The 57113-nt window shown below is 62.6% G+C and carries 53 protein-coding genes and 1 tRNA gene (2 of these 54 running past the window's edge); 33 read left to right on the forward strand and 21 right to left on the reverse strand.

Annotation, left to right across the window (positions count from 1 at the left end):
• From AC0L26_RS10935 to AC0L26_RS10955, 5 genes are all read left to right on the forward strand, one after another.
• Nucleotides 1-160, forward strand: the 3' portion of a protein-coding gene (locus tag AC0L26_RS10935) for a YggS family pyridoxal phosphate-dependent enzyme (RefSeq protein ID WP_473632512.1). Its footprint begins 503 nt before the window's first position; only the last 160 of its 663 coding nucleotides appear in the window; the start codon falls outside the window, past its left edge; its stop codon occupies nt 158-160.
• A 66-nt stretch (nt 161-226) separates the two neighbouring features.
• Nucleotides 227-481, forward strand: coding sequence for a type II toxin-antitoxin system Phd/YefM family antitoxin (locus AC0L26_RS10940; RefSeq protein ID WP_473632513.1), 255 nt, complete (start codon nt 227-229; stop codon nt 479-481).
• Nucleotides 481-882 (forward strand): PIN domain-containing protein, encoded by a 402-nt coding sequence (locus tag AC0L26_RS10945; RefSeq protein WP_473632514.1) that lies wholly within the window; start codon nt 481-483, stop codon nt 880-882. The genes AC0L26_RS10940 and AC0L26_RS10945 overlap by 1 nt, the downstream gene beginning before the upstream one ends.
• 164 nt (nt 883-1046) lie before the next feature.
• Nucleotides 1047-1439, forward strand: a complete 393-nt coding sequence (locus tag AC0L26_RS10950) for a hypothetical protein (RefSeq protein ID WP_473632515.1) — start codon at nt 1047-1049, stop codon at nt 1437-1439.
• Nucleotides 1440-1564: 125 nt separating this feature from the next.
• Nucleotides 1565-2614, forward strand: a complete 1050-nt coding sequence (locus AC0L26_RS10955; protein ID WP_473632516.1) for an aldo/keto reductase — start codon at nt 1565-1567, stop codon at nt 2612-2614.
• A 60-nt stretch (nt 2615-2674) separates the two neighbouring features.
• Here AC0L26_RS10955 and AC0L26_RS10960 read toward each other — a convergent pair whose 3' ends face one another.
• Nucleotides 2675-3583 carry a LysR family transcriptional regulator gene (locus AC0L26_RS10960; RefSeq protein WP_473632517.1) on the reverse strand — a complete coding sequence of 303 codons (909 nt, stop codon included), beginning with the start codon at nt 3581-3583 and terminating at the stop codon, nt 2675-2677.
• Between the two features lie 132 nt (nt 3584-3715).
• On the opposite strand from AC0L26_RS10960, the gene AC0L26_RS10965 reads away from it, so the two are divergent.
• From AC0L26_RS10965 to AC0L26_RS10975, 3 genes are all read left to right on the forward strand, one after another.
• Entirely contained in the window at nt 3716-4909 is a 1194-nt protein-coding gene (locus AC0L26_RS10965; protein WP_473632518.1) for an MFS transporter, read from the forward strand.
• Between the two features lie 340 nt (nt 4910-5249).
• The gene (locus AC0L26_RS10970) at nt 5250-6269 is read left to right on the forward strand and encodes an SGNH/GDSL hydrolase family protein (RefSeq protein WP_473632519.1); all 1020 of its coding nucleotides are present in this window, start codon (nt 5250-5252) and stop codon (nt 6267-6269) included.
• Nucleotides 6270-6313: 44 nt separating this feature from the next.
• Complete coding sequence (locus tag AC0L26_RS10975; RefSeq protein ID WP_473632520.1) at nt 6314-7348, forward strand: aldo/keto reductase; 1035 nt, start codon at nt 6314-6316, stop codon at nt 7346-7348.
• Nucleotides 7349-7643: 295 nt separating this feature from the next.
• On the opposite strand, the gene AC0L26_RS10980 is transcribed toward AC0L26_RS10975, so the two are convergent.
• Entirely contained in the window at nt 7644-7916 is a 273-nt protein-coding gene (locus tag AC0L26_RS10980) for an usg protein (protein WP_473632521.1), read from the reverse strand.
• Nucleotides 7917-8224: 308 nt separating this feature from the next.
• Between AC0L26_RS10980 and acs the strand changes: the two genes are divergently transcribed.
• A complete protein-coding gene (gene acs, locus AC0L26_RS10985) occupies nt 8225-10180 on the forward strand; it encodes an acetate--CoA ligase (protein ID WP_473632522.1) in 1956 nt (651 codons plus the stop codon).
• Nucleotides 10180-10926 (forward strand): MOSC domain-containing protein, encoded by a 747-nt coding sequence (locus AC0L26_RS10990; protein WP_473632523.1) that lies wholly within the window; start codon nt 10180-10182, stop codon nt 10924-10926. Before acs ends, AC0L26_RS10990 begins: the two co-directional genes overlap by 1 nt.
• Here AC0L26_RS10990 and AC0L26_RS10995 read toward each other — a convergent pair.
• From AC0L26_RS10995 to AC0L26_RS11010, 4 genes are all read right to left on the reverse strand, one after another.
• Nucleotides 10923-11345 carry a hypothetical protein gene (locus AC0L26_RS10995; RefSeq protein WP_473632524.1) on the reverse strand — a complete coding sequence of 141 codons (423 nt, stop codon included), beginning with the start codon at nt 11343-11345 and terminating at the stop codon, nt 10923-10925. The two genes, AC0L26_RS10990 and AC0L26_RS10995, sit on opposite strands and share 4 nt — an antisense overlap.
• Before the next feature lie 19 nt (nt 11346-11364).
• On the reverse strand, nt 11365-12633 hold the full coding sequence (locus AC0L26_RS11000) for a cyclopropane-fatty-acyl-phospholipid synthase family protein (protein ID WP_354492606.1): 1269 nt from the start codon (nt 12631-12633) through the stop codon (nt 11365-11367).
• A 395-nt stretch (nt 12634-13028) separates the two neighbouring features.
• Nucleotides 13029-14447 carry a TadE/TadG family type IV pilus assembly protein gene (locus AC0L26_RS11005; protein ID WP_473632525.1) on the reverse strand — a complete coding sequence of 473 codons (1419 nt, stop codon included), beginning with the start codon at nt 14445-14447 and terminating at the stop codon, nt 13029-13031.
• A gap of 316 nt (nt 14448-14763) precedes the next feature.
• A complete protein-coding gene (locus AC0L26_RS11010) occupies nt 14764-15633 on the reverse strand; it encodes a transglutaminase-like domain-containing protein (protein ID WP_473632526.1) in 870 nt (289 codons plus the stop codon).
• 167 nt (nt 15634-15800) lie between these two features.
• On the opposite strand from AC0L26_RS11010, the gene AC0L26_RS11015 reads away from it, so the two are divergent.
• A complete protein-coding gene (locus AC0L26_RS11015) occupies nt 15801-16475 on the forward strand; it encodes an HAD-IA family hydrolase (RefSeq protein ID WP_473632527.1) in 675 nt (224 codons plus the stop codon).
• Nucleotides 16476-16659: 184 nt separating this feature from the next.
• Here the strand turns inward: AC0L26_RS11015 and AC0L26_RS11020 are convergent, their stop codons facing one another.
• A complete protein-coding gene (locus AC0L26_RS11020; protein WP_473632528.1) occupies nt 16660-16899 on the reverse strand; it encodes a DUF1674 domain-containing protein in 240 nt (79 codons plus the stop codon).
• A 121-nt stretch (nt 16900-17020) separates the two neighbouring features.
• Here AC0L26_RS11020 and htpX point away from each other — a divergent pair, with 121 nt between their 5' ends.
• The 4 genes from htpX (at nt 17021) to purH (ending at nt 23036) form a co-directional block, all read left to right on the forward strand.
• Nucleotides 17021-18052 carry a zinc metalloprotease HtpX gene (gene htpX, locus AC0L26_RS11025; RefSeq protein ID WP_473632529.1) on the forward strand — a complete coding sequence of 344 codons (1032 nt, stop codon included), beginning with the start codon at nt 17021-17023 and terminating at the stop codon, nt 18050-18052.
• Nucleotides 18043-19437 carry an RsmB/NOP family class I SAM-dependent RNA methyltransferase gene (locus tag AC0L26_RS11030; protein WP_473632530.1) on the forward strand — a complete coding sequence of 465 codons (1395 nt, stop codon included), beginning with the start codon at nt 18043-18045 and terminating at the stop codon, nt 19435-19437. Before htpX ends, AC0L26_RS11030 begins: the two co-directional genes overlap by 10 nt.
• Before the next feature lie 137 nt (nt 19438-19574).
• The gene (locus AC0L26_RS11035) at nt 19575-21299 is read left to right on the forward strand and encodes a heparinase II/III family protein (RefSeq protein ID WP_473632531.1); all 1725 of its coding nucleotides are present in this window, start codon (nt 19575-19577) and stop codon (nt 21297-21299) included.
• Nucleotides 21300-21419: 120 nt separating this feature from the next.
• Nucleotides 21420-23036, forward strand: coding sequence for a bifunctional phosphoribosylaminoimidazolecarboxamide formyltransferase/IMP cyclohydrolase (gene purH, locus AC0L26_RS11040; RefSeq protein WP_473632532.1), 1617 nt, complete (start codon nt 21420-21422; stop codon nt 23034-23036).
• Between the two features lie 42 nt (nt 23037-23078).
• On the opposite strand, the gene AC0L26_RS11045 is transcribed toward purH, so the two are convergent.
• On the reverse strand, nt 23079-24455 hold the full coding sequence (locus AC0L26_RS11045; protein ID WP_473632533.1) for an MFS transporter: 1377 nt from the start codon (nt 24453-24455) through the stop codon (nt 23079-23081).
• A 92-nt stretch (nt 24456-24547) separates the two neighbouring features.
• Entirely contained in the window at nt 24548-29356 is a 4809-nt protein-coding gene (locus AC0L26_RS11050; protein WP_473632534.1) for an NAD-glutamate dehydrogenase, read from the reverse strand.
• A gap of 138 nt (nt 29357-29494) precedes the next feature.
• Between AC0L26_RS11050 and AC0L26_RS11055 the strand changes: the two genes are divergently transcribed.
• The 3 genes from AC0L26_RS11055 to AC0L26_RS11065 all read left to right on the forward strand — a co-directional run bounded on the left by AC0L26_RS11055 (nt 29495) and on the right by AC0L26_RS11065 (nt 32590).
• Nucleotides 29495-30058, forward strand: a complete 564-nt coding sequence (locus AC0L26_RS11055) for a peroxidase-related enzyme (protein ID WP_473632535.1) — start codon at nt 29495-29497, stop codon at nt 30056-30058.
• Between the two features lie 138 nt (nt 30059-30196).
• Nucleotides 30197-32023 carry an aromatic amino acid ammonia-lyase gene (locus AC0L26_RS11060; protein WP_473632536.1) on the forward strand — a complete coding sequence of 609 codons (1827 nt, stop codon included), beginning with the start codon at nt 30197-30199 and terminating at the stop codon, nt 32021-32023.
• A 243-nt stretch (nt 32024-32266) separates the two neighbouring features.
• The gene (locus tag AC0L26_RS11065) at nt 32267-32590 is read left to right on the forward strand and encodes a YciI family protein (RefSeq protein WP_473632537.1); all 324 of its coding nucleotides are present in this window, start codon (nt 32267-32269) and stop codon (nt 32588-32590) included.
• Nucleotides 32591-32671: 81 nt separating this feature from the next.
• Here the strand turns inward: AC0L26_RS11065 and AC0L26_RS11070 are convergent, their stop codons facing one another.
• Entirely contained in the window at nt 32672-33286 is a 615-nt protein-coding gene (locus AC0L26_RS11070) for a LysE family translocator (protein ID WP_473632538.1), read from the reverse strand.
• A gap of 383 nt (nt 33287-33669) precedes the next feature.
• On the opposite strand from AC0L26_RS11070, the gene AC0L26_RS11075 reads away from it, so the two are divergent.
• Nucleotides 33670-34296, forward strand: a complete 627-nt coding sequence (locus AC0L26_RS11075) for a DUF1062 domain-containing protein (RefSeq protein WP_473632539.1) — start codon at nt 33670-33672, stop codon at nt 34294-34296.
• A gap of 60 nt (nt 34297-34356) precedes the next feature.
• Here the strand turns inward: AC0L26_RS11075 and typA are convergent, their stop codons facing one another.
• Entirely contained in the window at nt 34357-36186 is a 1830-nt protein-coding gene (gene typA, locus AC0L26_RS11080; protein ID WP_354492588.1) for a translational GTPase TypA, read from the reverse strand.
• A 200-nt stretch (nt 36187-36386) separates the two neighbouring features.
• On the opposite strand from typA, the gene AC0L26_RS11085 reads away from it, so the two are divergent.
• A complete protein-coding gene (locus AC0L26_RS11085; protein WP_473632540.1) occupies nt 36387-36665 on the forward strand; it encodes a hypothetical protein in 279 nt (92 codons plus the stop codon).
• Between the two features lie 116 nt (nt 36666-36781).
• On the opposite strand, the gene AC0L26_RS11090 is transcribed toward AC0L26_RS11085, so the two are convergent.
• Complete coding sequence (locus AC0L26_RS11090; RefSeq protein WP_473632541.1) at nt 36782-38350, reverse strand: alkaline phosphatase D family protein; 1569 nt, start codon at nt 38348-38350, stop codon at nt 36782-36784.
• A gap of 278 nt (nt 38351-38628) precedes the next feature.
• The gene (locus tag AC0L26_RS11095) at nt 38629-39912 is read right to left on the reverse strand and encodes an MFS transporter (RefSeq protein WP_473632542.1); all 1284 of its coding nucleotides are present in this window, start codon (nt 39910-39912) and stop codon (nt 38629-38631) included.
• A gap of 78 nt (nt 39913-39990) precedes the next feature.
• On the opposite strand from AC0L26_RS11095, the gene AC0L26_RS11100 reads away from it, so the two are divergent.
• Nucleotides 39991-40608, forward strand: a complete 618-nt coding sequence (locus tag AC0L26_RS11100) for a TetR/AcrR family transcriptional regulator (RefSeq protein WP_473632543.1) — start codon at nt 39991-39993, stop codon at nt 40606-40608.
• 145 nt (nt 40609-40753) lie between these two features.
• A complete protein-coding gene (locus AC0L26_RS11105; protein ID WP_473632544.1) occupies nt 40754-41347 on the forward strand; it encodes a hypothetical protein in 594 nt (197 codons plus the stop codon).
• Nucleotides 41348-41592: 245 nt separating this feature from the next.
• On the opposite strand, the gene ppa is transcribed toward AC0L26_RS11105, so the two are convergent.
• The 5 genes from ppa to AC0L26_RS11130 all read right to left on the reverse strand — a co-directional run bounded on the left by ppa (nt 41593) and on the right by AC0L26_RS11130 (nt 45212).
• Nucleotides 41593-42126 (reverse strand): inorganic diphosphatase, encoded by a 534-nt coding sequence (ppa, locus tag AC0L26_RS11110; protein WP_473632545.1) that lies wholly within the window; start codon nt 42124-42126, stop codon nt 41593-41595.
• Nucleotides 42127-42240: 114 nt separating this feature from the next.
• On the reverse strand, nt 42241-42747 hold the full coding sequence (locus tag AC0L26_RS11115) for a GNAT family N-acetyltransferase (RefSeq protein ID WP_473632546.1): 507 nt from the start codon (nt 42745-42747) through the stop codon (nt 42241-42243).
• A gap of 157 nt (nt 42748-42904) precedes the next feature.
• Nucleotides 42905-43543, reverse strand: a complete 639-nt coding sequence (locus tag AC0L26_RS11120) for a TPM domain-containing protein (RefSeq protein WP_473632547.1) — start codon at nt 43541-43543, stop codon at nt 42905-42907.
• 8 nt (nt 43544-43551) lie between these two features.
• Nucleotides 43552-44406: a TPM domain-containing protein gene (locus tag AC0L26_RS11125; RefSeq protein ID WP_473632548.1), complete on the reverse strand. Its 855-nt coding sequence runs from the start codon at nt 44404-44406 to the stop codon at nt 43552-43554.
• Nucleotides 44407-44573: 167 nt separating this feature from the next.
• The gene (locus AC0L26_RS11130) at nt 44574-45212 is read right to left on the reverse strand and encodes a LemA family protein (protein WP_473632549.1); all 639 of its coding nucleotides are present in this window, start codon (nt 45210-45212) and stop codon (nt 44574-44576) included.
• Nucleotides 45213-45376: 164 nt separating this feature from the next.
• Here AC0L26_RS11130 and AC0L26_RS11135 point away from each other — a divergent pair, with 164 nt between their 5' ends.
• The 6 genes from AC0L26_RS11135 to AC0L26_RS11160 all read left to right on the forward strand — a co-directional run bounded on the left by AC0L26_RS11135 (nt 45377) and on the right by AC0L26_RS11160 (nt 50776).
• Nucleotides 45377-45625: a hypothetical protein gene (locus AC0L26_RS11135; RefSeq protein ID WP_473632550.1), complete on the forward strand. Its 249-nt coding sequence runs from the start codon at nt 45377-45379 to the stop codon at nt 45623-45625.
• Nucleotides 45626-45632: 7 nt separating this feature from the next.
• Nucleotides 45633-46517, forward strand: a complete 885-nt coding sequence (gene pdxY, locus AC0L26_RS11140; protein ID WP_473632551.1) for a pyridoxal kinase PdxY — start codon at nt 45633-45635, stop codon at nt 46515-46517.
• Nucleotides 46514-47392, forward strand: coding sequence for a DUF429 domain-containing protein (locus AC0L26_RS11145; protein WP_473632552.1), 879 nt, complete (start codon nt 46514-46516; stop codon nt 47390-47392). Before pdxY ends, AC0L26_RS11145 begins: the two co-directional genes overlap by 4 nt.
• Nucleotides 47393-47554: 162 nt before the next feature.
• Nucleotides 47555-48199, forward strand: a complete 645-nt coding sequence (locus AC0L26_RS11150) for a carbonic anhydrase (RefSeq protein WP_473632553.1) — start codon at nt 47555-47557, stop codon at nt 48197-48199.
• Between the two features lie 8 nt (nt 48200-48207).
• Nucleotides 48208-48618, forward strand: coding sequence for a nuclear transport factor 2 family protein (locus AC0L26_RS11155; protein WP_473632554.1), 411 nt, complete (start codon nt 48208-48210; stop codon nt 48616-48618).
• A 103-nt stretch (nt 48619-48721) separates the two neighbouring features.
• Complete coding sequence (locus AC0L26_RS11160; RefSeq protein WP_473632555.1) at nt 48722-50776, forward strand: M3 family metallopeptidase; 2055 nt, start codon at nt 48722-48724, stop codon at nt 50774-50776.
• A gap of 82 nt (nt 50777-50858) precedes the next feature.
• Here AC0L26_RS11160 and AC0L26_RS11165 read toward each other — a convergent pair whose 3' ends face one another.
• The gene (locus AC0L26_RS11165) at nt 50859-51173 is read right to left on the reverse strand and encodes a DUF167 family protein (protein WP_473632556.1); all 315 of its coding nucleotides are present in this window, start codon (nt 51171-51173) and stop codon (nt 50859-50861) included.
• An 11-nt stretch (nt 51174-51184) separates the two neighbouring features.
• Nucleotides 51185-51475, reverse strand: coding sequence for a YggT family protein (locus AC0L26_RS11170; protein WP_473632557.1), 291 nt, complete (start codon nt 51473-51475; stop codon nt 51185-51187).
• 162 nt (nt 51476-51637) lie between these two features.
• On the opposite strand from AC0L26_RS11170, the gene AC0L26_RS11175 reads away from it, so the two are divergent.
• The 5 genes from AC0L26_RS11175 to AC0L26_RS11195 all read left to right on the forward strand — a co-directional run bounded on the left by AC0L26_RS11175 (nt 51638) and on the right by AC0L26_RS11195 (nt 56764).
• Nucleotides 51638-51713: transfer RNA gene (locus tag AC0L26_RS11175), tRNA-Ala, on the forward strand.
• A 141-nt stretch (nt 51714-51854) separates the two neighbouring features.
• Nucleotides 51855-52817, forward strand: coding sequence for a hypothetical protein (locus tag AC0L26_RS11180; protein ID WP_473632558.1), 963 nt, complete (start codon nt 51855-51857; stop codon nt 52815-52817).
• 375 nt (nt 52818-53192) lie between these two features.
• A complete protein-coding gene (locus AC0L26_RS11185) occupies nt 53193-53741 on the forward strand; it encodes a DUF4365 domain-containing protein (protein ID WP_473632559.1) in 549 nt (182 codons plus the stop codon).
• A complete protein-coding gene (locus tag AC0L26_RS11190) occupies nt 53738-54871 on the forward strand; it encodes a hypothetical protein (protein ID WP_473632560.1) in 1134 nt (377 codons plus the stop codon). Before AC0L26_RS11185 ends, AC0L26_RS11190 begins: the two co-directional genes overlap by 4 nt.
• Nucleotides 54872-55318: 447 nt before the next feature.
• A complete protein-coding gene (locus tag AC0L26_RS11195; protein WP_473632561.1) occupies nt 55319-56764 on the forward strand; it encodes a carotenoid oxygenase family protein in 1446 nt (481 codons plus the stop codon).
• 51 nt (nt 56765-56815) lie between these two features.
• Here the strand turns inward: AC0L26_RS11195 and AC0L26_RS11200 are convergent, their stop codons facing one another.
• Nucleotides 56816-57113 carry the 3' portion of a Gfo/Idh/MocA family protein gene (locus AC0L26_RS11200; RefSeq protein WP_473632562.1) on the reverse strand. Its footprint extends 887 nt past the window's final position, so the window shows 298 of its 1185 coding nt (coding positions 888-1185); its start codon lies off the right edge, out of view — the gene reads right to left on this strand; the stop codon is at nt 56816-56818.

Below are 57113 nucleotides of genomic sequence, written 5' to 3' on the forward strand. Positions count from 1 at the left end.
CGACGAGAATCCCGGCCCGCATTTCGCGCTGCTGGAGAAACTTGCGCTTGAGGCCGGCGTCGAAAAGCTCTCCATGGGCATGTCCGGCGATTACGAGACGGCGATCGCCTTCGGCGCAACCAGCGTCAGGGTCGGCTCCGCGATCTTCGGAGCCAGGTAGCGGATACCTTGATGTTCAGGCTTGCCCAGTATATATATCTAGCCAAGCTAGCTAGGATCATTCGTCATGAACTGGCATCTTCAGGACGCAAAGAATAATTTCTCCAAAGTGGTTCAACGCGCACGCAGCGAAGGACCGCAGACGGTAACCTTGCGTGGCGAGCGCGCAGCCGTGGTGCTTTCTGTCGAAGATTACGACCGTCTGGCGGGAAAAAAGAAGTCACTGGCAGAGTACCTTTTGACCGGGCCTGTCTGGGACGACGATTTCGCCGAGGAGGTCAACCGTCGCTCGGATACGATGATCCGCGACATCGACCTCTGATGTACCTGCTTGATACAAACATCGTTTCGGATGTGGAACGACGCTTACCCAAGCCAACCGCGTGGCTGGCTTCCATAGATCCGGATTCGATAAGTCTCAGCGTTATCACCATCGGCGAGATCGAGCGCGGGATCATCAAGCTGCGTAAAGTCGATCCTCAACGAGCCACCCGTCTTGATCTCTGGTTGCGAGAGCTTCGCCGAGACAATGCCGATCGCATCCTTGCGGTTACCGAAGAGGTCGCCTTGGCGTGGGGCCGCATTTCAGCCGGCCGAACGCGAGGCAGCGCCGATACACTCATTGCCGCCACCGCTTTTGTCCACGACCTCATCCTGGTTACACGCAACGTCGCCGACTTCGGCGATACTGGCGTGACAGTCCTCGACCCTTGGGAAGTCTGACTCATTTTTCGTCAGCCTCACAGCGCTGACGCGGTCGCAATGCTGGGACGATCGTAGCGACCGCGTCATAGCACCGCAATGCGAGGCCCTGGTTGCGCGCTAGCTCCGAGGAGAATCCGAGCGACCAAGCATGGCCGTTCCTTTGCACGCCGAAGGAGGGCATCATGAGCACTGAACGCATTCCCCATAATCGATATGTCTCCCATGGGCTGCATCCGCACGTCTATCTGGCGATGGTCGGGCTTGCTGCGTGGTACGCGCTATCGGCCTGGATAGGCTTCGGTGACGGCGGCTATACCGATTATCTTCTCGTCGTCATGACCGGATTCATCATCATCTCGGTGGCGCTGCCGGCCATTGCCGGGCGTGTCTGGCTTCGGCACCATCACCGTGGCGGCACAGCCGCCCACAGCTTCGAGGACTGGGTCGCCGGCGAATTCGATACCTGGCAAGGTCGCGTGAGCGCCAAGACTGCGCTGGTCGAGCTCCTCCTGCCGCTCGCCGCAGTCGCCTTCGGCATGACGGCCTTTGCGATCGTGGCGCGCCTGGCTGGTTGAGGCGGCGCCTTGCTGTTCGTAACGGCACCTTTCTGCCGGGTCGAATTCGTTCCGCTAGCAGACTTGAAACGAAACGTTCCGTTCCTATTTGCCAGACGTCACCACCAAACTTCTGGAGCCGCACCATGCGCTACAATCAACTTGGAAACACGGGGATGTTCGTCTCCGAACTTTGCCTCGGCACCATGACCTTTGGCGCCGCTGGCGAAAACGCCCAATGGGGCCTGATCGCCAGCCTCGACCAGGACGGCGTCGACAGGATCGTCGAGCGCTCGCTCGCGGCCGGCGTCAATTTCTTCGACACGGCGGACGTCTATTCCTTCGGCGCATCGGAACGGCTTCTCGGCCAGTCGCTGAGGAACCTCGGCATCAAGCGCCAGGATGTGATCATCGCAACCAAGGTCCATGGCGCCATGGACGACGGCCCCAACCAGCGCGGTTCCTCACGCGGCCACATCATGGATTCGGTCGATGCCAGCCTCGAGCGGCTGCAGCTCGACCATATCGATCTCTACCAGCTTCACGGCACCGACACGGTGACGCCGATCGACGAGACGCTGCGGGCGCTCGACGATCTGGTTGCCAGCGGCAAGGTCCGTTATGTCGGCGTCTCGAACTGGGCAGCCTGGCGCATCGCCAAGGCGCTCGGCATTGCCGAGCGCAAAGGCTTTGCCCGTTTCGAGACCGTCCAGTCCTATTACTCGATTGCCGGCCGCGATCTCGAGCGTGAGATCGTTCCGCTGTTAAACGAGGAAAAGCTTGGGCTGATGGTCTGGTCGCCGATGGCAGGCGGTCTGCTCTCCGGCAAATACGGACCGGGTGCTCCCGGCAATGGCGAGGGCCGCCGCGCCAGCTTCAATTTCCCGCCGGTCAACGAAGATCGCGCCTGGGCGGCGGTTGCCGTCATGCGCGAGATCGCCGGCAAGCACGGCGTCAGCGTCGCCACGGTCGCGCTGGGCTATGTGCTGGCAAAACCGTTCGTGATGAGCGTGATCATCGGCGCCAGCCGTTTGGAGCAGCTCGAACAAAACCTTGCCGCCACCGAATTGAAGCTCGATGCCGATGATCTTGCTCGCCTCGACGAGGTCAGCGCTCTGCCGGCCGAATATCCGGGCTGGATGCTCGAGCGTCAGGCGGCGGGCAGGCGGCCGGCGCCCTTTGCGCCGAAAAAGTAACTCAATCTCACTTTTCGATTGATATTTCGGGAGCCTGCGGGCTCTCGACCCTTTTTTGGCTCACGTCAGCCGGACCGTCTCGACCAGAAAGTCGAGAAAGGCCCGCACCCGCGCCGGCAAATGCTTGCCCTGCCCGACATAGACGGCGTGGGTAAGCTCCTCGTCGCCGGGGTTGAAGTCCTCCAGAAGCGGTACCAGCCGCCCGGCTGCGATGTCGGGTTCCACATGCCAGCGCGCCAGCCGGGCGATGCCCGCTCCGGAGAGCGCCATTAGCCGCATCGCCTCGCCATCGCTGACCAGTGCATTTCCGGTGATCGGCACGACAACAGCCTTGCCGGTCGCGTCGACGAAAGGCCAGCCGTCGACATGGCGCACGAAACAGAAACCCATCCGATTGTGACGATCGAGATCGGCCGGCGTTCGCGGCGTGCCATGCCTCCCGAGGTAGGATGGCGCGGCGACGACGACCACCGGACTTTGCCGGAGCTTGCGCGCCACCAACCGTGATTCGCCGAGCGGCCCGGCGCGGATGGCGATATCGGCGCGCTCCTCCATCAGGTCGATGACACTGTCGGTCAAAACTAGATCGATTACGATTTCCGGATAGCGCTCTAGAAAGCGCGGCAAAAGCGGGATCAGCCGGTGCTGCCCGAACGGCACGTAACTGTTGACACGCAACCGCCCACGCGGCGCGGCGCCCGCCGCCGCCTCGCGCTCGGCTGCCGCCATGTCGGCCAGGATGCGTACGCCGCTGTCGAAGAAGGCCACTCCCTCCGGCGTCAGTTGCAGCTTGCGTGTCGAACGGCTGACCAGCCGAGCGCCAAGACGCGCCTCCAGCCGCGCAATCAGCTTGCTGACCGCCGATGGCGTCATGCGCAGCGCACGTGCGGCGGCCGAAAAGCTGCCGGCCTCAACGACACGGACGAACACTTCGATCTCGCCGGAGCGGTTGATGTCGGGTCTCGCCATTCGTGAATCTATTTCACAGACAATGTGCCCAACGCAAGGCTGGTTCATAGCACATGGCGACACGATCTTCCGGGACGGGGCGTGGGAGGACGCGGCGTCCCTTTGTCAAACGGGCCGAATCGGAAGATCACTATGCCTCTTGCTCTTTATGCTCTCGCCGCCGGTGCCTTCGGCATCGGTGTCACCGAATTCGTCATCATGGGCCTGCTGCTCGACGTCAGCACCGATCTCGGCGTCTCGATCTCGGCCGCCGGCCAGCTGATTTCCGGCTACGCGCTCGGCGTCGTCATCGGCGCACCGCTGCTGACCATCGCCACCGGCCGCTGGCCGCGCAAGACCGTGCTTCTGGCACTGATGGCGATCTTTACGCTGGGCAATCTCGCCTGCGCGCTCGCCCCAGCCTATTGGACACTGATGGGTGCCCGCGTGCTCACCGCCTTTGCCCACGGCACCTTCTTCGGCGTTGGTTCGGTCGTTGCGACCGGCCTGGTGGCGCCCAACAAAAAGGCCTCGGCGATCGCGCTGATGTTTACCGGCCTGACCATCGCCAACATCCTCGGCGTGCCCTTCGGCACCTGGCTCGGCCAGGCCTTCGGCTGGCGGGCGACCTTCTGGGCGGTAACCCTGGTCGGCATCGTCGCCTTCGCCATCATTCTGCTGCTGGTGCCGCGCAGCCAGGCGGCGCCGGAGAAGAGCGACCTGCGCGGCGATCTCGCCGTGCTCGGCCGCGTGCCGGTCCTGCTTGGCTTCGCCACCACCGTGCTTGGCTATGCCGGCGTCTTCGCCGTCTTCACCTATATCGCCCCCTTGCTGACCGAGATCACCGGTTTTGGGGAAGCCGCCGTGTCACCGATCCTGCTTGTCTTCGGCGGCGGCCTCATCGCCGGCAATCTGCTTGGCGGCAAGTTCGCCGACCGCTGGCTGGTGCCTTCCGTTCTCGGCAGTCTCGTCGTGCTGGCGCTGGTGCTCGGCACGATGACCTTTGCTCTGCACAGCCAGGCGATGGCCGTCATCTATGTCGGCCTGCTCGGCGCCGCCGCCTTCGCCACCGTGGCGCCGCTGCAGATGTGGGTGCTGGAAAAGGCGCAAGGGGCCGGCCAGAGCCTCGCCTCGTCCTTCAACATCGCCGCCTTCAATCTCGGCAATGCCGCCGGCGCCTGGCTCGGCGGCGTGGTCATCGCCCATGGCCCCGGCCTCGGCGCCGTCACCTGGGTCGCCGCCCTGCTGCCGGTCGCGGCGCTCGGCGTCGCCACACTGGCGCTGCGTCTCGAAAGAAGCGAAGAGCGATTCGCACCGGTCGCTGTCTGCCCCGGCACCACGGAGTAACTGCTGCCCGAATGATCCGAATGCCCGATCCCGACAGAAACCACGACTCGACCCAAGAGGAGAGACCGTTGTGACCAGCATGAGATACCCGGTTCGCCGCGCCATCACTGCCGTGACAACCAAGCACTTGAAGCTAGCTCTGCTCGCATTGGTAGCTTCCTTCATATTCGATCCGGCCATCGCCGGCGAAAGGCAGGCTTGGGTGGGCACTTGGCTGGCCAGTCCTCAATCGACATGGGAAGCCGATTTTGCCCTCCCGGTTAAGATACCGCCGAAGCTTGAGAACCAGACCATCCGCCAGACAGCCAGGATCAGCCTTGGCGGCCAGAGGTTCCGCGTCGTGTTGTCGAACGAGTATGCAAGCACGCCGGTGCAGATCGGCGAAGCTCATGTGGCGGTCTCCGGCGATGGCTCAAAAATCGTGTCCGGCACCGATCGCGTAATGACTTTCGGCGGGCGGGAGAAGGCAATAATTCCGTCAGGCGCATCCCTGACCAGCGACCCAGTGGACTTGCCCGTCGACGCTCTGAGCCACCTTTCCGTGTCGGTCTATCTGCCGCCGGAAACGCCGCTCTCCACCTTCCATTGGGATGGCAAGCAGACTGCTTACATCGGCGCCGGCAACCAGACGGCTTCGGAAGCATTCGCGACCACCCAAACCACCGACGCACGTATCCTGCTTACCGAAATCCTGGTCGATGCGCCCGCAAATGACGGTGCCATCGTCGCCATCGGCGATTCGATCACCGACGGGAACGGGGCTTCGCTGGACACAGACAACCGTTGGCCCGACTTCCTCGCCGAGCGCCTCGTCCCGAAACAGATGGCGGTGGTCAACGCGGGCATATCCGGGGCCAGGCTGCTGGACGATGCAATGGGGGTGAAAGCATCCGCCCGCTTCAGCCGCGATGTCCTTGCTCAGCCCGGTGTCAAGGCCGTGATCCTGCTCATCGGCATCAACGACATCAGTTGGCCCGGAACGCCATTCGCGCCGGAAAAATCCCTCCCTTCGTTCGAATCCTTGATTAGCGGATACCTGCAACTCGCTGCCCAGGCTCACGCTCACAATCTCAGTATTGTCGGCGGCACGTTGACCCCGTTCGAGGGTGCGTTGAGGGGCACGCCTCTCGATGCTTATTACACGCCTGAAAAGGAGGCATTGCGCCAGAAGGTCAACAGCTGGATCAGAACCAGCGGCGCCTTCGATGCCGTAGTCGACTTCGACCTCTTGCTCCGAGACCCATCGCATCCGACGCGTCTGCTGCCCGAGTTCGATTCCGGCGACCATCTTCATCCGGGCGACAACGGAAACCGGGCCATGGCCGACGCCATCGACCTCAATATGCTAGTCAAAAACTGAGCGGAACATCGGCTGCCTAGCTTGCAACTCAAAAGGATAAGATCATGGACTATCGACGTCTTGGCGTATCGGGCCTGAAGGTTCCGGCGCTCTCGTTCGGCGCGGGAACTTTCGGCGGTTCGGGGCCGCTGTTCGGCGCCTGGGGCAACAGCGATGCGACGGAAGCGCGGCGGCTGGTCGACATCTGCCTTGAGGCCGGCGTCAACCTGTTCGATACCGCCGACGTCTATTCGAACGGCGCCTCCGAAGAGGTGCTCGGCGCGGCCATCAAGGGCCGCCGCGACGCCGTGCTGATCTCGACCAAGACATCGCTGCCGATGGGCGACGGACCCAACGATGCCGGCTCCTCCCGTTCGCGTCTCATCAAGGCCGTCGAGGACGCGCTCAGGCGTCTCGGCACCGATTACATCGACCTGCTGCAACTGCACGCTTTCGACGCCGCAACGCCGATCGAGGAGGTGCTGTCGACACTGGACAGTCTCGTGCGCGCCGGCAAGCTGCGCTATGTCGGCGTCTCCAACTTTTCCGGCTGGCAAGTGATGAAATCGCTCGGCCTGGCGGATAAGCACGGCTACCCGCGCTACGTCGCCCATCAGGTTTATTACTCGCTGGTCGGGCGCGACTATGAATGGGAGCTGATGCCGCTCGGCCTCGACCAGGGTGTCGGTGCGCTGGTATGGAGCCCGCTTGGCTGGGGCCGGCTGACGGGCAAGATCCGCCGCGGCGAGAAACTGCCGGAGAAAAGCCGGCTACACGACACCGCAAGCTTCGGGCCACCAGTCGAGGACGAGCAGCTTTACCGGGTGGTCGATGCGCTCGACGCGATAGCCGAAGAAACCGGCAAGACCGTGCCGCAGATCGCCATTAACTGGTTGCTGCAGCGCCCCACCGTCGCCTCCGTCATCATCGGCGCGCGCAACGAGGAGCAGCTTCGCCAAAACCTCGGCGCCGTCGGGTGGTCATTGACATCAGACCAGATGAAGAAGCTCGACGCGGCAATCGCGGTCACTGCGCCCTACCCGTATTTTCCGTATCGCCGGCAGGAAGGCTTCGCCAGGCTCAACCCGCCCGCGGTTTGACCGGCGCGATCATTCGTTTCGGGTGACCCCAACTTCGTCATCCCAGGGCGCAGCAGGAGCGAAGCTCCGTCGCGGAGACCCTGGGATCCATGCCGTTACCTTGTCGAAGTATGCAGCGAAGCAGAATTCTGCACCGCAGCAGCGCTTGGAAGTCGCGGCATGGATCCTCGGGTCTGCGCCGCGTCGCTACGCTCCTTGCTCCGCCCGTGGATGACGACGCGATGGACGTTTCCGCAAATCGCCAAGGCATGCGATCCGCCACGCAAAGCAGCCGTTAGAACTTCTGGGCCGTTGCCTAATGCAGCACGAACTCGCCATCGACCTTGTGCCATTCGTTGGGCGCGATCAGCTTCTGGTGCGTATAGCTCACCGAATGCAGCGGGCCATCGAGCTTGGTCTGCCAGAACTCGATGAACCGGATCAGTACCGGAAATTTCGGAGCGATATCGTAGTCCTGCCAGATGAAGCTCTGCAGCAGATGCGGGTGATCGGGAAAATGATAAAGAATCTTGGCCGTGGTCAAGCCATATCCCCTAAGCATCAGGTCGATTTCGGATTGGTCGCGCATTTCGATCCTCTGGGTTGATTCTCCTTTCCTCCCAATGCGAAATTGTGCGCGCTATTTGCTTAATCGTCTATTGATATTTCGTAGTCAGAGACCAGATTTACGACGCAAAAACATGCGGTTAGCAGCGATCGTAGTCGAGTGCTGATAGCGGCGAAAACGACGTCTGCGGCATCCCGCCGCGCGAATCCAACGTCTAATGTTGCCGTCACCGCGGAACTGTTAATAATGCGCGCGAATTCGCGGCCGCTTCGCCGCGATGCCGCCGGCGGTCAAGCCGGGCGGCCTGGTTTCGGGAGGAAAGTGAAAATATGTCCGAGGTTCATGTCCATCGCGTCCAGCCGGCGTGGAAGAAGAATGCGCTGATCGACAATGACACCTATTTGAAATGGTACGCCGACAGCGTGAAGAACCCGGACAAGTTCTGGGGCAAGCACGGCAAGCGCATCGACTGGTTCAAGCCTTACAGCAAGGTCAAGAACACCTCGTTCGACGGCAAGGTCTCGATCAAATGGTTCGAAGACGGCGAGACCAATGTCTCGTGGAATTGCATCGACCGGCATCTGAAGAAGCGCGGCGACCAGACCGCCATCATCTGGGAAGGCGACAACCCCTACGACGACAGGAAGATCACCTACAACGAGCTCTACGCGCATGTCTGCCGGCTCGCCAATGTGATGAAGAAGCACGGCGTCAAGAAGGGCGACCGCGTCACCATCTACATGCCGATGATCCCGGAAGCCGCCTATGCGATGCTCGCCTGCACGCGCATCGGTGCGATCCATTCTGTGGTCTTCGGCGGCTTCTCGCCGGACGCGCTGGCCGGCCGCATCGACGACTGCAAATCGACCTTCGTCATCACCGCCGACGAGGGCGTGCGCGGCGGCAAGCCGATCCCCTTGAAGGAGAACACCGACAAGGCGATCGAGATCGCGGCCAAGGCCGGAACGAAAGTCGAGAAGGTCGTGGTCGTGCGCCGCACCGGCGGCAAGACCGGCTGGGTGGCCGGACGCGACGTCTGGTATCACGACGAGGTCGCCACGGTTAAGGCGGAATGCAAGCCCGAGAAGATGAAGGCAGAGGACCCGCTGTTCATCCTCTACACGTCGGGCTCGACCGGCAAGCCGAAGGGTGTGCTGCACACCACGGCCGGCTATCTCGTCTATGTCTCGATGACCCACCAACATGTCTTCGACTACCATGACGGTGATATCTACTGGTGCACCGCCGATGTCGGTTGGGTTACCGGCCACAGCTACATCGTCTACGGGCCGCTCGCCAACGGCGCCACCACGCTGATGTTCGAAGGCGTGCCGAACTATCCGTCGCAGTCCCGTTTCTGGGACGTTATCGACAAGCACAAGGTCAACATCTTCTACACCGCGCCGACGGCGTTGCGCGCGCTGATGGGTGCCGGCGACGCCCACGTCGCCGGGACGTCGCGAAAGTCGCTGCGCGTGCTCGGCACGGTCGGCGAGCCGATCAATCCGGAGGCCTGGGAGTGGTATTTCAACGTCGTCGGCAACGGCAAGGTGCCGATCGTCGACACATGGTGGCAGACCGAGACCGGCGGCATCCTGATCACGCCGCTGCCCGGCGCCACCCACCTCAAGGCAGGTTCCGCGACGCGGCCGTTCTTCGGCGTCAAGCCGCAACTGGTCGACGGCGACGGAAAGGTGCTGGAAGGTGTCGCCAGCGGCAACCTCTGCATCGCCGATTCATGGCCAGGCCAGATGCGTACCGTCTATGGCGATCACGAGCGTTTCGTGCAGACCTATTTTTCGACCTATAAGGGCAAATATTTTACCGGCGACGGCTGCCGCCGCGACGCCGACGGCTACTACTGGATCACCGGCCGCGTCGACGATGTCATCAATGTTTCCGGCCACCGTATGGGCACGGCCGAGGTCGAATCCGCACTCGTCAGCCACGACAAGGTCTCGGAAGCCGCCGTCGTCGGCTATCCGCACGACATCAAGGGCCAGGGCATCTACTGTTATGTCACGCTGATGGCAGGCGAGAAGCCGAGCGAGGAGCTGCGCAAGGAACTTGTTGCCCATGTCCGCAAGGATATCGGCGCCATCGCCACGCCCGATAAGATCCAGTTCGCTCCCGGCCTGCCGAAAACCCGTTCGGGCAAGATCATGCGGCGTATCCTGCGCAAGATCGCCGAGGACGATTTTTCAGCACTTGGCGATACCTCGACGCTGGCTGACCCGGCGGTCGTCGACGACCTCGTCGCCAACCGGCAGAACAAGAGGGCCTGATGCCCGCCTCGACGGAGATCGGCACTGTCAGCGAGCTCTGGCGCTATCCGGCGAGCTCGCTCGCCGGCGAACGCCAGGATGTGATCTCCGTCGCACTCGATACCATCGACGGCGACCGCCTGTTCGGCCTCGTCGATGCTTCTGACGGTGAGATCGCGCGGCCTGACCGCGAGGGGAAATGGCACAAGGTGCCGCTCATCCGGACCCGGCTGAGTGGTGACCGCGCGCTTGAGATTGCCGTGCCCGGTGGCAAGTGGCTGACGGCGCCGAGCATCGAGAGCGACTATGCCGTTTCCGCCTATCTCGGCTTCGCGGCATCGATCCGGCCGTTTCGCCAGAAAGACGCGCCTGACTACGCCGGCCTTCTGACCGTCGAGCGTTACCGCAAGGCGCCCATCCACCTCCTGACCACCGCTTCGCTGGCGCGCCTGAAGGCGCTGCACCCGGAAGGCGCCGTCGACCCGCGCCGTTTCCGCCCCAACATCGTCATCGACATGACAGCGATCGAGGGGTCGTTCCCGGAAACGGAATGGATCGGACGCAAGCTGGCGATCGGCGATCTGCTGCTGACCATCTCCGAACCATGCCGCCGCTGTGGCTTCACCATCATCGCCCAGGACGGCTTCGACCACGACCCGGCAATCCTGCGCAATCTGGTTCGCCACAACGCGCACAATCTTGGCGTCTATTGCACGGTGGACAGGCCGGCGCGGGTAGAACTCGGCGCAACGATGCGCTTGGTTTAGGGCAGTGCCATCGCTCGGACTCTCCGGGCCTGCTCCCTTAGGCCTGACATGCCAACATTATCCGCGCGAAGATTGATCGTTCCAGAGCCGCCCTTGGCCAACGCCTGGTCCAACATGTCTGCAAGCGTCTTGCCTTCCCTGGCAACATCAACAGCCTTGCTTTTATCCTCTTTTGCCTTGGCCTCACCGTCCTTGGCCTTGTCTGTCTCGACGGATTGCACTTTGACGCCCCATAGCGCCCCGGCAGCGGCAAACGCCAGCGACTGAAGCGCCGTCATGATGGACATCATGCGGCCCCATGTGGTCTCATCCACGTTAAGCCGGTTCCACATCAGCGCAATAGTAACAAACCACATCACCAGGGTTGCTATGGCCAGTAGCCACGGCACACCGATTCTTAGGATCTTCGGCTCAGCCATTTATGCGCCCCCTCTCGCGCTACCGATACAAATCCGCCCGCGTTGGCGGCAGACCGCTTGGTCCCCGCGCCCGCTTGGTTACGACGGTCTGGAATATCTGCGCCGAAGCGCGTTCGAAGGTGATCGAGCAGCCGGTGAGATAAAGCAGCCAGAGGCGCGCCTTGGCTTCGCCGACCTCGGCGATCGCTTCGTCGAAACGAGCGTGGAGGCGCTCAGCCCACAGGCGGCAGGTGCGGGCGTAATGCTCGCGCAGATTCTCGACATCGTAGACGAGAAAGCCGTGCGCTTCGAGATTGCCGAGCGTCATGCCGATCGTGTCTAGCTCGCCGCCGGGAAAGATGTATTTGATCAGCGCCTTGAATTCCGGACCCTTGCGCAGGGTCTTCTTGATGTTGCCCTTGTCGCGCCGGGTGATGGCGTGGTGCAGATAGATGCCACCCGGTTTGAGCAGGCGATGGATGGTCGAGAAATAGGTGGCGTGGTTGGCAAGCCCCAGATGCTCGAACATGCCGATCGACGATATCTTGTCGAAGGAGCCGGACAGCTCGGCGTAGGATTTTATCTCGATGGTGATGCGATCCTCCAGCCCCTCGGCGCGGATGCGCTCGCGGGCGAGCTGGGTCTGGGCTTCCGACAGAGAAACGCCATGGCCGACGACGCCGTAATTTTTCGCGGCATGGATGAGCATGGCTCCCCAGCCGCAACCGATGTCGAGCAGCCTTTCGCCCGGCTTCAGCCGGAGCTTGCGGCAGATGTGGTCGAGCTTGTCCTTCTGCGCCTGGTCGATACCGTTGGCGAAATCGGTGAAATAGCCGCAGCTATAGACCATGCGTTCGTCGAGGAAGAGCCGGTAGAAGGCGTTCGAAATGTCGTAGTGGTGCTGGATCGCTTGCCTGTTCGACCCGCTGACGAAAGGATTGCGCCCGGAAAGGTCGGTCCGCGCCGCCATCTGCTTTCTCGAAAACAGCACGGCCGGCAGGTCGCGCAGGACCGCAAGCTTGGGCAGCGACTTTAGCTTTGTCCGGAGCTTGCCTTGGGAAGGCAGCGCGTAAAAATCGAACAGCGATCCGCCTTCCACGTCGATGGTCTTGGAAATCCACATTTCGATCAGCGTCGAGAGGTTGGGCCGGCGCATCACCTGCCAGACGATGTCCTGGTCGTTGATGGTGAGCACGGGGCCGGTGGCGGGCCCGATCCGCTCGCCGGTCCACAGCTTGACCGCGAAACCGGGCTTTAGCGTTTCGATGACGGTTCGAACGATCCGCGCGGCTCTTTCGGCTGCCTCCATCCCTGGTCCTCCCCCTGTTGGCACACTGGCGACCCCTACGCCGACTTTGCCTGTCCGATCGGATCGTCGCAAGCCGCTAGCGACAGCTTGCGCGGCATTTTCACCATGGCGCCTTGCCATTTGCCGACCGACACCCCATCATGAGGGTGTGTTCAACAAATCGAAAGGAGGTGATCCGATGTCGAGTGATTTCGTTTTCCAGAACGTGGCCTCAGCGGATTGCACTTTCGGGAAGCAGTCTTCCCGTTAAGGCGCGAGATGCGCGGCTGGTGACGCAAATCGTCGCCGCCAATGAGCCGCGCCATGGACGGAAACACGGAAGGCCGCCGGCTTCGCAAGAAGCGGCGGCCTTTTCCTTGTTGGAATTCGTGTATCGGGCCCGAACGAGGGGTAGATCAGCGTTTGATGGTAAGCTTCTCGATATTCCCGGTGATCTCGTCGAAGGCGGCGGACAATTCCGTGCCCGTGGCGGCCTCGTAATAGTGCTTCAGCGAGGACGTGTCCGCCGTGGAGCAGTTCTTGAGCACGCTCTTGGCCTGGTCCCTCTCGTTCACCGTCATGGTCGGATCGTTCAGATCGAAGCCGATCGTGAAGATTTCGATCCCATCGCGCTTCATGTTATCGCAGATGGCTTCGGCATTGTTTCTCGAGATCTGGCCTTGATCCTGTGACCTGGGCGTCCCACGCCCCTTGGCAAAGGCAGTATTGAACTGGCCGTCGGTCATCAGGATGGCGACCTTGGCCACTCTTCTGCTGTCGAAATTGGCGGGACCGGCACCCAGACCGGCATCGGCAATCGCCGAGCGCCACGACGGCGAAAGCATATAATAACCCCACTGCGCGGCGATACCACCGGCCGTGACGCCGTCCGCCTGAAAATGGGCGATTGTCGTGAGCAATTTGTCTTCGTCGGCCGTCAGGGGGATGAGCGCGGCAGACGGGCAATTGCCCATATCGTAGTCCCGATTCACTTTGGCCAGATAGGTTTTACCATTATTGTCCTGGCGCCGCGTATAAGGCCCGTCGGAAGAATAGTCGGCGTAGCCATCCTTGTCCTTGCGCTCGGTGGCGCATTTATCACGCCCCAGCGTCAACGATGCCGAAACCGCAGCGTCGATTGGCGGCGGTACCCTTGGCCCATGTTCCGTCTCGACGAACACCGTGCTGGCCAGGCCGCCTGTATTGACGGCTTCGGCGTAAGGAACGACCGCAACGCGTATGCGGGGATTGGCCTTGTCGCGGTTCCATTTAAGCAGATCGGTCACTGCCTTCGAGGCCGCAGTCCGCAAGTCGCCAATTTTGTCGGTCTTCTTATACCAGCTGGCCGCCATCGATCCGGTCACGTCGAGCATCATCGCCACTTCGATCTGCTTGTCCGAATAGAGCGCTGTGGTCGACGCCGCGACACGCCGCGTATCGCCCATGCTGAAAAACGGGAAATAAAGGCCGACGTTGACGTGGACGTCCGCCTGGACGGTCTTGGCGGTCTTGTCGACGGTCAGTTTGTCGAGAACGATCTGGTCAGCCTCCAGGATGCCGGCCGTTCTGTTGGCGTCGAGAAACGTCTGCACCGACTTGTTGGCATCGGCCTCCTTGATGACGCCGGTGGTCAGGTCGCGCGCCGTCGAGGTCACCGCCGCATCGACCACACCTTGTAGGCTCGACTTGGCGTTGTAGAGCTGGGAAACGTTCACGCCAAAGCCGACGCTCAGTGCCAGCACCGACGCGACCATGCCGAACAGAACCGCGAAGTTTCCGCTTCGATCGCTGGCAAAGCCGCCGATCGCGTGAACAAAACCCCCAAAATGCCGCATGCTTTCGCCTCCGTTCGCCACGACCTCAAGGCCGTGCGAGGCGCATTGCAGGATTCCGGCCGAAACGGCGCCGCCAAGCGGCCAACGCCGGCGGCTAGTCGTCAACTCATTGTTTCTGCTTGATTTCGAAATGCGGCAGGGTGAACAGCCGGTAAACGACTAGCCGCTGCAGCAGTTTTGTTTACAAAGCGCTTACCATAATCCTTCCGTGTGCCGTGGAGCATAAGAACTCGGTCCCGATCCGGCACAGGCGGGCTGTGCCGGAGCGGATCAGACGTATCAGAGCCGCAGGACAGCCCCGATCATCGTAATGCCCCTACGCCAGCATCTGCGCGCTGACGGTTCTGTCGACCCCGCGATGGGGCGGGTTGAACAGGTTGCTTTCCTGCTCGTAGGTCCAGACCTTGAACAGCCCGAGCCGGTGCGGCCCGAAACTGTGCAGCAGCGGCACGTCGGTCGCGTCGCGGCCGCGCGCGATGACGACGCGACCGATCCTCGGGATGTTGTGGCGGGGATCGAACGTGTACCATTTGCCCTCGAGGAACACTTCCAGCCACGCCGAAAAATCCATCGGCGCCGGGTCGACCGGCACACCGATGTCGCCGAGATAGCCGTTCACGTAGCGGGCAGGAATGTTCATGCAGCGGCAAAGCGTGATCGCAAGATGAGCGAAGTCGCGGCACACGCCGACGCGCTCTTCATGTGCCTGCGCGGCCGTGCGGGTCGGGCGCGCATAGCCGTAACCGAACGACAGACGATTATGGACATAGTCGACGATCGCCTGGACCCGCGCCCAGCCGCGGGGCAGATGGCCAAAGAGCTGCCAGGCTAGATCGCTGAGATGATCGGTCTCGCAATAGCGGCTGCCGAGCAGATAGCAGAGCACATCGTCGGGCAACTCCGTCACCGGCACCTCCCTGGCCAGTGTGTTGACCTGGTCGGTCTCGCCGCTGTCCTCAACGACGGCATCGTAGAGAATGCGAAAGCCGCCGCCGGGCGCCGTGAAGCGGCGGCAGGTGTTGCCATAAAGATCGTGATAGACCGTGGTTGGGACCGACGGCGAGGTCAGCACGCGCGTCTGCCGCTTGATGTCGGCCTGGCGCTCCTTGTGGATCTCGAGCAGCGAAATCACTGGGGTGGCTTCGGCACAATCGATGGCGATTTCATAGCCGAGCCTAATCAGCATCGCGGTTCCCCCGTTGAGTGTCATGGAAGACAGTCTGGTGAACGCGAGAGGGCTCGTCGTGGTTCCCTGGCATGGTCGAAAACGCGGTCTCGCGCTTCCCATGCAGCCGATGCGACGTTACGGTCGCCCAACAGGCTTTGATCCCTCCAAACAACCGGAAATAGCAGATGTTCGCAGGCAAGAAATTCGCAGCCTTCCTTTTCGACATGGACGGCACGGTGGTCAATTCGATTGCCGCGGCAGAAAGGGTCTGGGCAGATTGGGCACGCCGGCAAGGCCTCGACGTTGCCGCATTCCTGCCGACGATCCACGGCGTGCGGGCGATCGAGACCATCGCGCGGTTGGCGCTGCCAGGCGTCGATCCGATGCGCGAAGCCGATGCGCTTTTGAAGGCCGAGGTGGCCGACGTCGACGGCGTCCTTCCGATCGCCGGTGCCGCGGCGTTTCTGGCGTCGCTGCCGCCCGAGCGCTGGGCCATCGTCACCTCCGCGCCGCGCGAACTGGCGCTCCTGCGCATCGCGGCCGCCGGTATCCCGCTTCCCGCCGTGCTCGTTGCGGCGGAGGATGTTTCCCGTGGCAAGCCGGCGCCCGATTGCTTTCAGCTGGCGGCCGAGCAGCTGGGCGTCGACGCGCGCGACTGCCTCGTTTTCGAAGATGCGCCGGCCGGAATATCGGCGGCCGAGGCCGCAGGGGCTACGGTCATGGTGATCAGCGCCACGCACCAGCACCCGCTGCAAACGCCGCATGCCGCAATCGCCGGCTACGACGCGATCGGCATCAGCGTTGACGACCGCGGCTGGATCGCCCTTGAGCCGCAACAACTGGCGGCCGCAGCCTCCTAAGCCGTCCCAGCTTCGTCCCCAGGGCGGAGCAGGAGCGAAGCGACGTAGCGGAAACCTTGGGATGACGAATGGGAAGGGTGTTCCCGCTAATCTCCGAGATGCGTGATCCGCAACACGAGTACCGGGAGCGCAGGAACCCGCTATTCGCAGGCCGGCCGGCATCCACCTAAATCTCAACGTGCCCTTAGAAATCGCTGGTCAGGCCTTTGACCTCCCAGTCGCCATAGCGGCCGGGTTCCTTGCCGCCACGGCCGCCGATCTCCCGCGGCATCGCGGCTTCCTGCTGGCGATAGCGGTCGCGCCGTGCTTCCGCTTCCGCCAAAGCGCGGCGGGCTGCCGGCGTCAGCGCCTTTCGCGGCGCATCGTAGCCGGGATCGGCATCTGTATTGCTGGTTTGGCCCGTTTTACTGGATTCGTCGATCATGCGATATTCCAACAGAGAAACCGGCGCCAATTGAAACAGGGGCCAGTGCTTCCCATCATATAGCGATCAGTCGACAAGGATCGACCCCCTTTACGCGGCGCAGGCAGAAACGGAGCAGACAATGAACACACTTCGCACCGCCATGCTTTTGGCCGCTATGACTGCGCTGTTCATGGGCGTCGGCTATATGATCGGTGGATCGGGCGGCATGGTGATCGCCCTGTTGATTGCGGCCGGCATGAACCTGTTCAGCTATTGGAACGCCGACAAGATGGTGCTGTCGATGAACCGCGCCGTCGAGGTCGACGAAAGGAACGCGCCGGAATATTACGCCATCGTGCAGAGCCTGGCCAAACAGGCCGGCCTGCCGATGCCGAAAACCTATCTGATCGACAACCCGCAGCCCAACGCCTTCGCCACCGGCCGCAACCCGCAGAATGCCGCGGTCGCCGCCACCACCGGATTGCTGCAGCAGCTGTCGCCTGAAGAGGTCGCCGCGGTGATGGCGCACGAACTCGCCCATGTGCAGCACCGCGACACGCTGACCATGACGATCGTCGCCACGCTTGCCGGCGCGATCTCGATGCTCGGCAATTTCGCCTTCTTTTTCGGCGGCAACCGCGACAACAACAATTCTTTCGGCTTTGTCGGCGTGCTGGTGGCGATGATCGTAGCGCCGTTCGCGGCCATGATCGTGCAGATGGCGGTCAGCCGCACCCGCGAGTATGAGGCCGACCGGCGCGGTGCCGAAATCTGTGGACAGCCACTCTGGCTTGCCTCGGCGCTTGACAAGATCGCCCGCGGCGCCGAACGCATCCGCAACCCGGATGCCGAGCGCAATCCGGCGACCGCCCACCTCTTCATCATCAATCCTCTATCCGGCGAGCGCATGGACAGTCTGTTTTCCACTCACCCGAACACCGACAACCGCATCGCGGCCCTGCAGGCGATGGCGCGGGATATGACGGTTGGTGGCGCATCCACCCCGCCGCGGCCGCAAACTCCGATGCCAAAGCAGGCTGGCGAGCAGCAGCCATCCGGCCCGTGGGGGAAGCCAGCCCAGCAGCCTGAGCAGCCGCCGGCGCAACCGGCCCGGCCGAAATCCAATCCCTGGGGCCGCAATCCGACCGGACCCAAGGGCCCGTGGTCGTGAGCGAAGCGAAACGCCGGCACCGAATTTCAGGCGATCATGAAAACCATGCGGTGAGCCCCGGCGAGCCCGTTGCCGGCCTTGCGGCGCGCAAGGCGGCAGCAAGGCTGCTCGCCGCCGTCATCGACGCCAAGACGCCGCTTGACGGATTGACCGACCATGAGAACGGCCATCCGCAATACAAGGCGCTCGACCTGCGTGACCGGGCGCTGGTGCGCGCCATACTGGTCACTGCGCTGCGCTTCCGCATGACCATATCGGGGTCGCTGGCGCGTCGGCTGGAAAAGCCGCTGCCGCCCAACGCCACCGCGCTTTCGCATATTCTGCATGTGGCGGCGGCGCAGATCCTGTTCCTCGACATTCCCGATAGCGCCGCCGTCGATCTAGCCGTGACCCACGCCAAGTCGGATCCGCGCACGGTGCGCTTTTCCGGTCTTGTCAACGGCGTGCTGCGCACGCTGGCCCGATCCAAGGAAACAGAACTGGCCGCAGCGCTTGCCGCTACCGACGAAGCGCCGCGATGGTTTTCCGATCGCTTGAAAGCTGCCTATGGCGTCGACAAGGCCAGGCAGATTCTCGCCGCACATCGGTACGAGGCACCGGTCGACTTCACCGTCAAGTCCGATCCCGCGCTGTGGGCCGGGCGGCTCGGCGGCATCGTGCTGCCGACCGGCACGGTGCGGGTGGAAAAACTCAGCGCCTCCGTCACCGAGCTGCCCGGTTTCGAAGACGGCGCCTGGTGGGTTCAGGACGCCGCCGCCAGCCTTCCGGCCCGACTCCTTGGCGACATAAGGGGTTTGCGCGTCGCCGACCTCTGTGCCGCCCCTGGCGGCAAGACCGCTCAGCTCATTCTCGGCGGCGCGGAGGTCACCGCGATCGATTCCTCAAAAAACCGGCTGGCGCGGCTCTCGCAGAATCTCGAACGGCTCGGTCTGCCCGCAGAGATCGTCCAGGCCGATTTGCTCAAATACGAGCCGAAGGAACTGTTCGACGCCGTTCTCCTCGACGCACCCTGCTCTTCGACCGGCACGGTGCGGCGGCATCCCGACGTGCCTTGGACGAAGACGGCGGCCGACGTCGAAAAGCTCGCCGATCTGCAGCGAAGGCTGCTCGCCCGCGCCGTCACCCTGGTCAGGCCCGGAGGGCGCATCGTCTTTTCCAACTGTTCGCTCGACCCGCTCGAAGGCGAGGCGCTTCACCGGGCCTTCCTCGCCGGCACGGCCGATATCGCCGATGATCCGCTCCGCCCGGGCGAGATCGCCGGCATCGATCCGTTCCTGACGTCGCAAGGAACGCTGCGCACCACGCCCGCCGATCTCGAACTCGGCACACCGGAACGGTCAGGCCTGGACGGCTTCTTCGCCGCTCGCATGCGCAGGGCCGGCTAACACGGAAAATTCGCCGGCTGTCTTAGGAAGAATCCTGCGGAAAACAGGCTGAACTCCAGGGCTCCCGTTGAATTCGCCTTCGCATAAGTTCTTGAATCATATAAGCTTGTTCTCGGATGAGGACTTGAGGAGGGCTTTTGGCGATCGCTGCCGGCAGCACGACGCGCCTATGGACGCTTGTCGCGAAGGAGTTCTGGCGCAAGGCGCGCCGGCGCCTGCGCGCCGGGCCGATCTATCGCTGGCGCTATTCCGGCCGCACGCCGGAACGCGTTTTGATCGCGCCGCCGGACCTGCGCCTGGCCGACCCGCAGATCGCGCTCGAGATCTATTATGGCCGCTATCCGCTGTCGGGACATCTGGTCGAGACCGGCGGCAAGTCGCCCTTCCAGATCGCCGTGCAAAATCCCGGCTGGCAAAAGACGCTGCACGGCTTTCGCTGGCTGCGCCATATGCGCGCCGCCGGCACCGAGCTCGCCGCCGCCAATGCCCGCGCGCTGGTCTCCGACTGGATCACCATCCATGGCAGCCATATTTCCGGTGTTGCCTGGGAGCCCGGCACGACGGCCAAGCGCGTCATTGCCTGGCTGCAGCATTCCTCGGTGGTGCTGCAGGGCGCTGAATTTCCCTTCTATCGGGCGTTCCTGAAATCGCTGGCCGTGCAGATCCGCTATCTCAGGGCGATGGCACGTGAGATGCCGGACGGCAAGGAACTGCTGCGCGCCCGCATCGCGCTCGCCTTCGCCGCCTTGTCGCTGCCGGCGTCGGCATCGACGCTGCGCGGCGCGACCCGCAATCTCGCCGAGGAGCTCGACCGCCAGATCCTGCCGGATGGCGGCCATATTTCCCGCAATCCGATAGCTGTTCTTGAAATCCTCGCCGACCTTCTGCCGCTGCGCCAGACTTATGCCAATCAAGCCGAAACACCGCCGCCGGCGCTGATGGGCGCCATCGACCGTATGCTGCCGGCGCTGCGCTTCTTTCGCCACCAGGACGGCAGCCTCGCCCGCTTCAACGGCATGGGCGCGACCATCCACGACCGCATCGCCACCATTCTGCGCCACGACGACACCGCCGGCGCGCCGTTGCTGCACGCGCCGCATTCGGGCTACGAGCGCCTTTCCATGGGCGGCGTCACCGTGATCGCCGATACCGGCCCGCCGCCCCCCATCGATGTTTCCAACGCGGCGCACGCCGGATGCCTGGCCTTCGAGCTGTCCTCCGGCCGCCAGCATTATGTCGTTAACGCTGGCGTCGACACCTATGGCGCCGCCGAATTCCGGCCGCTTGCCCGCGCCACCGCCGCCCATTCGACCGCCACCATCAACGATACGTCGTCGGCGCGGTTCAGCCATTCGCTGCGCGTCAACGATTTGCTCGGCACGCCGTTGATCGGCGGCCCGCAGCATGTGCCTTGCAAGCGCACCGACCAGCAGGGCAGCCAAGGGTTTTTGGCCCGCCACGACGGCTATGTCGCGCGCTTCGGCCTGCTGCATGAGCGCGAGCTGAAATTGTCGGCGAACGGCAATGTGCTCGCCGGCAGGGATCGCTTTCTGCGGCCGGGCAATGCTGCGATCCGCAACAACGGCCGCGATTTCGTCACGGTGCGCTTCCACATCCATCCCGACATAAGCCTGCTCCAGGACGAGCACGGCCGCCTGGTACTGGCCGCCGACCAGGCCGACAGCTGGGTGTTTACCTGTACCGAAGTGGCGCCCGAGGTCGATGAATCCATCTATTTCGCCGGCCTTGGCGGCCCGCGCCGTAGCCGGCAGATCGTACTGGCGTTCAAGGCATCGGAGATTTCCGAGGTCCATTGGCAACTGACGCGGACCGGCATCGCCGGCTATCCGGAAAAAAGCTGAAACTGCCCGTGGCGAATGGTCCGAGCCTGGAGCAAGGAGGCTGTAGCGGCTTGATTTCCTGATGTCATGTGCTACGGCGCGCCGACACTTTCCCAACCAGCCGTGAAAGGCCGCCAGCCCATGGCCGTCGCCGCCAAGAACATTCCCGCGCCCGATCTCGTCCCCGTGCGTCGCGCGCTGCTTTCCGTTTTCGACAAGACCGGGCTCATCGACTTCGCCAGGGCGCTGGCCGCGGCCGGTGTCGAGCTGGTTTCAACCGGCGGCACGGCAAAGGCCATCGCTGAGGCAGGCATGACCGTGCGCGACGTCTCCGACCTCACCGGTTTTCCAGAGATCATGGACGGCCGCGTCAAGACGCTGCATCCGTCGGTACATGGAGCGCTGCTTGGCGTGCGCGACGATCCCCAACACGCCGCGGCGATGCGCGATCATGGCATCGAGCCGATCGATCTCGTCGTCTCCAATCTCTATCCATTCGAGGATGTCCGCCGCTCCGGCGCTGCTTATGCCTCGATCGTCGAGAACATCGACATAGGCGGCCCGGCGATGATCCGCGCTTCCGCCAAGAACCACGCTTACGTCGCCATCGTCACCGACCCCGAAGACTATGCCTCGGTGCTCAACGCCCTGGAGATGAATTTCGGCTCGCTCTCGCTGGATTTCCGCAAGAAGCTGGCGGCCAAGGCTTTTGCCCGAACCGCCAGCTATGATGCGGCGATCTCCGGCTGGTTCGCCGAAGCGTTGGAGATCGAGCATCCCACCTGGCGCGCCTTCGGCGGCAGGCTGGACCAGGTGATGCGCTACGGCGAGAACCCACACCAGAGCGCCGGTTTCTACGTCGATGGCGACAAGCGGCCGGGCGTCGCGACGGCGCGCCAGCTTCAGGGCAAGCAGCTTTCCTACAACAACATCAACGACACCGACGCCGCCTTCGAACTGGTCGGCGAGTTCGACCCGGCGCGCTCCGCCGCTGTCGCGATCGTCAAGCACGCCAACCCGTGCGGCGTCGCCGAGGGTACCTCGCTGAAGACGGCCTATGCCAAGGCGCTTGCCTGCGACCCGGTGTCGGCTTTTGGCGGCATTGTCGCGATGAACCGTAGCCTCGATGCCGAAGCCGCCGAGGAGATCGTCAAAACCTTCACCGAGGTCATCATCGCGCCGGGCGCCTCGGAAGACGCAATCCGCATCGTCGCCGCCAAGAAGAATCTGCGCTTGCTTGTCACCGGCGGCCTGCCCGATCCGCGCTCGGCCGGAACCACCGTGAAATCCGTTTCCGGCGGATTGCTCGTCCAGGGCCGCGACAATGCGGTTGTCGATGACCTAGACCTGAAAGTGGTGACCAGGCGCGCGCCGACGCCGGCCGAGATGGCCGATCTCAAATTCGCCTTCCGCATCGCGAAGCACGTCAAGTCGAACGCCATCGTCTACGTCAGAGATGGTGCCACCGTCGGCATCGGCGCCGGCCAGATGAGCCGGGTCGATTCCTCGCGCATCGCGGCGCGCAAGGCGCTCGACGCGGCCGAGGCTGCCGGCCTGGTGGAGCCATTGACCAAAGGTTCTGTTGTCGCGTCAGACGCGTTCTTTCCCTTCGCCGACGGGCTTTTGTCGGCGATCGAAGCCGGCGCCACCGCCGTCATCCAGCCCGGCGGCTCGATGCGCGACGACGATGTCATCGCCGCCGCCGACGAGCACGGCATCGCCATGGTGTTTACCGGTGTGAGACATTTCAGGCATTGAGAACTTTTGCCTTGTCCCACAAGTGGGAAAAGGCAAGAGCAGCTACTCCGCCGGTTGGTCCGCCGGATACGGCGTGCGGACCAGGATTGCCAGGCCGACGCCGAGAAACAGGATAATAGCCGCCATGCCGAGCCGCGCCGAGCCGCTGGCCAGTGTGATCGTCGCCACCATGAACGGCGCGGCAAAACTGGTCGCCCGCCCGGCCAACGCATAGATGCCGAAATAGCGGCCCGACTCTGCCGCCGTGACGCTACGCGCCATGTAGGAGCGCGAAGATGCCTGCACCGGCCCAAAGGCAATACCGATCAGCAGACCAAAGAAGATGTAGGCTTTTTCCGCCGGTGTCCCGAACAACCCGCCGCTATCGGCTCCGGGCATCGTCCAGGCACCGAACAACGTATAGCCCGGGCCGGTGGAAACGATGCCGATCGTGGCGATGCTCAGCAGGACAAGCGAAATCATCACTATGGTCTTGGAGCCAAGCGCCGTGTCGAGGCGTGCGGCAACCAGGCAGCCGACGATGGCGACGACGTTGAGGATGATGCCGAACAGGCCGATCTCGGTGATCGACCAATGGAACATCGCCGCCGCAAAGGCACCGCCCAGCGCAAGCAACGCATTGACGCCATCCTGATAGATCATGCGGGCGACGAGAAAGCGGAAAATGCCGCTGCGCTTGCGTATTTCGCCCAGCGTCGATTTCAGTTCCGATAGTCCCTCGCGCACCGCCGGCCGTAGGGGAATGCCCTTCGCCGCATCCGGCGTGAAGAAGAACATCGGCAGGATGAACAGGAAATACCAGGCCGCCGAGAGGGGTCCGGTCGCCCGCGCGTCTTCGCCGAGTTTCGGGTCGAGCCCGAGGACCGGATCGAGACCGAGAAGCGTCTTGCCGGTTTCCGGGGAACTGGCCATGAAGGCGACGACAAAGATCAGCGCTACCATGCCGCCGAGATAGCCAAGACCCCAGGCCATGTTCGAGATTCGGCCGATATCGCTCTTCGGCACCAGGCGCGGCATCATCGAATCGTTGAAAACGGTCGAGAATTCCGCCGCGACCGAAGCCAGCGAGAAGAACAGCACAACCAGGAAAATGTTCGAACCGGGAGCAGCGAACCACAGCAGGCAGAGGCTGGTGATCTTGATCGCAGCGAAAGAGGCGATCCACGGCTTTCGCGGGCCGGTCTGGTCGGCGATCGAGCCGAGGATCGGCGACAGCACAGCGATGGCCAGACCCGCTGCGGCGATGCCGTAACCCCATGCCGCCTGGCCCGTTTCCGGATCGCTCGCCATGCGCGAGACGAAATAGGGTCCGAAGATGAAGGTGGTGATCACCGTGAAGAACGGCTGCGCCGCCCAGTCGAACAGCATCCATCCCCAGACGCCGCGTCCCGATGCCCGCTGCACTGCTACTTCGGCCATGTGCCCTCCCGCGAACGGCGCCCCGAAGCAGGGAACCGCTTCGCTCTATAGCGCAGTTCCTGTCGGCAATCCCGCGCCATGTCGAAGACTTCTCACATCCCCGTCAGGTCGCTGATCAGCCCCGACGCCACCGATAGCCGCGATACGGTGATGTCGCCGCCCTCGGTCAGCGCCTGTAGCCGCTCGCGGATGCGCGCGACCCGTTCACCGCCGGCCTCCAGCCATGCCGCCACCGGGTCCGTCGCCTCGGCGTGGCCGGTCAGCGCCGCCACCGCGATGCCGCGCCTGGCCGCGCCGATCGTGTCGGTGGCGCGGGAGAGAGCCAATTGATCGTAATAGTCGGACGGCGAGATCGAGCGTGCCGCATCCTCGACCCGCGGAATGCGGAAGGCGTCGCTCACCGCGAAAAACGCCTTCGCGGCGACGACGATGTCGGCATCCGCCGTCCGTGCGGTCAGCGCGATGTCGGGGACGAGGCCAGCCACATCGGTCAGCGCCAGCTGTTCGGCCAAGCTTTCGGGCGCGCCGCCCTTGGCCAGACCATGCCGCCGCTCCTCGATCAGTTCGCGCGAGAAGGCCGGCAGCAGCGAAACGAGCTTCGGCTCCAGTGCTTTGCGCGCGTCCTGCAGTTCGCCGATCCGCTGGCCGAGCGGTGCGGTGCTGGTATCGTTTTTGAGATACCAGCCGCTGGCCACATAAGTAAGCCGGCTAACGGCCTGATAGAGATCGAGCTGCACTTGTCCGTCGATCTGGTTGTCGAGCGCGTCGATCTGGCGGTAGAGTGCCGGCAAGCCGAAGCCGTCGCGCACGACCGCAAAGGTCCGGACCACGTCGGCCGCGCTGCGGCCGGTCGCTTCCTGCAGTCTGTTGACGAAAGATGGGCCGCCTCGATTGACCAGATCGTTGGCGACGACGCGGGCGATGATCTCGCGGCGCAGCCGATGGCCATGGATCTCGGCCGCGTATTTCTTCGCCATCCGGTCCGGAAAATAGCCCATCAGGTCACGGTCGAAATGCGGATCGTCCGGCACGTCGCTGGCGACGATGTCGGAAAACAGCACGATCTTTGCATAGGCCAACAGCACGCCGAGCTCAGCTCTGGTCAACGGCTCGCTGCGCGCCTCGCGCTCGGCAAGGGCTGCCGGCGACGGCAGAGCTTCGACATTGCGGTCGAGCAGGCCGCGCGCCTCGAGCGCGGCCATGAAACGGCTCTGATGGGCGATGTCGGCAAGGCCGCGCTTGCGGGCAAGGGACAGCGCCAGCGTCTGTTCGTAATTGTTGGACAGCACCAGCCCGCTCACCTCGTCGGTCATCTCGGCAAGAAGCTTGTTGCGCACTGGGCGGGTCAGCACTCCCTTGCGCATGGCGGAAGCCAGCGCGATCTTGATATTGACCTCGACGTCGGAGCAGTTGACGCCGCCCGAATTGTCGATCGCGTCCGAATTGCAGCGTCCGCCATTCAGCCCGAATTCGATGCGGGCCCGCTGCGTCACGCCGAGATTGGCGCCTTCGCCGATGACCTTGGCGCGCATCTCGAGCGCGGTCACCCGAATAGCATCGTTGGCGCGATCGCCGACATCCTGGTTGGTTTCCGTCGACGCCCTCAGATACGTGCCGATGCCGCCGAACCATAAAAGGTCAACCGGCGCCTTCAAGATGGCGCTCATGATCTCAACCGGCGTGGCTGTTGTCTTGCCGAGGCCGATCGCCGCGGCCGCGGCCGGCGGCAGCGTGATCGACTTCTGGCTGCGCGAGACGATGACGCCGCCTTCCGACAGCTTCGTCTTGTCATAATCCTGCCAGCTCGAACGCGGCAGCGCGAACATACGCCGGCGCTCGGCCATCGAAGCCGCCATGTCGGGAGCGGGATCGATGAAAATGTCGCGATGATCGAAAGCGGCAATCAGCCGGGTCTGCTCGGACAGGAGCATACCGTTGCCGAACACGTCGCCCGACATGTCGCCGACGCCGACCACGGTGAAGGGTGTGGTCTGGATGTCGCGGTTCATCTCGCGGAAATGCCGCTTGACCGCTTCCCAGGCGCCCTTGGCGGTGATGCCCATCTTCTTGTGGTCGTAGCCGGCCGAGCCGCCACTGGCAAAAGCGTCGTCGAGCCAGAAACCATGCTTCTCGCTGATCGCATTGGCTGTGTCGGAGAAGGTCGCCGTGCCCTTGTCGGCGGCAACGACGAAATAGGGATCGTCCGGGTCGCGCCGCACCACGCCGGCTGGCGGAATGACGCCGTCCAGGCCGATATTGTCGGTGATCGACAACAGGCTCGAGACAAAGTTCTTGTAGGCCGAGGTGCCGGCTTCGAAGATGGCGTCGCGGCCGGCGCTCGCCGGCAGCTTCTTCGGATAGAAGCCACCCTTGGCGCCGACCGGCACGATCACCGCGTTCTTGACCTGTTGCGCCTTGACCAGGCCGAGCACCTCAGTGCGGTAATCCTGGGCGCGGTCCGACCAGCGCAACCCGCCGCGGGCGACCGGGCCGAAGCGCAGATGCACGCCCTCGACCTCGGAACCGTAGACGAAGATCTCCCGCCACGGCCGCGGCGCCGGCAGGCCGTCGACCGCCTGCGAATCGAGCTTGATCGCCAGCGACTGGCCCTTCTCCTTCAAATCGGCAACGAAATGATTAGTGCGTAGCGAGGCTTCGATCAGGTTGAGGTAGCGGCGGATGATTGTGTCGTCATCGATGTTGGGAACCTCCTCCAACGCATCCTTGATCTTGGCCTTGAGGTGCTTGGCCGCGATCAGCCCTTCGGTGTCGGCCGTCGGTCCGAGGCGGGCGACGAACAGCGCATGCAGGCCCCGCGCGATGTCGGGATAGCGGTTGAGCGCGGCGGCAATGAAATCCTGGCTCTGCGGAATGCCGGCCTGTTGCAGATAGCGGCCATAGGCGCGCAGGATGGTGACCTCGCCCGACCACAGCCCCGCCGTCTGGGCAAGGCCGTTATAGCCGTCATTGTCGATGTCGCCGCGCCAGACGGAAAGGAAGGCGTCCTCGAACAGCGCGCCGCCGTCGCTAAGGTCGATCGGTTCGCCGTAGCTGTTTTCGAGCTCCATGTCGTGGATGAAGACCATGCCCGGCTGATCACTATTGATCATGCCTGAGGTCTGGTCGCCGACCTCGAAGGTGCGCTCACTGATGACACGGAAACCGATGTTCTCCAGAACCGGTACCCGCCTGGAAAGCGCCACCGGCTCACCGTGATGGTAGATCTTCAGCGCGGCTTGATGCGGCTTCTGGTCAGCATGGCGGTGATAGTCGATGGCGATCGGATTGTCGGCATTGATCCTCGATATGCGTCCAGCGTCGGCCAATGCTACGGCCGGCGGAAAACTGTCGCGATAGCTTTCCGAGAAACGTGAGGCGATGGTTGTAAGCGCCGCCTCAGCGCCGGTCTCGGCGGCGGCTTCGCGCAGCGTATCGTCCCAGGTCCGCACGATGTCGTGGATCGCGGCCTCGATCGTCGCCTGCTCGATCTTCGGCGTTCTGCCGCCGGAGCGGCCAATGATGAAATGGACGCGCGCCAGTCCGCCTTCCGGAAAGGCGGGGTAGTAGGCCGACAGCCGGCCTTCGAACACCGTCTTCAGATAGGTGCCGATCTTCTCGCGTACGATGCTGTCGTAGCGGTCGCGCGGCACGAAGACGAGGACCGAGACGAAGCGGTCGAACTGGTCGACGCGCACCAGCGCCCTGATCCGTGGCCGCTCGATCAGCCCCAGAAGGGCTTCGGCGTGCTTGCGCAGGACCGGCACCGGAACCTGGAACAGCTCGTCGCGCGGATAGCTCTCCAGCACGTTGATCAGTGCCTTGCCGGAATGATCTTCAGGGTTGAAGCCGGATTTGGCGATGATGGTTCCGGCTTTCGACCTGAGATAAGGGATCTTCATCACCGAGCGCGTGTAGGCGGTCGAGGTGAACAGGCCGACGATGCGCAACTCGCCCGAAAGCACGCCCTTGGCGGTGTAGGTCTTGATGCCGATGTAATCGAGATAGATGCGGCGGTGCACCGACGATTTGGCGTTGGCCTTGGTGACGATCAGCGGTTCCGGTCCGTGCAGGAAGGCGCGGATTTCCGGCGTCGTCGTCACCGCTTCGGTGCCGCGCCGCAGCACCAGCACGTCGGGATCGGAGAGGATGCCGAGCCCGGGCTTTTCGGTGCGCTCCAGCGTGCCGCTCTTCTCGCCGCCGGTGTATTTGAACTCGCGCATGCCAAGGAAGGTGAAATTGTCGTCGCGCAGCCATTCGAGGAAGGCGATTGCTTCGGTGACATGGGCCTTGTCGAGCGGCACCGGAGCGTAGCGGAACTCCGAGATCGCTTGGTCGAGGCGGGCCAGCATCGGCTTCCAGTCGGTGACCGCGGCGCGCACCTGTTCCAATATCTTCTTCAGCCGCCCGGCCAATGCTTCGGCCTGCTCGGCCGAAAGACGGCCGATATGGACGTGGATGACGCTCAGCCGTTCATGACTATGATCGCCCTTGGCAAAGCCGCCATCGCCGAGGATTTCGTCGACGCCGCTCTTGCCGTGCCTGACGACGATCACCGGATGGGTAACCAGCAGCGGTTCGCCGGCGCTCTCGGTGATCTCGCCGAGGATGGAATCGAACAGGAACGGCATGTTGTCATTGACGACGGTGATCACGGTCATCGGCCTGCCCTGGCGGACAACACCGGAATCGACCTCTATGGCGACGACGCAATCACCCTTCTTGTGACGGGCGACGGCGCGGCCGGCGAGATCGGCGGCGCGTTCGAGGTCGGTGACATCATAAGCGGCGACATCTTCGGCCGGCGCTCGCGCCAGCAGGTAATCGGCAAGCCTGCCGGGCTTTTCGCTGCCCTTGGCCGTGCTCATCTTTTTCAACTGACTTGCTGATTTCAGGCTGGCCATAGGCGCTAATTCCCTCCCGTCACATGCTTTTGCAACTATGGTAGCAGATGACCGGTATTTGGCGACAAAGGTTTGACGGCTTGCGACGAAATGTCGGAATTCGCCGGTGGGTCGCCTGGAAATGAGGAGAAATCCGCCATGACGGACAAAATCACTGCACTCGATCTCGCACCCGCGGAGCTGAGCGAAGCGACAAAAGCCTATTTCGCCAAATGCGAGGAGAAACTCGGCCTCGTTCCCAATGTGCTCTTGGCCTACGCTTTCGACGAGAAGAAGCTGCGTGCCTTCACCGACATGTACAATGATCTGATGCTGGGTGAATCCGGCCTGTCGAAACTGGAACGCGAGATGATCGCGGTGGCAGTCTCCTCGATCAATCATTGCTACTATTGCCTGACCGCCCATGGCGCGGCGGTGCGCCAGCTTTCCGGCGACCCGGCCTTCGGCGAGATGATGGCGATGAACTTCCGCGCCGCCGACCTTTCTGCGAAACAGATAGCGATGCTCGAATTTGCGGTGAAGCTGACCGAAGAGCCGGCTAAGATCGTCGAGACCGACCGGGCAGCGCTGCGCGAGGCCGGCTTTTCCAACCGCGACATCTGGGACATCGCCTCAACCGCCGCCTTCTTCAACATGTCGAACCGGGTGGCGGCGGCAGTCGACATGCGGCCGAACGATGAATACCACGCGATGGCACGATAGGGCCACGGCGGTCCCACTATCGGTCCTGGGGCCAACAATCGTTTGACAGGGAGACGCCGCCGGCTAGTTTTCTAGGAAACAAAATTTCCAGGGGGTGAAACTCGTACCTGAAACCTAGCTTCAGAGATGGGAGCCGTTATGCTGGACCGAATTTCCGCTCATACGCCCAAGATTTTCCTCTGCGCCCTGACCATGACATGGGCGCTCGTCGCGACACCAACGCTCGCCTTCGAAGCGGCTCAAATCTACCAACCCATCACCGAGACCGCCGCCGGCAAGACGATCAAGCTCACCGGCCGCGACCTGACCATCGAACAGGTCGTCGATATCGCGCGCAACGGTGCGAAGGTCGAACTCAGCGCCGAAGCGTTGCAGCGTTCAGCCGATGCATACGGCCTGCTTTTGCAGGGCGCGGCGGAAGGCGTGACGATCTACTGGTTCAACCGTGGCGCCGGCGACCAGCGCGAGACGGTGATCTTCTCTGGCGATCCGACCACGCCTGAAAACACCAAACTGCTGAAAGACCAGCAGTTGGCCCGCTTCAAGGGCGGCGTGACGCGCGGTTATGGGCCCGAGATGGACGACGAAGCGCTGGTACGCGCCATCATGGCAATCCGGGCCAACACGATGTCCTACGAGGCAGCAAGCCCGCAACTGACCCGCAGCCTTGTCGACATGCTGAACAAGCGTGTGACGCCGGTCGTGCAATCGCGCGGTACGCTGGGAGAAGGCGACCTGCCGACGATGGGCAACATCGCCGCCGGCATGGTCGGCGAGGGCGAGGCCCATTACCGCGGCGTCCGCATGCCGGCGGCGCAGGCGCTTGCCGAAGCCGGATTGAAGCCGCTCGAGCCGTTTGCCGCGGACCAGGCGGCGCTCATCAGCACCAACGCCTATGCGCAGGCGCAGACGGTCCTGCTGATCGAGGATGCACGAAAGCTCCTGGAGTGGACGGATCTCAGCTACGCGATGGGCCTTACCGGTATGAATTCCAGCGTCACACCGATCTCCGTGCCGGTGCAATCGATGCGGCCTTACGAGTGGCTGACGTGGGACGCCGCCCGGATCATGGATATGATCAAGGGCAGCTACCTGTTTGACGAGGATCCGGCCCGCATCATCCAGGATCCGGAAAGCATGCGGGCTTCGAGCCAGCGCCAGGGCTCGGCGTGGCAGTCCTGGGCCGAGCTACGCGATTCCGTGCTGCTGTCCATCAATTCCTCCGACCACAATCCAGCCGTCCTGCCTGGCCTGACGCCCGAAAGCTCCTGGGAATTGAGCACGCCGCAATTCATGAAATACTACATCAAGGGAGGGCCGCTGAGTAACGGCAAGTCCGGCTACATCTTCTCCAACGCCAATTGGGATCCGTATCCGATGGCCAACCAGGTCGAGGCGTTCACCATTGCCTTGACCAATCTGGGGGTTGCCGTCGCCCAGCGCATCGAGCGCTTCCGCAACCCGTTCTTCACCGTGATCAAACCCGCCGATATCCTGAACGCTGACGAACGCAAGGACATCCCCACCTTCGACGGCTATCTGGCAACCGATTTGTGGCAGGAACTCGCCGGCATGGGCACGCCGGTGACGCCTGCCGGACAGGCCATCGTCGCGACGGTCGAGGATCTGGAGGCTCAGACGCGGATCAAGACAGCACGCGCCCGCCAGGCGGTCGATCTGTCGTTTCACCTTCTGGCGCAGGATCTGCTGACGGCGAGCTACTGGATGGAGCTGCGCAAGGCGCAGGACCCGGGCCGGAAATTCGGTGAAGCGCCGACTGCCGCTCTGGCAGCGCTCCGCCAGCTGATCCCGTGGCGCCAGCCGGCCGCCGAACGGCAAAAGCGCCCGCTCGGCATGGTTGCGTATGACTTCATGCAGGACAATCCCGCGTCTAAATTCTACCAGGGTGGGCCGCAGGCACCGAAGAGTGCAACGGCACCGACGGCCGGCGTGCTGCCCAATTAGCTGGGCTCCGGCCCCGGTTCTATCGGGATGGATCAGGCCCGGGACCTGCTTAAGCACGATCCGAACCGTGCGGTCGAATGATGAATATCACGCGATGGCTCTACGAGGCATGGCCGCTACGAGCCAATCCTCGCAGTATATTAGATAGTCCTCATTTTCGTTGCTTGTTTGCCGGTTTGGTCCGATGATCACCACGCGGCGTGACCGCATGCCGGTTCGATGCCGCGATCAACGGAGGAGACCATGGCAAAGTTTCTCTATGTCTATCACGGCTCGGGCAAGATGCCGACCGACGAGGCCGAGCGGAAAGCAGCGATGGATGCCTGGAACGGCTGGTACGGCAAGCTTGGCTCGGCGGTGGTCGACGGCGGCAATCCGGTCGGCATGTCGAAGACCGTGCTGCCCGGCGGCACGGTCGAGAACAATGGCGGCAGCAATCCGACCGCCGGTTACACGATCATCGAAGCGAAAGACATCGACGATGCCGTCGCCAAAGCCAAGGATTGTCCTATCCTGACGGATCCGGGTTTCAGCGTCGAGATCGCCCCAATCATCGAAATGAGTTGACGCGCCGTTTGTTTGAGCATGATCTCTGGACAAACGAACCGTTTGTCCGAGAAAATCGGTTCCCACTTTTCGGGATCATGCTCAGGATCGCGCTGCGATCGCCGCCGCGGCGCCGGCCATGGTGCCGGCGCTGACGCGGTTGGCGATCTTCATCGCCCGCTTGCTCTTCAACAGCTTTCGCGCCTGCGCCGCCGCGAGCACCCAGGCGAGATCGATGGCGACCAGAACCACGGCCATGGTCAGCGTCAGCTCCACCCAGCCGACGACCGTCACCGAGGCGAGATCGATGATGGTCGGCAGCAGCGCCAGATAGAACATCATGATCTTGGGATTGCCGAGCGTCACCGCCATGCCGGCAAAAAACAGTTTGACGGCCGATTCCTCGCGCGGCATCTCGCCCTCACGCGCCTCGACCGGGGCGGTCCACATCTTCCAGGCGAGGTAGGCAAGATAGGCAACGCCGACCCATTTCAGCACGACAAAAGCGAGATGGAAGGTCTGCGCCACCACCGCCAGCCCGAACACCGCCAGCGACAGCCAGATGCCCTCGCCGATCCACATGGCGAGCAGGAACGGGAACACGTCGCGAAAGCCCTTTGCGATGACCCGCGCCACCAAAGCAGCGATTGAGGGGCCGGGCGAGCCAGCGGCGACGAAGAGAGCGGCGGCGAAGATCAGAAGCGACGTGAACTGCATGACCGGGATCTTTGCTTGGGACGTTGATCGGCCAATTGTAGCGCAAGTGTTCCATCGATCAAAGAAGAGGCTTGTCGGCTCGCCGCCCCACGGCTAGAAGTTGCGCCCCGACACAATTTCGAGCTTCACTTTGCCTACGTAACCGCCGGTCTCGTCAACTCCCCCGACACAATGCAGGGCGCCGCATTCGCGACCTCTGTTTCATATCACGTGTTCTTCAGGGTGGCGGTTCGAGACCGGTTTGGCGCTGCTGAACCGCTGTCGCGCACAATCATCCGCGACACCTGATTCCCGATCGCCGCAGCCTCTCGCCACGCCGTGCCCGCATGGGCATCTCGACATCGCCGATCTGACGAACTTCCCGACGGGATGGGCTTTTCGGCATGTCTTCGATACTGCGTATCCGCTGGGCGATCGCGCCCAAAACCGCACCTCGACCTCTGATCAACTGCAACCGCTGCGGCGGCCTGAAGGCCTACCAGAGCAGCGGAAAATTCCGCGTCAACGCCAATGGCAAACGCATCGATGCGTGGCTGATCTACCGATGCGTCGATTGCGACAACTCCTGGAATTTCGACATCTTCGAGCGCTGCAACCGCCGCGACATCGAACCGGCGCTTTTGCAGGCGCTCGAAAGCAACGACCCAGGCTTGGCGCGTCGCCATGCCTTCGATGTTGTCGCACTGCGCAGCAGGATCGGACGCGTCGAGGAGTTTCCCGAAGCCGCCGTTCATAAGGAGGTGCTCGGCGGCAGGCCGCAAAACTCCACCGCTTTCGAACTCCAGCTTAGGCTCGGCGTGCCGACAGCGCTGCGGCTCGACCGGCTGCTCGCCGGTGAACTCCGCATTTCGCGATCGCGGCTTCAGGCTTGGGAAGAGAAGCGATTGCTGATCGTCGGTCCGGACGGAGCCAAGGCCTTGCGCAAGCCGGCCCGAACGGGAACGGCGATCCGCATCGATCTGGCCGGCGAACCGGATCGGGACGACATTATCGCGGCTGCCGGTGGATAAACGAAAAGGGAGGGAGCACGCAAATGCTCCCTCCCCGGTAACGTTTTAACGAAGAGAAGCTTACGCCGCTCCGACCACTTTCGCCGACTTCTCAAAACGCTTGCGCTCGTTCGGGTCGAGGTAGAGCTTGCGCAGGCGAATGGTCTTCGGCGTCACCTCGACCAGCTCGTCGTCCTGGATCCAGGCCAGCGCGCGTTCCAGCGTCATGCGGATCGGCGGCGTCAGCTTCACCGCCTCATCCTTGCCGGCGGCGCGGATGTTGGTCAGCTTCTTGCCCTTCAGCACGTTCACCTCGAGGTCGTTGTCGCGGGAATGGATGCCGATGATCATGCCCTGATAGACCTTGACGCCCGGATCGATGACCATCGGACCGCGGTCTTCCAGGTTCCACATGGCATAGGCGACCGATTCACCCTGTTCGTTGGAGATCAACACGCCGTTGGTGCGGCCCGGCAATTCGCCCTTGTAGGGCTCGTAGGCATGGAACAGCCGGTTCATGACAGCGGTGCCGCGCGTGTCGGTCAACAGTTCCGACTGGTAGCCGATCAGGCCACGCGTCGGCGCGTGGAAGACGATGCGCTGGCGGTTGCCGCCTGACGGGCGCAATTCGACCATCTCGGCCTTGCGCTCCGACATCTTTTGCACGACGACACCGGCATGCTCCTCGTCGACGTCGATAACGACTTCCTCGACCGGCTCCAGCAATTCGCCGTTCTCGCCCTGCTGCATAACGACGCGCGGACGCGACACGGCGATCTCAAAACCTTCGCGGCGCATCGTCTCGATCAGCACGGCAAGCTGCAATTCGCCGCGCCCGGAGACGAAGAACGAATCCTTGTCAGGCGATTCCTCGATCTTCAGCGCGACATTGCCTTCGGCCTCGCGCAGCAGGCGGTCGCGGATGACGCGGCTGGTCACCTTGTCGCCCTCGGTGCCGGCCAGCGGGCTATCGTTGACGAGGAACGACATCGTCACGGTCGGCGGATCGATCGGCTGCGCATGCAGCGGCTCAGTCACCGACAGGTCGCAGAACGTGTCGGCGACGGTGCCCTTCGACAGGCCGGCAATGGCGACGATGTCGCCCGCCTGCGCCTCGTCAATCGGCTGGCGCTCGAGCCCGCGGAAAGCCAGGATCTTCGAGATACGGCCGGTTTCGACCTGGGTGCCGTCATGGTGCAGCACCTTGACCGCCTGGTTGGATTTCAGCGTGCCGGATTCGATGCGGCCGGTGATGATGCGGCCGAGAAACGGATTGGCCTCCAGAATGGTGCCGATCATGCGGAACGGGCCAGGATGAACGGTCGGCGCCGGCACATGCTTGATGACGAGGTCGAACAGCGGCGACAGGCCCTGGTCCTTCGGGCCTTCAGGGTTTTCCGAGACCCAGCCGTCGCGTCCCGAACCGTAGAGGATCGGGAAGTCGAGCTGCTCGTCGGTCGCGTCGAGCGCCGCAAACAGGTCGAACACTTCGTTGACCACTTCGACATGGCGGGCGTCCGGCCGGTCGATCTTATTGATGACGACGATCGGCTTCAATCCGACCTTGAGCGCCTTGCCGACGACGAACTTGGTCTGCGGCATCGGCCCTTCGGCGGCATCGACCAGCACGATGGCCGAATCCACCATCGACAGAATGCGCTCGACTTCGCCGCCGAAATCGGCGTGGCCGGGGGTGTCGACGATGTTGATGCGGGTGTCCTTCCAGTCGACCGAGGTCGCCTTGGCCAGGATGGTGATGCCGCGTTCCTTTTCGAGGTCGTTCGAATCCATGGCGCGTTCGGCGACGCGCTGGTTGTCGCGGAACGAGCCGGACTGCTTCAGGAGCTGGTCGACGAGGGTGGTTTTTCCATGGTCGACGTGCGCGATGATCGCGATATTACGAATTTTCATGTTGTGGTCTCGGGAGCGTTGCAGGCAGCAGGCCAAAAGGCGCTGCCTCTTTCGGTTGGGCGGCTCATACAGGGTTTTTCGCAATTGCGAAAGAGGAGGCGTGCCACCAAATACATGGTCACCAAATCTTAAGCGTCTTGGTGTGAAATGAAATTATTAACTAAAGCGGAACCTTTCGCGGTCGGGACAGTTCGAATTTCATGAGCAAAACGGGCATCGGATATCGGCCAATCCTCGCATGGGCTGCCCTCGCCGTCCTCGTTGCGGCAGGCGCGGCGCACTCGGCCGCGACGCTGGAGGCAGGCCTTGCCGTGCCGTCCGATACGCGTTTGGCGGAACAGCGTTTTGCCGATGCTCCCGATGGCGTCGACCCGGTGGTTACCGGACCGGTCAGCGCCGCCTTCAAGCAGAGGCAGGAAAATGCCGGCTGCGACAGCGCGGTCTGGCCTAAGATTCCGGCAGTTTGCTACCCGGATTGATAGCCGCCGACGGCGGTCGTCATCCCGGGCGTAGCAGGAGCGAAGCGACGTCGCGTTTCGGCATAGACTTTCGATCTGCGCTCCGCTTCGCGTTCGCTCCGCCCAAGGATGTCTTCTCACGCCGACCGCACCGGATCGAGCGTCATCTTGTAGAGTTCGTTGTCGTCGCGATCCATCAGCCGCACCGTCATCTGTTCGGTGGCGCCGTCAATGTCGACGAGGCCGAAGAACTGCAGGCCGGCTGAGGGCGGCAGGTTCTGGCCCTGCTCGGCTGTCGGCGCCTTGATGAATTTCAGCTCCGGACCGAAGGTCATGTCGAAATCATTGGGGCCGAAAGTGCCGGCGTGGAGCGGACCCGAGACGAATTCCCAGAACGGATTGAAGTCCTGGAACTGCGCCTTGTCAGGATTGTAGTAATGCGCCGCCGTGTAATGCACGTCGGCGGTCAGCCAGACGGTGTTGCTGATACCGGCGTTCTTTATATAGCGAAGGAGGTCGGCAATTTCCAGCTCGCGGCCCTTGGCCGGGCCATTGTCGCCATTGCTGACAGCCTCGGCGCCGGCCTTCTCCGTGGCATCGTTCCAGACGACGAGACCGAGTGGCATGTCGGCGGCGATGACTTTCCAGGTCGCGTTGGAGTTTGCCAGTTCGCGCTTCAGCCACCGCGTCTGCTGCTCGCCGAGGATGCGCGATTGCGGCGTCACCGTATCCTGCATGTCAGGGCCATTGGCGCCGCGATAGGAACGCATATCGAGGAAGAACACGTCGAGCAGCGGCCCATAGGCGATCTTGCGATAGACGCGGCCGGGTTCCGACGGCTCGTAGCGGATCGTCGTCATTTCGTGGAAGGCGCGCGCCGCGCGTGCTGCCAGCACATGAATGGATTTTTCCGAGTAGCGTTCGTCGGCGCTCAGGTCCTTCGAATCCGACCAGTTGTTCACCACCTCGTGGTCGTCCCACTGGTAGAAGGTCGGGCAGATGGCGTTGAGCCCCAGCACGTTCCTGTCCATCAAATTGTACTTCCACTGACCCCGGTACTCGTCCAGCGTCTCGGCAACTTTGCGCTTTTCGTCGATGAGAACGGTATTCTTCCACTTGCCGCCGCCGGGCAGGTCCGCCTCGTCCTTCATCGGGCCATCGGCGTAGATGGTGTCGCCGGAATGCAGGAAGAAGTCGGGCGTATGCGTGCCGATCGTAGCGTAGGTCTTCATGCCGGTGTCGTCGATGCCCCAACCCTGGCCGGCGGTGTCGCCCGACCAGGCAAACCGGATACTGCGTTTCGAGGCGGGCGCCGTGCGGAAACGGCCGACGATCGGCTCGGAGACGGCGTTGATGTCGGCGAGATCGGCCGCTGTCATGCGATAAAAGATGTCCTGATCGGAGGCGAGGTCGGTGAGCAGCCGCTTCACCGTGTAGTCGCTTGCCGGCGAGGTATCGAGCGGCGCAAGGCGGACGGCGTTGGCGAAATTCTCGGTCGAGGAGACTTCGAACATGACGCGCGACGGGCGATCGGTGCGCGTCCAGATCATGCCGCTGGTTGCGTCGACGTCACCGGACTGGACGCCATGGGTGAATGCCGGCCGCTGATTGGCGCGCGAATAATAGGGCAGCGCGAGGCCCGAGGCTCCGACGAGGCCAATGGCGCTCGCCGACGTGACGAAAGCGCGGCGCGAAATCTTGTTCATGGCTGTCTCCTGGATGGCGTTGAACGTCGCCGCCAGGCTCCAGCGTCAATGTTTCAGCCGCATCTCGAAACCATGAAGGTTTCATAACAATCGACAAGCAGGCGATCTCCCCCCTCGAGGGGGAGATGTCGCCGGAGGTGACAGAGGGGGTCGTCTTGCGTGGAGCGCCCACCTCCTACGTCTGCAAAAAGAGACCGAGCCCGGTCCGACCGACCCCCTCTGGCCGCTTCGCGGCCATCTCCCCCTCGAGGGGGAGATTAGCGATCAGCCGCCACACCTTAAGCCGCTTGCGGTTCCGGGTCGAATGCCGGCCTGCTGGTGTTGATCAACAGCGAGATACAGGCTGCGGCTATTGCCGTCATGCCGGCGATGAGGAAGGCAAGCTCGTAATTGCCCTGCAATTCACGCATGGTGCCGCCGAAGAAAGCAGCGGTCGCCGCACCCACCTGGTGGCCGGCGACGATCCAGCCGAAGACGATCGGCCCGCTGCGGTCGCCGAACGCCTCGTTCGACAGTCTGAGTGTCGGCGGCACGGTGGCGATCCAATCCAATCCGTAGAGCACGGCAAAGATGATCAGGCTGGTCGACGAGAAACCGGAATAGGGCAGATAGATCAGCGACAGGCCGCGGATCGCATAATAGACGCCGAGCAGCTTGCGGGGATCGAAGCGGTCGGTGAGCCAGCCCGACAGCGTCGTGCCGATCAGGTCGAAGATCCCCATCAGCGACAGCAGGCCGGCGGCTTGCACCTGGCCGATGCCCATGTCGCCGCAAAACGCGATCAGATGCGTGCCGACCAGCCCATTGGTGGTGAAGCCGCAGATGAAAAAGGTGGCGAACAGATACCAGAACACGCGGGTGCCAGCGGAACGGCGCAGCGTGCTGAGCGTGTGCGTGAGGAAATTGCCCTGCGAGGCCGGCGGAACCGGCGGCACGTCGTCGGCGTCAGCGCCGTAGCGCACCATGCCGATAGAAGCCGGACGCTCCGGCACCAGCAGCCAGACCAGCGGCACCAGACAGGCGGTGGCGACCGCGATGGCGATGGCGACCGGCTTCCAGCCTCCCCATTGGGCGAGCGCGGCGAGCAGCGGCAGAAACACCAGCAGGCCGGTGGCGGCGGAGGCCGACATCAGTCCCATCACCAGGCCACGATTGGTCTTGAACCAGCGATTGACGATGGTGGCGCCAAGTACTGTAGCGACCGCACCGGAACCGACCCCCGAAAACACGCCCCAGGTGAGGAGCAGGTGCCACGGCTCGGTCATCAACAGGCTGAGCGCCGTCGAGCCTGACATCACCACCAGCGATGCCAGTAGCGTGCGGCGCAGCCCGATCCGTTCCATCAGTGCCGCGGCAAACGGCCCGGTCAGGCCGTAGAGGAAGATGCCTATCGCCGCGGCGAGCGAGACGACATCGCGCCGCCAGCCGAAACTCTCCTCCAGCGGCAGCATCATGACGGCCGGCGCCGACCGCAGGCCCGCCGCGATCAACAGGCAGAGGAAAATGACGGCGACCACGACGAAAGCGTAGCGCTGGCCAAACGGGCGGGATTGAGCTATCATGTTACTGACCGGTACGTTGCAATTGCTTGAAGCCATCAATACGTACCGGTCAGTAACATTGTCAAGTGAGTTTGTTGCATGCCATCGGACAAAAATATTGAAACGTCCATCAAGGACCCTCGCGGGTTAGCCTTGCCTAGGGCCGGCGAGAAAATCCTTCGCGTGGCCCGCGACTTGTTCTATCGGCAAGGCATCAGGGCGATCGGCGTCGACGAGATCGTACGGCGTGCCGGCGTCACCAAGCCCAGCCTCTACCGCAGCTTTCCGTCCAAGGACGAACTGGCCGCGTCCTATCTGCGGCAATACGACCTCGAATTCTGGGCCCGCTTCGACGAGGCGGTCGCTGCCCATCCCGGCGATCCGCGCGCGCAGATCGCCGCCTTCCTGACCAGGATCGGCAAGCGCACGCAAAGACCCGATTACCGCGGCTGCGGCATGACCAATGCGGCCGTCGAATATCCCGAGCACGGCCATCCGGCCCGCGTGGTGAGCGAGGCCAACAAGCAGGAATTGCGAAGACGCCTGCGCGCCATGGCGGCGGCGATGGGTGCCGGCGACGCCGATACGCTGGGCGACGGGCTGCTGCTTCTGATCGAGGGCGCCTATATCAGCGGGCAGCTGTTCGGCGCCGGCGGACCGGCGAAATCCGTCGCCCGCAACGCCGACCTCCTGATCGAAGCGAGCTTGAAGAAATAGCGTTTGAATTACAGCGCCGCGCGTCCTTTCGGACGCGCAAAGGACGCTGTAACACTTTGATTCTGCGCATGATCCTTTCCGAAATCGGTTTCGATTTTCGGGGTCATGCGCTACGCTGCGGCAGCCCGAAACGGAGTTGCCTGCGATGCGTGCTCTTTTGATGATCCCGCTTGCCCTCGCCGCCCTCAGCCAGGCTGCCCAGGCCGGCGATATTTCCAGCGCCTACACCGATCTCGACGCGAACAAGGACTGCGTGACCTATGCGCAGGCAGAGGAAGGCGATGGCGACTGGGCGAGCCTCACCTGTTCGGGCTATCGTGGCTACCCGGTGCTGATCGCTTACGACGATGCGCGCGAATCGCTTTTCTATGGTTTTCCGTCCAGCGACATGACCACGGTCTGGGAGAGCTTCGTCGGCTTCAATTCGGCTGGACCCAGGCTCGAATGGCGCATCGAGACGAACGGCGATCTCGCCGTTCCCTTCGCGGTCATCCACCGCCGCTCGATCAGCAATCCCGAGGACGAGAACAAATCGACCGAGGTGCTGGTCGTCGCCAAGGTCTCCCAGCCGGAGAAGTATGACGGCTGTACGGTCGCGCTGGTGCTGGCCACCGGCAATCCCGCCGCCAATGATGAGGCGCGCAAGCTCGCCGACGAGAAGGCGCGGAGCTTCGCCTGTGGCACGGACGTGCGCGTGACGGTCGGCGACGTCCCCGCCTTCGGCCGCGTCGACAACTGACTTCGTCATCCCTGGGTGGAGCGACGCGAAGCGGAGCGCAGACCCTGGGATCCATTCCGTGACATCAACGAAGTGCGCAGCGGACCAGAATTCTGCACCGTTGCGGCGCCTTGACGTCACGGCATGGATCCAGGGGTCTGCGCTGCGTCGCTACGCTCCTTGCTCCGCCCCAGGATGACGAAGCTCAGAGGCTTTGGCCAATCTCAACGGTTGCGACAGCCCATTGTTCGTCCTTCGGGCGTGGCCTACTTGTTTTTCTTCGCCCGCTCGATCGCCTCGACGATCATCTTCTTGGCATAGGCGGCATCGTGCCAGCCCTCGATCTTGACCCATTTGCCGGGCTCGAGATCCTTGTAGTGCTCGAAGAAATGCTGAACCTGATCGCGCGTGATGTCAGGCAGCTGCGTGTATTCGGTGACGTTCTGGTAGCGTAGCGTCAGCTTGGGCGAAGGCACCGCGATGACCTTCTCGTCCTGGCCGGAATTGTCTTCCATCACCAGCACGCCGATCGGCCGCACATTGATGACGCAGCCCGGCACCAGCGCGCGCGTGTTGCAGACCAGCACGTCGATCGGGTCGCCGTCGCCCGACAGCGTGTGCGGCACAAAGCCGTAATTGCCGGGATAGCGCATCGAGGTGTGCAGGAAACGGTCGACGAACAGCGTGCCGGCCTCCTTGTCCATCTCGTACTTGATCGGCTCGCCGCCGATCGGCACCTCGATGATGACGTTGACGTCCTCCGGCGGGTTCTTTCCGATGGCTATGGCTTCAATACGCATGGCTTTTGTCCCTCTTTCGATTGGAAACCGATAGCGGGCGGTGGCGCATGGTGCAATGCGGCGAATGGTACTGATTGCGAAGCGGAACGCAGACCCTGGGATGACGAAGCTAAGTCATTCCCAGACGAAGGCGACCTTCTTCAGGGCCTTCTGCTCGAAGATCTCGACGCCCTCGGCGACGTCGCGGCCACCGGCGCCGGCATAGAAGGTGAGTGCGTTCTGATTGTCCTCCAGCGCCCACACCACCATGCCTTTCAGCCCGTGGTCGGCCAGTCGCGCTCGTGCGGCTGAGAGAAGCCGGCTGCCGAGCCCGATGCCCTGATATTCCGGGCGCACGTAAAGTTCGTAGATCTCGCCCTGCTGCTTGAGCTCGCGGGCGCGGTTCTTGCCGATCGTCGCGTAGCCGGCGATCTTGCCGCCGATCTCGACGACCAGAACGGTGGCGGCACGACGGATTGCGTTCGCCCACCAGTCGGCGCCGCGGCGGTTGATCATCGATGTCAGCGTGCGGTGCGGGATGATGCCGGCATAGGCGCCGCTCCAGGCCAGCAGGTGCACGTCGGCGATGGCGCTTGCGTCGCGCGGCTCGGCTTTTCTGATGTCGATGCTCAGCGTCTTCATGATTGGTTAACCATAAACCGGCATCGCCCGATTGCAAGAGTCCGGTAAGCGGCTCCGACGCTTTCGCACAGGCGATCGGAAGGTCCCGCGACGCACAAAGACCCTGTCTGAAAATGCGCGTCAGGCGTCCGGCAGAGTAGCGTTTACAGGCAGGCCCTCAGATTTCGACCAGATGATCGTCCAGCTCGTTGCTGTCGCCGGCCGAGACCGGGAAATGCTCCGCCAGCACCGCGCCCGTCGCTTCGATTGCCTTGATGAAGCCATCGGCGAGACGATCGTCGCCGGCATGCGCGGTAAGGTCGCGGACGACACTGTCCCAGACATCCTGGCCGACACGGCTGTCGATGCCGCTATCGGCGACCACTTCGGCGTAGCGCTCGGCAACCGAGACGAAGACCAGCACGCCGGTGCGCGCCGTGGTGCGATGGACGTTGCGGGCAAGGAACTGCTTTATCGCGTTGGCGTGCGCGGCCTGGTAGCGTAGCCGTCTCGGCACCAGATGGATGCGCAAGCCGGGCAGCGCCCACAACAGGATGAGCACCGAGGCCATCGCCAGGAGCTGGGCAATGACGAAATGCGGTACGCGGATCGACAGCCACCACACTTCCAACCCGTAACTGACCGCGAGGCTGACGACGAGCATGGCCAGCGTCGCCATGAAGGCCGCCGGAAAGAAATAGCCGTCGCTGGCATGCGCCACGACGCAGTAGATTTCGCCGTCGGTCTTCGTCTCGGCGGCGCGGATCGCTTCGGCGATGCGGTCATGATCCTCGGGGCTGATCGGTCGTGTCGCCATGTTGTCTCTCACCAGCTTCCCGAAGAGCCGCCGCCACCGGACGAGCCGCCGCCACCCGAAAAGCCGCCACCGCCTGAGGACCAGCCTCCCCCGCCTGACGACCAGCCGCCGCCGGACCAACCGCTGGACGACCGCCGGCTCGGCTCGAAAGTCATGCCCAGCCAGCGATAGCGGCCAGGTCCGATCTTCTGGCCGAAGATCGGCGGCAGGATGGAGGCGGCGATGCTGCCGAAGAAGATGAGCGCCCAGATGGCGATGAACACCGTGAAGAACAGATCGTCGGCGTTGAACGGCGCCTGCTGGTTGCGTTCGCCGCGCGCTTCCAGCTCTTCGGGATTGCCTTCCAGCACCATGACCATGTCGTCGACGGCCTTGACTATGCCGCCGGAGAAATCGCCGTCGCGGAAGGCCGGCACCATGTCGTTTTCGATGATCAGTTTGGTGTGCAGGTCGGTCAGCGTGCCTTCCAGCCCGTAGCCGACCTCGATGCGCATCTTGCGGTCGTTCGGCGCCACCAGCAAAAGCACGCCATTGTCCTCGCCGGCCTGGCCGAGATTCCAGGCGCGGAACAGCCGGTTGGCGTAGGGCTCGATCTCCTCACCGTCGAGGCTGGGAACGGTGGCGACGACGATCTGGTCGGAGCCCTTGGCTTCGAAATCCGCAAGCTTCCGGGTCAGCGCCGCCTCGGTCGCGGCATCGAGGATGCCGGCATTGTCGACGATCCGCCCGGTCAGCGCAGGCAATTCTGCGGCAAGGGCGGTGAGGGGCAGAAAGAGGGCTACGTAGAGAACGGCTAGAACGACCGGCAGGAATGCAAGGCTGGCGTTTCGTCCCCTCTGTCCTGACGGACATCGCCCCCGCAATGGGGGAGATCGACTATCGCATTGGCTTTCGCCAACTTTGAATGTTGCAGGGGTGGACGGAACGCAGAGGCTGGCAATCTCCCCCATTGCGGGGGAGATGTCTGGCAGGACAGAGGGGGGTGCGACGGAGTGCAAGGCCAATAGGGACCACGCTCACTAGCTATTCATCACCCGCCCTGCGTCGTGCCGAAATCGACCTTCGGCGTCTGCATCTTGTCTTCCGCGATGGTGAAGTTGGCAAACGGCTGGTTGCCACGGAACCACAGGGTGGCCCAAATCACCGACGGGAAGGTCTTCAGCGTCAGATTGTACTCCTGCACCGCCTGGATATAGTCGCGGCGGGCGACCGCGATGCGGTTTTCGGTGCCTTCTAGCTGCGCCTGCAGCGCCAGAAAATTCTGGTTGGCCTTGAGGTCGGGATAATTCTCCACCACTGCTAGCAGCCGCGACAGCGCGCTGGTCAGGCCGGCCTGGCTGTCCTGGAAATTCTTGATGGCTTCCGGATTGCTCAGCGTTTCCGGCGTCACCGTCACTTGCGTCGCCTTGGCGCGCGCCTCGACCACGGCATCGAGCGTATCCTTCTCGTGCGCGGCATAGCCCTTGACCGTTTCGACCAGATTGGGAATGAGATCGGCGCGGCGCTGGTACTGGTTCAGCACCTGGCTCCATGCGGCCTTGGCGTTTTCCTCCGCCGTCGGGATGGTGTTGTAACCGCAGCCGGCAAGCAGCGGCAGCACGATCGCCATCATCAGCAAGGCTGGCAGGTTGCGGAAGACGGAAGGAGAGGAAAGACGCTGGGCAAGCATGGTAAGATCCCTCAATAAGACTGACAGGCGAAGCATTACCACAATCCGCGCCCAAGAACATGATCTCCGCGTGGAAGCGTTACTGGTTCTTTATCATCCACCGCGAGGCCCTGTGATTGGCCGGGCGAACGGGTTAAAGTCGCCGCGAAAACAGGACATTCGCCATGGCGGGACGCCAGGACAGCGACGACGAATCGCGCCGCATCATCGAGCGCGTGGCACGTGAGACCGACCCAGGCGGCACCTCGTTCACTAGCGGAGCCGCGAAGGACGCGCGCGATGACGTCGCAGCAGTGGATGCCGACCGGTCGGATCCGATCGAATATTGGGGCACGCGCATTGGCCGGGCACTAGGGCTCATTATCGCCGTTGGCCTGTTGATCTGGCTCGTGCTTTTCATCACCCAAAGTTAGGAAACTCGTGAACACCGAAGAACAAGGCGCGCCGCGCGCGGTCATCGTCATCTCCAGCCATGTCGCGCGCGGCTCGGTCGGCAACCGCGCCGCGGTCTTTGCGCTGGAGACGCTGGGCTTTCCGGTGTGGGCGGTGCCGACCGTCATCCTGCCTTGGCATCCCGGCCATGGACGGGCGACGCGCATCGTGCCGCCGCTCGATCAATTCAAGGCGCTGATGGCCGATCTCGAGCGCGCGCCGTGGCTGGGCGAGGTCGGCGCGGTGCTGTCCGGCTATCTCGGTGAAGGCGGCCAGGCCGACGCCGTCGCCTCGCTGGTCGGCGCGGTCAAGGCGAAGACGCCGGATGCCGTCTATATCTGCGACCCGGTGATGGGCGATTCGGGCGGGCTCTATGTACCGGAGACCACCGCCATCGCCATGCGCGACCGGCTGATGCCGATCGCCGACATCGCCACGCCCAACCGCTACGAGCTGGAATGGATGGCGGGAGCGCCGCTGCCCGATCTGAAAACGGTGATGGCGGCCGCCCTTCATGCCGGGCCGCCGACCATGCTGGTCACCTCGGCGCCGGCGATGATGGCCGGCGGCACCGGCAATCTTCTGCTCAACGGCAACCAGGCGCTGCTGGCCGAACATCGCCTCATCTACAAGCCGCCCAATGGGCTCGGCGACTTGACGGCGGCCGTCTATCTGGCACGCATCCTGTCCGGCCAGCCGGCAATCAAGGCGCTGCAGTCGACCACGGCGGCGGTCTACGAGATCCTGGCGCGCACCGCCAAACGCGGCGGCGACGAATTGCAGCTCGAAACCGATGCACAGAGCCTGTCGCACCCGATGGCGATGGTGCAGCTTCGCCATCTCCTGCATCCGGGGCGGGACAAAAGGGCGTGACTTCGGACGGCAGCCGCGTCCTTGTCGGCGTCGATGGCTGCAAGGCCGGCTGGATCGCCGTTTGCCGCGATCCCGATTCGACACCTCGTAACTCCGGTTCGACACCTCGTAACCCCGGTTCGACACTTCGTAACCCCGGTTCGACACTTCGTAGCCCCGGTTCGATACTTCGTAACCCCGATGGGGCACCCTCGGTGGCCGTTTTTCCAAGCTTCGCAGCACTTCTCGACGCATTGCCGGCCGATGCGACGGTCGCCGTCGACATGCCGATCGGCCTGCCCGATCTTTCGCAAAGAGGCGGACGCGGGCCGGAGGCGCTGGTGCGGCCGCTGCTCGGTAACAGGCAATCCAGCGTCTTCGCCATCCCTTCGCGTGCAGCGCTTTACGCGCATACAGATGGATTCACCACGGTCGAGGCCTGGTATGCCGCCCATCGCCGGGCAAGCGAAGTGGCGAAGGCGACCTCCGATCCGCCGCGTGGCGTCTCGATCCAGGCCTTCGGCATCTTTTCCAAGATCCGCGAGATCGATGCCGTGCTGATCGCGCGTCCCGAACTGCGCAGCCGCGTGTTCGAATCGCATCCGGAGGTCGCCTTCTGCCGGCTGAATAACGATCAGGCAATGCACTTGCCGAAGAAGATCAAAGGCGCCGTCAACCTGGCCGGCATGGCGGAACGCAAGGCGCTGCTTTGCCGGCACGGCTTTGAGCAAAGTTTTCTCGATCGCGCCCCGCCGCGCGGTGCGGCTGCTGACGACTTTCTCGACGCCGCGGTGATGATGCTGATCGCCGGCCGCATCGCCAGCGGTGAGGCAAGGCCGTTTCCGGATCCGCCGCTCGCCGATCGTTTTGGCATTCCTGTCGCCATCTGGGCATGAATTTCCTGAGGCAACCGCATCGGCGAAGGCCGAATGAGGCCTTCCAGCATGACAATTGCAGTCCTGTGCAATTCGGCATTGCTCGCGACCGGCTTTTGCCGCTAGAGCCTTCCTGACTTAAAAGAGCTGCCGCCCAACCCGGAAAGGCTCCAGACGCTGCCCATGCCTCACCTTCCCGACCATCTGCTCACCGGCTACCAAAATTTCATGAGCGGCCGCTATCTCGCCGAAAGCGGGCGCTATCGCTCGCTCGCTCGCGAGGGCCAGTCCCCCGAAACGATGATCGTCGCTTGCTGCGACTCCCGCGCGGCCCCCGAGGCAATCTTCGACGCCGGCCCTGGCGAACTCTTCGTGCTGCGCAATGTCGGCAATCTGGTGCCGCCCTATGCGCCCGATGACCAGTTCCACTCGACCTCGGCGGCGCTCGAATTCGCCGTCCAGAGCCTCAAGGTGAAGAACATCGTGGTGATGGGCCATGGCCGCTGCGGCGGCATCCGCGCAGCACTCGACAGCACGGCCGCGCCCTTGTCGCCCGGTGACTTCATCGGCAAATGGATGAGCCTGATCGCGCCGGCGGCCGAGACCGTGTCCTCCAGCACCTTCATGACGGCGACGGAGCGCCAGACCGCATTGGAACGCATCTCGATCCGCTATTCGATCGCCAACCTCAGGACCTTTCCCTGCGTCTCGATCCTGGAAGGCAAGGGACGGCTGTCGCTGCATGGCGCCTGGTTCGACATCTCGACCGGCGAGCTCTGGGTGATGAACAAGGACACCGGTGACTTCGAGCGGCCGGAAATCACATAGGAGGTTGCATGGCATGCTGTCCGATCGCCTTCGCCGTAGCGGCGTTGCTGTTTTCAGTCATGTCCGCGCGCGCCGATGACGGCGCGCTCATCGGCCGCTGGTATGCGGCGCTGCTGGTCGCCGATCGCACGGAATTGTCGGACCTGCTTGCCGACGACGTCCGGATAAAACTCGACGACCTCGGCGTCGTCCAAACCAAGCAGGAGTTCATCGCCGCGATCGACGAATGGAAAGGCGCTGTCGCTGGGGCTGAAATCCGGCATCGGATCGAGAAAACCGAGGGCGGCGTCACCACGGTGATCGCCTGCTATGATTTCCCCAACAACGACATGCTGATGCAGGAAACCTTCGCGATCGCCGACAACCGTATCACCGCCAGTTCGCAGGCGGCGATCGCGGAAAACTGCGACGGCTACTGAGGCGGGTACTGGCCAGCCGCGATATTGCGTGCGGCAAGTCGGCGCCTTACATCGGTGATGATCCCGCCCTGCTTCTACAGCCATCTCAGCGAAAGATTTGTCCATGCCGTCCACAAAAGCCGTCGACCTCGCCGCCCATCCGCTGACCGCTTGGCAAGGCCCGCTCGGCCTGCCCGATTTCACCCGCATCGGCGACGGCGATTTTCCCGGGGTTTTCGATGCGGCATTGAAGGCGCATGAGGCCGAGATCGAGGCAATATCAGGCAATGCCGAGACGCCGACCGTCGAGAACACACTCGCGGCGCTGGAGCTTGGCGGCGAGGCGCTCGACCAGGTCTCGTCGATCTTCTGGTGCCGGGCCGGCGCCCACACCAACGAGGCGATCCAGGCGCTGGAGCGCGAGATCTCGCCAAAGATGTCGAGGCATTTCTCGGCGATCTCGATGAACGACAGGCTGTTTGCCCGCATCGACGACCTCTACCAGCGCCGGGAGGCGCTGAAGCTCGATGCCGAGACGCTGCGGGTGCTGGAGAAGACCTGGAAGGGTTTCGTCCGCTCCGGCGCCAAGCTCGACGCCGAAGGCAAGAAGCGGCTGGCGGCCATCAATGAGGAACTGTCGTCGCTCGGCACGACATTTGGCCAGAATCTGCTAGCCGACGAGCGCGACTGGGCACTGTTCCTCGACGAGGCCGATCTTGCCGGCCTGCCGGAATTCCTGAAAAGCTCGATGGCCGAAGCCGCCGAAATGCGCGGCCAGAAGGGCCGCTATGCCGTCACTTTGTCACGCTCGATCTACGAGCCGTTCTCGACCTTCTCCGAGCGCCGCGACCTGCGCGAGATCGCCTTCCGCGCCTTTACCATGCGCGGCCAGAACGGTGGTGACAGCGACAACACCACCGTGGTGCGCGACATGCTGAAGCTCCGCGCCGAAAAAGCGAAGCTGCTCGGCTATGCTTCCTTCGCCGCCCTGAAGCTCGACGACACCATGGCAAAGACGCCGGAGGCGGTGCATGCGCTGCTCGATCCGGTGTGGAAAAAGGCGCTGGAGAAGGCCGCAAGCGACCAGACCGAGTTGCAGCGGCTGGCGGCCAAGGCCGGCAGTAACGAAGAATTCGCTGCCTGGGACTGGCGCTTCTACCAGGAGAAGCTGCGCGCCGAGAAATTCGCTTTCGACGAGGCCGAGCTGAAGCCCTATCTGCAGCTCGACCGCGTCATCGACGCCTGCTTCGACGTGGCGACAAAATTGTTCGGCATCACCTTCGAGGAGAAGAAAGGCATCGCCACCTGGCACCCTGACGCCCGTGTTTTCGTAGTGAAAAATGCCGATGGCAGCGAGCGCGGGCTGTTCCTGGCCGATTATTTCGCGCGGCCCTCGAAGCGCTCCGGCGCGTGGATGAGCGCGCTGAAATCCGGCTACAAGCTTGGCCATGGCTCCAAGCCCGTCATCTACAACATCATGAACTTCGCCAAGCCGCCGGAAGGCGAGGCCGCACTGTTGTCGGTCGACGAGGCAAAGACCCTGTTCCACGAGTTCGGCCACGCGCTGCATGGCATGCTGACCGACGTCACCTGGCCTTCGGTCGCCGGCACCTCGGTCAGCCGCGATTTCGTCGAATTGCCCTCACAGCTCTACGAGCACTGGCTGACGGTGCCGGCGGTATTGGAAAAGCATGCGCTGCACGTGAAGACCGGCAAGCCGATGCCGAAGGCGCTGGTCGACAAGATGCTGGCGGCGCGCACCTTTGGCGCCGGCTTCGCCACAGTCGAATTCACTGCGTCGGCACTGGTCGACATGGCCTACCATGCGCGGCCGGATGCGCCGGACCAGCCGCTTCGTTTCGAAGCCGAAACGCTTCAGAAGCTCGATATGCCCGACACCATCGCCATGCGCCATCGCACCCCGCAATTCGGCCACATATTTTCCGGCGACGGCTATTCGGCCGGCTACTATTCCTACATGTGGTCGGAGGTGCTCGACGCCGACGCCTTCGCCGCCTTCGAGGAGACCGGCGACCCGTTCAATCCGGCGCTGGCCGAGCGGCTCAGGAAGAACATCTATGCCGCGGGTGGCTCGAAGGACCCGGAAGAGCTCTACACCGCCTTCCGCGGCAAGATGCCTTCGCCCGAAGCGATGATGGCCAAGCGCGGGCTGGTGTAGAGACCGGCCCATCTATCCGGCTTGCCCATCTATCCCTTGCTCGCCAGGTTGGCTTCAGCGTTCGTTGAAGCCAGCTGACGCTTCAGGCGTCGCTGAGCAGCTCGACACTTTTCGCCAGCGCAGCCGGATCGCCGAGGACGCGCAGTGTCTTCAGCCGGGCCGTGCCACCGGTGACGACCGAGACGGCCGATCGCGGCACGCCCAGTGCCTTGGCGACCAGCCGTTCAAGCGCTTGATTGGCGGCGCCGTTTTCCGGCACGGCGCGGACGCGGGCCTTGAGATGGCTTCGCCCGTCCGCCGAAACCTCGATGCCTTCCAGCCTGTCCATCGCCGCTTTCGGCGTCAGCCGGACAAACAGGTCGACGCCGTCGTTACGCGGGCGAAACGGCCCAGTCATGGAATGACCGGTCAGACGACCAGCGGCGCCAGCGTGGTGAGCAGAAACTGCCGGAGGAAGAACAGGATCAGAAGCAGGATAATCGGCGAAATATCGATCCCGCCGAGGTCGGGCAAGAAGCGGCGGATCGGCCGCAGCGCCGGCTCGGTCAGCCGGAAGAGCATGTTGCTGACGCTATCGACGAACTGGTTGCGCGAGTTGACGACGTTGAAGGCGTAGAGCCAGGAGAAAATCGCCGAAGCGATGATGATCCACCAATAAATGTCAAGCGCCAGGACAATGGTCTGAATGAGAGCTATCATGCCGGTCTCCGATTGTTGCCGACATGTAGCCATTACGGGCGAAAGCAGCAAGAGCCGCTGTCCGCGGCAGGCCGCGCGGAGGGCAGGCCGCGCGGCTTTTTGGGCAGAACACCGTCTTGACAGGAAACCGCCGCCCCCGATAAATGCGCCCATCCGCTGGACGGGGCTGTAGCTCAGCTGGGAGAGCGCGTCGTTCGCAATGACGAGGTCAGGAGTTCGATCCTCCTCAGCTCCACCAGCGGATTGTCATACTGTATTTTTTTAAGCAAAAACAGAAACTTGAGAAAATTGAGGCTGCTTCTGCGTACCCACGCTGAGTACCCAAGCCTCGCCAGCACCTAGTCTGTGAGATCGCGCAAGACAACTAGCAGGGCTGTTCATGACTGAGATTTACGACAACGCGGTCACGTCCATTGTGCTGGGTGTCGAGGATTTTCGAGAGGGGTCCGACGCGCGGATGATCAGCGCCGCGCGCAACTACTATGCTGGCCTTCTCCTCCTCGCGAAGGAGTGCTTGGTCCGAGCGGCTCCTGATGCCGATCCTATGGACGTCATTGGTGCAAAGTTCGAGCCGGTTCCCGATGGAGAAGGGGGAGTTGGTCACGAGGTTGTCGGCCATACCACTGTTGATTTCGCACAGCTCAAAAAGCGCTTCAAAGCATTCGCCCTCTCTTGGCCCGAAGCTGACGTTGAGAAGTTGCAGCGGTTTCGCAATGACGTTGAGCATTATCATCTTAGAGCGCCTGAAGGTGCCCTTCGGGAGGCGATCGCGTCCTCGTTCCCGATGTTAATCGACTTCTTCGAGACCCTGGGTGAAGACCCTCAAGAAGCATTGTCGGGTGTATGGGACACGATACTTGAGGAGACCGCAGCCTTCGAGAAGGTGCAAAAAGGTTGCGTGGACAGCCTAGAGCGCGTCGAGTGGCCAGCTGAGGTTCGCGACCTAGACAGGATGTCGTGCAGGGAGTGTGGTTCGTCGCTCATCGGGCAAGCTGATCGTGACAACACTTCTCCCGGATGGGTGCGCGGAAAGTGTTCCCAGTGCGGTGAGGAGTTGGAGAGCGATAAGATTATCGAAATGGTGGTTGAAGCCAGCTACGAGGTCGACAGCTACTCTGCTGCTAGGGATGGAGAAAGCTCTCCGATTGCGACGTGCCCAGAGTGTGGCGTACACGCATATGTGCAATCTGGTGAAGTCGACGTCTGTTTTAACTGCCAAGAAACCGTGGGTGGGGATTGCTTTAGGTGTGGAACGAGTATCGACATTCACGAATACAACTCGGATTATCCCAACCTTTGCGGATACTGCGCGCACGTGTACGAGAAGGTCATGCAGGAATGACGTGAGCTGGCTTTGGACCACCTGCCCTCGACCACCTCACGCCCAAAACTATGCAATATGCATATGTATGGGTGCACAAGTCAGTAGTCGCCGAGTTCCTCTTCCGCCTCAAGCACCTTGCGGAAATCTGACAGGACATCGGCCCACGCCTTCGTTTCAAGAAGTCTCGTGGGCAACATCTCGTCCAGCATCTGCAGCGCCCTGGCGAACCCCTCGGGATCCTTAAGCGGGATAGGACGTCCAGCAGCGAAGACTGCACAGCCTCATGCGTCCGGCAGAGGAGCATCGCCTCGGAAGGCCAACACGCCCCAGCGTACTTTTAATAACTTTTGATGTAGCCTAACTTCCCGAGCAATGGCCCAGTGATTTGGATACATGCTGCCCCTGACGTCCCAAAACATCGAGTCGGAACTTAGCTACGCATACCTGCACGCGGTGGCGTCGTGTGCGGGCGTATCCTGCATGGGTGTGACAAGGCATGAGGATAACGCGGGAGTGGACGCAAAGCTCACCGGCTGGGCGCCCTTTCCCAACGGGGGTTACAAGACTGAGGTTGACATAAAAGTCCAACTTAAGGCTTCAACAAAAGCGCCAAACGCGATCAAAAACACTTTGTCCTACAGCTTGGTGGGGCTCGGGCGGTATGATGATTTGCGTGCCAAGACAGTTTCTACGCCACGAATTCTGGTCGTTTTGTTTATGCCTAGTAAACAGGCAGAGTGGCTAGAACATACCGACAACGCCCTTTCCCTTCGAAAATGCGCATACTGGGTCAGCCTTCGGGGGGCTCCTGCTTCAGAGAATGCCACAGCTCAGACGGTCTATTTGCCCAAACACCAGCGCTTCGACGCAACTGGGCTCTTAGAACTCATGGGAACGTTTTCCAGAAACGAAGCGCTCGCTTATCAGGGTGCAGACGCATGAGTACCGGCGAAACAATCACCCCGACTGATTTGCGCGATTTTCTCAAATCGCAAGGGTGGACAGTCGTTGAGCGCGGACTACGAGACCGCCTGTATGTTCTTGAGAGTAGAAATTTTCCAAAACGTCAACTCGCGTACCCAATGGACATGAATGCACCGGACTATACCGAGTCCGTGATGAACGTGATCGAGAAGTTTTCTGAAATGGGACGAGACAGCGTTAGGTCTCTGATTTACAGAGTAAACGCAGTTAGAGACGACATACTGAGGTTGAGACTGTTCTCGGATTTTCAGGGCAATTCTCTACCATTGCACTTCGCTTCTTCGGTCGTCGCGAGTACCGAAAAACTCTTGAAGGCGGCGGCGTGTACAGTTGTGCGTCCTCGGGCAAACCATCCGCGCCTCACCCTTACTGAAGCTACACAGCTTGTCGACAAGTCCCGTTTTGGCCAGACCGAGGAAGGCAGCTTCGTCCTCCAGGTGTCCTGCCCCATCCTTTCGATGGATGTGCAAGGCAGTTTGCAGCTTAGCGATAGTGATCAACCGTTCGTTAGGAGCGTGACGCTTTCTTTGCAGAGGGCGTTACAACAATTAACCAATGCGATAGAGACCGATAGGTTGGACGACCTTGTTGACGAAGTTAAAAGCTCACGAGCTCCGCTGTTATCTGCCAACCTGTGCGAGGCAATTGGAGGGATGCAGGATGAGATTATTAACAACTCGCTCGAAGTTATGATTGAATGGTCGCCACTTCGCAAAGTCCCTCAAAGTTTGCACCTAGGACCAATCGCTATCCAGAGGGACTACTTTGCACGCATCGAGGATGTGAGGCGGGAGCTAAAGTCCGTCGAGCAGCATAGTGACGACACGTTTATTGGAACTGTGGAGCGCTTGGATGGCGAAATGGGCACGGACGGCCGTCGATCCGGCAACGTGATACTATCCCTTCTGCTACCCGACGAAGGCGAAACGGTTAGGGCCAGAGCGGCTCTGTCGGCGGAAGACTATGAAACTGCAGATAGGGCTCACATGACAAACGGAGCCTACGTGAGGATTACGGGCAGGCTCCTTCCTGGGCGGCAACCTCGGCAACTGACCGAGATGGCGAAATTCGAGTTACTGACGGAATAGGATTTCGTGATCGAATAACGCCTCCAACACAGACGCATGCAGATGGCGGCGGAGACGACTGCCAGCGAGGCCCACCCGCAATGGGAAGGCTGCCTACCCCCCAAGGGGGGGCACTAGCTGATGAAGTAGTCCGAAATCCGCGCACAGAACTTTTAAAAAAATGTCCGCAATGGTGCGAGCCTCGCCAAAGCTCGCGGGGCGTATGGGCGGATGACGAAGATTCACCGTCGCGACGACGGCCCATGGCGTCCAGAACCGCGTCATACGCGGTTCTGTCTCGATCACAAAAAAGATCGGCGACCTGGTGGGGAAGCGGATTGATCCCGCTGCTATCGGGAACTTCGCAGCAGGCAGTCCGGCTCCACGGCTCGGATGCGAAACATCGGCGACGCTGACGCGTTTAGCTGCAGGGGCGGAGGCACCAGAGGCAAAGCGAAGGAGGCTGGAATGCCAGAAGCGAATGGCCATTATGCACTGGGCTTCACCACACTCGAACAGGAGGTCGATCAACTGCCGTTGCAGGCGGAAGGCGAATTGCCGGCATGGCTCACCGGCAGCCTGATCCGGACCGGCCCTGCGAAATTCGAGGTTGGTCGACAGACCTACACGCATTGGTTCGACGGTCTCGCCATGCTCCACGCCTTCAACTTCAGCGATGGCACGGTCCGCTATTCCAACCGCTTCATCCGCTCGCAATCCTATTGCGAGGCGATGGAGAAGGGTCGCATCGCGCGCGGCGAATTCATGACCGATCCGTGCCGCACGATCTTTGGCCGCGTCATGGCGATCTTCAATCCGAAACTGACCGACAATGCGAATGTCAATGTGTCGGTGCTGGCCGGCGAGATCGTGGCGCTGACCGAGACGCCGATGCCGATCCGCTTCGATCCACGCACGCTCAAAACGCACGGCGGGCTCCAATTCAGTCGGGCGATCAAGGGGCAGATCTCGACTGCGCACCCGCACAGCGACGGCGAGCGCGGCTACTCCTACGTTATCGAGATGGGGCGCCGCAGCACGTATCGCCTGTTCGTCGACGAAAGCGGCGTGCAGCGTGTCCTGGCCGAATTGCCCGTTGATCGACCGAGCTACATGCATTCCTTCGGCATGTCGGAACGCTATTTGGTGCTGACGGAGTTTCCGCTTCGGGTGAACCCGCTCAAGCTCGCCCTGTTCGGCAAGCCCTTCATCACGAACTATCGCTGGCAGCCGGAGTTGGGCACATTGTTCACCGTGATCGATAAGTCGACCGGTGCTGTCGCCGCCCGTGCCAGGGCGGCGCCGTGCTTCTGCTTTCACCACGTCAATGCCTTCGAGGCGGACGGTGCGCTGCTGGTGGACCTCCTCGCCTATCCTGATGCGAGGATCATCGACGAGCTGCGCCTCGACCGGCTGCGCTCCGGAGCGCAGGTCAATCCGACCTCGACCTTGACGCGGTACCGCATTCCGCTCGACGGCAATCCTTCTGCGGCTGTCGAGATCGAGCCGGAACCGCTCTGCGGCACGCGCATCGAATTGCCGCGCATCGACTATTCCCGCCGCGCCGGCAGATCGTACCGCTGCGTATGGGGAGCCAGGCAAAGTGAACCGGACAGTTTTCTCGACACCATAGCCAAGATCGAGCTTTCAGCCACCGCGCCGGCGACCGTGACGACCTGGGCCGAACCGGGCTGCTATGCTGGCGAGCCTGTTTATGTGGCGCGGCCGGCCGGCGTGGAGGAAGACGATGGCGTCCTGTTGTCTGTCGTCCTCGATGTCGGCGCCGGCACGTCATTCCTGCTCGTGCTCGACGCCGCGACGCTCGCCGAACGCGCCCGGGTCTCCGTCCCGCATCACATCCCTTTTGGCTTTCACGGCAACTATTTTGCGCGCCCGGATCGATCCGCGCGCTGACCGATGCCAAGTGCCGGCCACTGCCGTCCTTCGAACCTAAATTCTCGGCACTCAGGGAAACAAAGCCGGCGCCCACACTCCACCGGCGGAACTCGAGGCAACGGCCGCCGCGACGAATTTCACGCCACGGGCCCCGTCGACGACATCGGGCACCCGCGCCGCGCGGACGGCATCAACCGCTTCGCCGGCGCGATGAGCGCGGATGATATCGACGGCGTCCCGATAGAGGTTGGCGAACGCCTCGATGTAACCTTCCGGGTGGGCTGCCGGCATGCGCGACACACGCCGGCTCTCCTCGGACGCACCATGACCGCCGCGCACCAGCGTGCGCGTTTCCTCGCCATGGCGC

It is taken from the genome of Mesorhizobium sp. WSM4823, assembly GCF_055811195.1.

Bases quoted from the DNA above. Each gene is read 5' to 3' on its own strand.
- AC0L26_RS11185 (WP_473632559.1), top strand. From the start codon at position 53,193: ATGCTGCCCCTGACGTCCCAAAACATCGAGTCGGAACTTAGCTACGCA.
- AC0L26_RS11045 (WP_473632533.1), bottom strand. From the start codon at position 24,455: ATGGCCGAAGTAGCAGTGCAGCGGGCATCGGGACGCGGCGTCTGGGGA.
- AC0L26_RS11000 (WP_354492606.1), bottom strand. From the start codon at position 12,633: ATGGAGGCAGCCGAAAGAGCCGCGCGGATCGTTCGAACCGTCATCGAA.
- AC0L26_RS11015 (WP_473632527.1), top strand. From the start codon at position 15,801: ATGTTCGCAGGCAAGAAATTCGCAGCCTTCCTTTTCGACATGGACGGC.
- AC0L26_RS10965 (WP_473632518.1), top strand. From the start codon at position 3,716: ATGCCTCTTGCTCTTTATGCTCTCGCCGCCGGTGCCTTCGGCATCGGT.
- AC0L26_RS11090 (WP_473632541.1), bottom strand. From the start codon at position 38,350: ATGAACAAGATTTCGCGCCGCGCTTTCGTCACGTCGGCGAGCGCCATT.
- AC0L26_RS11070 (WP_473632538.1), bottom strand. From the start codon at position 33,286: ATGCAGTTCACGTCGCTTCTGATCTTCGCCGCCGCTCTCTTCGTCGCC.
- AC0L26_RS11120 (WP_473632547.1), bottom strand. From the start codon at position 43,543: ATGGCGACACGACCGATCAGCCCCGAGGATCATGACCGCATCGCCGAA.
- AC0L26_RS11150 (WP_473632553.1), top strand. From the start codon at position 47,555: ATGCCTCACCTTCCCGACCATCTGCTCACCGGCTACCAAAATTTCATG.
- AC0L26_RS11085 (WP_473632540.1), top strand. From the start codon at position 36,387: ATGAGCAAAACGGGCATCGGATATCGGCCAATCCTCGCATGGGCTGCC.
- AC0L26_RS11100 (WP_473632543.1), top strand. From the start codon at position 39,991: ATGCCATCGGACAAAAATATTGAAACGTCCATCAAGGACCCTCGCGGG.
- AC0L26_RS11095 (WP_473632542.1), bottom strand. From the start codon at position 39,912: ATGATAGCTCAATCCCGCCCGTTTGGCCAGCGCTACGCTTTCGTCGTG.
- AC0L26_RS11055 (WP_473632535.1), top strand. From the start codon at position 29,495: ATGACGGACAAAATCACTGCACTCGATCTCGCACCCGCGGAGCTGAGC.
- AC0L26_RS10995 (WP_473632524.1), bottom strand. From the start codon at position 11,345: ATGGCTGAGCCGAAGATCCTAAGAATCGGTGTGCCGTGGCTACTGGCC.
- AC0L26_RS11190 (WP_473632560.1), top strand. From the start codon at position 53,738: ATGAGTACCGGCGAAACAATCACCCCGACTGATTTGCGCGATTTTCTC.
- AC0L26_RS11165 (WP_473632556.1), bottom strand. From the start codon at position 51,173: ATGACTGGGCCGTTTCGCCCGCGTAACGACGGCGTCGACCTGTTTGTC.
- AC0L26_RS11020 (WP_473632528.1), bottom strand. From the start codon at position 16,899: ATGATCGACGAATCCAGTAAAACGGGCCAAACCAGCAATACAGATGCC.
- AC0L26_RS10975 (WP_473632520.1), top strand. From the start codon at position 6,314: ATGGACTATCGACGTCTTGGCGTATCGGGCCTGAAGGTTCCGGCGCTC.
- AC0L26_RS11135 (WP_473632550.1), top strand. From the start codon at position 45,377: ATGGCGGGACGCCAGGACAGCGACGACGAATCGCGCCGCATCATCGAG.
- AC0L26_RS11105 (WP_473632544.1), top strand. From the start codon at position 40,754: ATGCGTGCTCTTTTGATGATCCCGCTTGCCCTCGCCGCCCTCAGCCAG.
- ppa (WP_473632545.1), bottom strand. From the start codon at position 42,126: ATGCGTATTGAAGCCATAGCCATCGGAAAGAACCCGCCGGAGGACGTC.
- AC0L26_RS10960 (WP_473632517.1), bottom strand. From the start codon at position 3,583: ATGGCGAGACCCGACATCAACCGCTCCGGCGAGATCGAAGTGTTCGTC.
- AC0L26_RS11050 (WP_473632534.1), bottom strand. From the start codon at position 29,356: ATGGCCAGCCTGAAATCAGCAAGTCAGTTGAAAAAGATGAGCACGGCC.
- purH (WP_473632532.1), top strand. From the start codon at position 21,420: ATGGCCGTCGCCGCCAAGAACATTCCCGCGCCCGATCTCGTCCCCGTG.
- AC0L26_RS10955 (WP_473632516.1), top strand. From the start codon at position 1,565: ATGCGCTACAATCAACTTGGAAACACGGGGATGTTCGTCTCCGAACTT.
- AC0L26_RS10940 (WP_473632513.1), top strand. From the start codon at position 227: ATGAACTGGCATCTTCAGGACGCAAAGAATAATTTCTCCAAAGTGGTT.
- htpX (WP_473632529.1), top strand. From the start codon at position 17,021: ATGAACACACTTCGCACCGCCATGCTTTTGGCCGCTATGACTGCGCTG.
- AC0L26_RS10950 (WP_473632515.1), top strand. From the start codon at position 1,047: ATGAGCACTGAACGCATTCCCCATAATCGATATGTCTCCCATGGGCTG.
- AC0L26_RS11155 (WP_473632554.1), top strand. From the start codon at position 48,208: ATGGCATGCTGTCCGATCGCCTTCGCCGTAGCGGCGTTGCTGTTTTCA.
- AC0L26_RS11005 (WP_473632525.1), bottom strand. From the start codon at position 14,447: ATGCGGCATTTTGGGGGTTTTGTTCACGCGATCGGCGGCTTTGCCAGC.
- AC0L26_RS11115 (WP_473632546.1), bottom strand. From the start codon at position 42,747: ATGAAGACGCTGAGCATCGACATCAGAAAAGCCGAGCCGCGCGACGCA.
- AC0L26_RS11010 (WP_473632526.1), bottom strand. From the start codon at position 15,633: ATGCTGATTAGGCTCGGCTATGAAATCGCCATCGATTGTGCCGAAGCC.
- AC0L26_RS11075 (WP_473632539.1), top strand. From the start codon at position 33,670: ATGTCTTCGATACTGCGTATCCGCTGGGCGATCGCGCCCAAAACCGCA.
- AC0L26_RS11170 (WP_473632557.1), bottom strand. From the start codon at position 51,475: ATGATAGCTCTCATTCAGACCATTGTCCTGGCGCTTGACATTTATTGG.
- AC0L26_RS10990 (WP_473632523.1), top strand. From the start codon at position 10,180: ATGCCCGCCTCGACGGAGATCGGCACTGTCAGCGAGCTCTGGCGCTAT.
- AC0L26_RS10980 (WP_473632521.1), bottom strand. From the start codon at position 7,916: ATGCGCGACCAATCCGAAATCGACCTGATGCTTAGGGGATATGGCTTG.
- AC0L26_RS11195 (WP_473632561.1), top strand. From the start codon at position 55,319: ATGCCAGAAGCGAATGGCCATTATGCACTGGGCTTCACCACACTCGAA.
- AC0L26_RS11065 (WP_473632537.1), top strand. From the start codon at position 32,267: ATGGCAAAGTTTCTCTATGTCTATCACGGCTCGGGCAAGATGCCGACC.
- AC0L26_RS11130 (WP_473632549.1), bottom strand. From the start codon at position 45,212: ATGCTTGCCCAGCGTCTTTCCTCTCCTTCCGTCTTCCGCAACCTGCCA.
- typA (WP_354492588.1), bottom strand. From the start codon at position 36,186: ATGAAAATTCGTAATATCGCGATCATCGCGCACGTCGACCATGGAAAA.
- AC0L26_RS11060 (WP_473632536.1), top strand. From the start codon at position 30,197: ATGCTGGACCGAATTTCCGCTCATACGCCCAAGATTTTCCTCTGCGCC.
- AC0L26_RS11180 (WP_473632558.1), top strand. From the start codon at position 51,855: ATGACTGAGATTTACGACAACGCGGTCACGTCCATTGTGCTGGGTGTC.
- acs (WP_473632522.1), top strand. From the start codon at position 8,225: ATGTCCGAGGTTCATGTCCATCGCGTCCAGCCGGCGTGGAAGAAGAAT.
- AC0L26_RS10945 (WP_473632514.1), top strand. From the start codon at position 481: ATGTACCTGCTTGATACAAACATCGTTTCGGATGTGGAACGACGCTTA.
- AC0L26_RS11160 (WP_473632555.1), top strand. From the start codon at position 48,722: ATGCCGTCCACAAAAGCCGTCGACCTCGCCGCCCATCCGCTGACCGCT.